This window comes from Empedobacter sp. GD03797 (genome assembly GCF_029842105.1).
Lineage (GTDB): Bacteria > Bacteroidota > Bacteroidia > Flavobacteriales > Weeksellaceae > Empedobacter > Empedobacter falsenii_C.
Window position 1 is genome coordinate 1 of record NZ_JAOCFS010000019.1, and the last position, 57671, is coordinate 57671.

A 57671-nucleotide genomic window follows, 5' to 3' on the forward strand; every position below is an offset into this window, starting at 1 on the left:
AAGAACAACTCTCGTTAATAAAAATGGTTCATAGTTTAATACATAGACTAAGGCAATTATCGAATAAAAAAATACCGAGAATATTAAAAAGTTAAATCGAAATTTCATAATTGTTTTTATATAGTAACATTGTATTCCATCCTTATATATTACAATTTACCTAAGCTAAGCTCCACTCACATCATACTCAACACCTCCTATCCCTTCCTTACTAAGATAAGTAAATGTATATCTAACTTTCATCAAAGATGAAAAACTATGATAAACTACTGATTACTAAAATCAAAAATTCATCAATTTCTATGTATCTATGTGGTGATTCATTCAAAAGTAACAACAAGTTATAAGTTATTAAAAACTAATAAACCAACAAAAGACAAACCTCGGTCTGCCTTTTATGTTATTGTGAATTTATTTATAATAATATTTAGTGCAACTACACATCTGATACACTAACTTTTATCGGTACATATTTTTATAATATTAAAAGAATAAGAACTGGTTGAGTAGAACTTGTTTGCTTTATTAATTTTTAAAACAAATTGTTCTCTGTTATATCCAAAGGTTTTAAAATGATTTAAAATAGTTTCAAGCCTATTATAAATATACTTTGGTTTTTCTTTTGGGTTATAGAATATATATATAATTATCAAATAATCTGATTTACCTTTATATAAATTTAATCTTTCAATAATTCCATCAAGTAAAATGGTATTTTGATTGCTTAAATTCACTTCATTTTTTAAAAATAAAATATTGTTAGGTATTTGATATTTGAAAATTATTGAATCATTTTGAGCGGATACATATTGAAACATAAATAAGTATATTATTAAAACTATTAGTTTTTTCATTACTCTTATTTTGTGTGGTTCTTTTAAACTCATAATCTTATGTTTTTTTAATAGCCATTGATACTAAGATAAGTAAAATAAATATACAATAACCTTCATCAAAGATGAAAAAAGATCAATAAACTATTGATTTCTAAAATCAAAAACTCATCAATTTCTATGTATCTATATGGTCATTTATTCAAAAGTTACAACAAACCACTTCCGTAATCAATAAAAATACACAAGTATTATTATTTTTAAGGGGGACAATTGGGGGGACAATTCACTTCTTATGTAAAATCAATAAGATAATAGATTAATTTTATATAAGTCTTACAACTTGTACTATGAAGAGTCAACCATTAAACTCAGTAAATTGGTTTCAACAATTAATTGAAGAAATCAACAAAATGCAACAAGCATTCGAAGATGGTAACATTAGTTCTTTAGATTTATACCTAATGGAAGAAAGGGATGTGCTACAATACCTAAAAATTTGTAAAAGCACATTATACAATTATAGGAAAAAGAAAATCTTAAAAGCATACAATTACTTTGGGCGCAACGTTTATTTTCGACACGAGGTATACGAAGCAATCCTCAAACAATTAATCAAATAACCAAGAGCCTATCAAGGCTCTTTTTTTCTGCCCAATTTCTCCATCACAACCATACGAACACCGAACAAACACCGAAGCGTTGCGGTACATAACCGAAGAACAACCGAACAGACACCGCAGAAAAGTACAACACTATTCAAAACAGTACACACCCTTCCAAATCATTCCATTTCATTGCAACTTATAAAAAGATATCAATTCCTGACCTAAATTCACTACAACAATTAAAACCAAGTTTAACTAAAACACACAAAATTATGGGTAAAGTTATTGACAGCATCATTTCAGGTACATCAGGTCGTACAGGACGTATTGTAATTGCAAATGTCAACGGATACGAAATATCTCGTATTCGTCCTAAAAAATCAACCAAAGCTCCATCTCCAAAACAAGCCTTAATCAAAGATCGGTTCAACAAAGCCGTACTCTTTATTGCCAGTTACAGGGAATACGTTAAGGCTTTCTTTGGCACAAAAGTAGGTCTACGATCTACTTACAACGCTGCGATGAGTAACGTAATCAATGCATTTCAATGCGATATGGAAAACTTAGAAATCATTCCCAACTATCACCAAATCCAATTTTCCAAAGGAAAAGGAATCGATCCACAACCACTAGCCATTAGTTCCCCTACACCACTTACTATTGTAATAGAATGGTTGGACAATGGAGCAGGAACCATTGCCGAAACAGACTACATGGTAGCCTTATTTGCAGAAGATAATGATCTAAATGTTGGGACACTATTTTTTCAAACAACAAGCATTCGTGCAGATATATCACATGAATTTACATTATTACCTCGCTACCAAGACAAAGAACTACATGTATGGATGGCATTTGTAAATGCAGACAATTTATTTGCATCAAATTCAGCCTATATAGGCAAAATAAAAGTAAGTTAAGCGCGCTATACATCTACACTAAAGCTCATCTAAAGTTTCAAGATGAGCTTTAATCTACTTTTTACTTCTTTCATCTAATTTATTCCGTAAATTTGTTCTCACATTTTAATCTAAATTATTTGAACTATGTTCCTCGAAAATACCTTTAATCATAACAAAAAAAGTGGATGGATAGAAGTCATCTGTGGCTCAATGTTTTCTGGTAAAACCGAAGAACTTATACGCCGTCTAAAACGTGCCGAATTTGCCAAGCAACGTGTCGAAATCTTCAAACCTACGGTAGATACGCGTTATGCTGACCGTGAAGTAGTTTCACACAATCAAAATTCTATTACATCAACACCTGTTGAGTATTCTTCAGCAATTTTATTATTGGCTGATGATTGCGATGTGGTAGGAATTGATGAGGCACAATTTTTTGATGACGGTATTGTAGACGTGGCCAATCAATTGGCAAACGAAGGCAAACGCGTTATAGTTGCTGGTTTGGATATGGATTTCAAAGGTCGTCCTTTTGGTCCTATGCCCAATTTAATGGCGACTGCCGAGTATGTAACAAAAGTGCATGCAATCTGCGTTCGTACAGGAAATTTAGCCAATTATTCGCACCGAAAAATTGACAGTGATCGCCTTGTAGAGCTTGGCGAAGTACTAGAATACGAACCATTAAGCCGAGTTGCTTTCTGGGAAGAACATAACAAACACAAAGTTGAAAACTTATAATCTAAATCAAATTGCAAGTATCATCAACGGTACTTTGATTGGAAATGGAGACGAAATCATCGATCAAATTTTCTTTGATTCGCGCATGATTGTCAATCCAACTCAGGGAATTTTCTTTGCTTTTCACGGAAATCAAAAAGACGGGCATTTGTATTTGCAAGATGCTTATCAAAGAGGAATTCGAAATTTTGTCGTAGAAAAAGCGTTGACAAATTTGCCTCATGCAAATTTTATCGAGGTCGAAAATCCGCTACTTGCTTTACAAAATTGGGCAAAAATTCATCGCAAACAGTTTAATTTTCCTGTCATCGGAATTACCGGTTCCAATGGAAAAACGATTGTCAAAGAATGGTTGAATCAATTGTTATGGAAAAAATTCTCGATTGTTCGTAGTCCAAAAAGTTACAATTCTCAATTCGGAGCAGCACTTTCTGTTTTGCAAATGGAGGAGAAAAACGATTTGGGTATTTTCGAAGCTGGAATTTCGATGCCAAATGAAATGCAAAATCTCGAAGAAATTATTCAACCTACAATTGGTGTGTTGACAAAAATCGGAGAAGCGCATTTAGAGAATTTCAAAAATCAAGATGAATTGATTCAGGAAAAACTGAAACTATTTTCTCATGTTGATAAATTAGTTTTCAATATCGAAAATGAAAAAGTACATCAAGCTATTCTTGAAAACGCTCATTTAGCACAAATAGATAAATATACTTATGGTTACTCCAATTCTGCCACTGTACAAATCAAGCAAATACAAAGTAATCAGACTAATACACAAATTTCTATTTTACATAATCAAGAAGAATTCACCTATTCGGTTCCTTTTATCGATGATGCTTCGATTAAAAATAGTTTAATTTGCTTAACGACTTTAATCAGTTTAAATATTGATTATAAACAACTTAAAAATGAATTTGGTCAACTTCTACCAATCGAAATGCGTTTGGAAATTAAAGAAGCGATTAATCATTCAATTTTAATTAATGATACCTTCAATTCTGATCTAAATTCATTAAAAATTGGTTTAAATGTACTAAATCAACAACCGCGCGACAAAAAATCGTTGGTATTGACAGATATTTTACAAAGTAACTTATCTGACCACGATTTATATCAACAAGCGGCCGATTTAGTCAACCCTTATCATTTTGATGAGATAGTGTTGATTGGAGAAAAAATTTCTCAGTTCAAACATTTATTCGAATCCTATGTTCGTTCATTCAATTCGACTGAAGAATTCTTAGAACAGTTCAAACATCAAAATGTCGACAACGAAGCTATTTTATTAAAAGGTGCTCGTCCGTTCAAATTAGAAAAAATCTCGAATGAATTAGAAACACGTTCCAACGATTCTGTTCTCGAAATTAATTTACAACACCTTATCGAGAATATAAATGTGTACCGTTCGTTGCTAAAACCTACCACAAAATTGATGTGCATGGTGAAAGCGAACAGTTATGGAACGGGAAGTTTTGAGGTGGCAAATACCTTACAAAATAACGGTGTCGATTTCTTGGGCGTAGCGATTGCAGATGAAGGAAAAGAATTGCGCGAAGCTGGAATTACCGTTCCAATCATCGTGATGAATCCGGAACAAAGTAGTTATTCTACGGTTATCGATTATCAGTTGGAGCCGGAGATCTATAGTTTGCGCGTCTTGAAACTATTTATTCAGAAACTACAAGAAAAACAGATTTCTTCGCCTTATCCAATTCACCTAAAAATGGAAACAGGTATGAATCGTCTTGGTTTTCATGAAGATGATTTCGAAGAGCTAATTGCCATTCTAAAAGATAATTCGCATGTTTATGTTCGTTCAATTTTCACGCATTTAGCAACTGCCGATATGCCAGAAGAGGAAGATTATGCGAGATATCAATTGAATCGTTTTGATAACAGTTATGCGGCAATTAGAACAGCATTAAACATAAAACCAATCAAACATGCGTTAAATTCTCCTGGAATTGTTGCCTATGGAGAGCATCAATATGACATGGTTCGTTTAGGAATCGGAATGTATGGCTACTCCGAATATACCGATTTTATGGAGAAATATTTGAAACCTGTTGTGCGTTTCAAAACGGTAATCTCTCAAATTTCAGAGATAGAAAAAGGCGAAACTGTAAGTTACGGTCGTCGTTTTACAGCGGAGCGTCATACCAAAATTGCAACTTTACCTGTTGGTTATGCAGACGGAATTCGTCGTTCGCTTGGTTACGGAAAAGGAAAAGTGGGTATCAATGGGCATTTGGCTACAATTACCGGAACTATTTGTATGGATATGATGATGGTTGATGTAACTGATATTCCATGTAAAGAAGGAGATGAAGTCACTATTTTTGGGAACTCGCCAACTTTAGCCGACGTTACCGAATGGTTGGGAACAATTCCTTATGAAGTCTTAACTTCGGTTTCTCAACGTATAAAACGTGTTTATTACAAAGAATAATATACTGAAAGAGTTACTGAAAAGTAGCTCTTTTTTTTTATTTTTAAAAAAAAATAAATGGATAAAATAATTAGATTAATTGAAGAGTATAATAATTCTGACGATTCTCTGAACAATGAATTCGAATTAGAAATAACATCTGAACAGATTCTTTTTTATTTAAATGATTTTATCTTAAATAAGGATGATTATCCATCAGAAATTTATGATTCATATCCACTTTCTGTTTCACAAATAGAAAAACTAAAGCCTTTTCTAAAAGTAAATAAAGCTTTTTCTGCCAACTTTTCGAAGTTTTCATATTATTTAAGTTGTTATGAAAATAATGTAGAATAGTTAAACAATTCTACAACTTAGATTCAAAATTGCTATCTTTATTCCTCAATTTAGATCAATTTATGCGCAGTCTTTTTGCTTTCATTTTCATTATTTCAACCATGACCTTTGCACAAGAAACGAAGAACGATTCAACGCGTCTAAAAGTAGGTGTTGTATTGAGTGGCGGCGGCGCAAAAGGTTATGCACATGTTGGCGCTTTGAAGAAGATCGAAGAAGCAGGAATCAAAATTGATTACATCGGAGGTACAAGTATGGGTGCAATTATCGGTGGATTATATGCGGCTGGATATACGCCTGACGAGCTTGAGAAAATTATGCATCAATTGGATATTTCTTCGTTGATTACACAAAATAAAGATCGTGCAGAAATTCCTTTCTTCGAGAAAGCATACAAAGAAAAATATATCTTAGAATTACCTTTTGATAAGTTCAAATTAACTATTCCTAATGCCATTTCAAAAGGGCAAGGTCCGCTTGATTTGTTGACTTATTTATTGCGTCCAGTTCATGATATTGATGATTTCAATAAACTTCCGACACCTTTTGTTTGTATCGGAACCGATCTCGAAACTGGAGAAGAAAAAGTCTTTCGTTCAGGCTTTTTACCTCGCGTTATTTTGGCTTCTGGCGCTTATCCAACCATGTTAGATCCTGTTACAATTGATGGTAAAATATATGTTGACGGCGGCGTTGTCAACAATTTTCCCGTAAAAGAAGTGAAAGATATGGGGGCTGATATTATTATCGGTGTTGAGCTGGGTGATGGCTTACAAAAACGTGATGATCTAAATTCTGCTATTGATATTTTGAGTCAAATTATGACGATGAGTATCGTTAAAAAAACAAATGAACAGAAAAAACTAGTCGATTTGTTGATTAAACCAGAGCTAAAAGAATATGCTGTGACAAGTTTTGACGAAGTAGATTCTATTTACAATCGCGGACTTATTGCATCAGAAAAAGTATATGATCAACTCAAAGAAATTGCAAAAAAACAGCATGCTTCCAATAAAACTCGAAACGAAATTAAACTTGATGATTATGTTTTGGTGAAAGAAATTGAAGTAGAAGGATTGAAAAATTTCAACACAAATTACATCGAAGGTAAGCTAGGGATTCGTACTCCTGAAATTATAAAATATGATGATTTAAAAGCTGGAATTTCGAAATTGTATGCTTCTGGAAACTTTAATAATATCACGTATAAAATCTCAGAAATTAACGATGAAGAGAATTTATTGACGTTAAAAGTTCAAGAAAATAAGACCAAACAATCAATCCGTTTTGGATTACATTACGATGATTTATTCAAAACAGGATTACTTTTAAACTTCACTTCAAAGAATTTATTTGTCAAAAACTCGGTGCTATCTGCTGATGTTGTGGTTGGAGATTATGCGCGATATAACATCAATTTTTTCATTGATAATGGTTATTTACCAAGTATTGGTTTCAACTCTTTTTCGCATTATTTTGACAAAGAAATTGATTTAAGAAACTTCTTTGGTCAAGATAATATCTACAAAAAAGTAAATTATAACTTTAGAGAATACATCAATCAACTCTATATTCAATCCACGATTAAAGAAAAATTTGCGATTGGCGTTGGATTAGAGCATCAATACACAAAAGTTTTCACAAATAATTTTATTGCTTCTAATGAAGAATTTCCAGCAAAATCCGAAGGTTATTATTGGAAAGCGTATGGATATATTAAAGCAGATAATCGAAATAATGCAAATTTTGCGCGTAGTGGTTTAAAATTTGATGGAAGCTTTAAGTATTTGTTTGATTCTAATGTAACTGGATTCGAAAATAACTATTTGCTAGAATCGAGTTTAGAGGCAAATTTTCCGTTAAATAATTTCCTAAGTTACAGATTTACTGCTAACTTTGGAACCTTTTTCAACGATAATGTAACAATGCCTCAGAAGTTTTATCTTGGAGGTTATGTTGAACAAGATTTTTTCAATTATACCAAGTTTTATGGGCTTCCTTTTGGCTCTGCGATTGGCGACAATCAATTGCTTTTTGGCTCTCATATCCAAGCTCGAATTTTGAAAAATCATTATGCAAGTCTATTTATGAATATAGCAAATATCACAGATAGATTTGAGCAATTAAGTTTAACAGATTACAAATATCTTGGGTATGGCGTTACCTATGGCTACGATAGTCCTTTAGGACCTTTAAATTTCATTTGGAGTTATTCGCCTTACACAAAAAAAGGATTATTTAATTTAAGTTTAGGTTACTGGTTTTAGAACAATGATAGAATTATTTTACGAAACAGATTTTGAGCTAAAAGATGCTCAAACTTGGATAGATTGGATCGTAGAGAGTATGAAGAATGAAGGGAAAACAATAGAAGATTTAAACTATATTTTCTGTGATGACGAATACTTACTTCAAATTAATCGACAATATTTAGACCACGATTATTACACAGATGTTATCGGTTTCGATAATTCTATTGAAGACGAATTGATGGGTGATATTTTTATTAGCGTCGAACGAATCAAAGATAATGCAGAGCAAAATGGTGTTTCTTTTGAGAACGAGTTGGCTCGTGTTGTTATCCACGGAATATTACATTTTGCTGGTTATATGGACAAAGAACCAGATGACAAAGAATTGATGACTGCTAAAGAAAATCAATATTTAGAAACGTTTAGTAGCTATCTAAATCAATAATGTTCCACGTGGAACATTTATTATTTTAACAAGAAAAATAAGTTTACAAATCAAATGATATTTCAATCAGAATATGATGTAATTGTAGTTGGTGGTGGTCATGCAGGTGCAGAAGCAACAGCGGCAGCAGCCAATTTAGGTGCAAAAACGCTTCTTGTTACAATGAACTTACAAACAATCGGACAAATGTCTTGTAATCCTGCTATGGGTGGAATTGCAAAAGGACAAATTGTTCGCGAGATTGACGCTTTAGGTGGATACTCTGGTATTATTACCGACAAAACTGCAATTCAATTCAAGATGCTGAATCAATCTAAAGGTCCAGCAATGTGGTCTCCACGTGCGCAATCAGACCGTATGCGTTTTGCAGAAGAATGGCGTTTATCTTTAGAGAGAACAGAGAATGTTGACTTCTTCCAAGATATGGTTAAAAATTTAATCATCGAAAATGGTAAAGTTTGTGGAGTAATTACAGCGATGGGAATGAAAATTCGCTCTAAATCTGTTGTTCTTACAAATGGTACTTTCCTAAATGGTTTGATCCACATCGGAGAAAAACAATTTGGAGGTGGACGTATGGGAGAATCTGCTGCATTCGGAATAACAGAACAACTCGTTGATTTAGGTTTCGAAGCTGGCCGAATGAAAACAGGAACACCTCCACGTGTTGATGGTCGATCAATTGATTATTCGAAAATGATTGAGCAACCAGGAGATGAAAACCCGTCTAAATTTTCATATACCAATACGCCAAAATTAACCAAACAACGCCCTTGTTGGATTACCTATACCAATCAAGAAGTACACGATTTATTACGCGAAGGATTCGATCGTTCTCCAATGTTTAACGGTACAATCAAATCAACTGGACCAAGATACTGTCCATCGATAGAAGATAAAATTAACCGTTTTGCAGACAAAGATCGTCACCAAATATTTGCAGAACCTGAAGGTTGGCACACGATGGAATTCTATATAAATGGTTTTTCGACATCGTTGCCTGATGATATTCAAGCAAGAGCTTTACGAGCTGTACCTGGTTTTGAATATGCAAAAATTTTACGCCCAGGCTATGCCATCGAATATGATTATTTTCCACCAACACAATTAAAACACACGTTAGAAACAAAGTTAATCGATAACTTGTATTGTGCAGGTCAAATAAACGGAACAACTGGTTATGAAGAAGCTGCTTCTCAAGGTTTGATGGCGGGTATAAATGCTGTGTTAAAAATTCAAGGAAAAGATCCATTTATCTTAAATCGTAACGAAGCTTATATAGGAGTTTTAATCGACGATTTAATTACAAAAGGTACAGAAGAACCTTATCGTATGTTTACGTCTCGTGCAGAATATCGTATCTTATTGAGACAAGATAATGCGGATGAACGTTTGACAAGAAAAAGTTTTGAATTAGGCTTAGCCTCAGAAGATCGTTTGAGAAGAATGGAAGAAAAATTTGACAAGGCTGAAAAGTTAGTTAATTATTTTGAAGAAAATTCAATCAAACCACAAGAGATAAATGATGTAATTGAAGAGCGCGAAGGAACACCTTTGAAACAACCAAACAAAATGATTTCGGTTATTTCTCGTCCTGAATTAAAGCTTTCTGATTTCACAAAATTAGATCGAGTAAAAGAGTTTATTGAAACGAATGAATACGATCAAGAAGAATTAGAGCAGACAGAAATTCAAATAAAATATAAAGGTTATATTAAAAAAGAACAACAGAATGCAGATAAATTGCATCGTTTGGAAAATCTAAAAATTCCAGCTGATATAGATTATCATGTCTTTGGTTCGATGTCGATAGAAGCTCGTCAAAAATTAACAAAAATAAAACCTGCGACAGTAGCACAAGCATCAAGAATTAGTGGTGTATCACCAGCAGATATTAGTGTATTATTAATTTACATGGGAAGATAATATGGAAAATGTTCCACGTGAAACATCTCAAGAAAATCCTTCTTTTGAAGGATTTTCTGGTATTAAGAAATTAGATTTAAAAGATTATTTTTTAACAGGAGAAAAGTTCGAGATTTACGAAGATTCAGAAACTGAAGTTTTGTATACTCTCCCCCAACCTATCGAAAATTTAGGAAAGTATTACGAAAGTAAAAATTACATTTCTCATACGGATGGAAAGAAATCTATTTTCGAACGTTTTTATCAAATGGCAAAATCAATCAATTTAAATAATAAATTAGAATTGATAAATAAAGTTTCAAATGGTAAAAATATTTTGGATTATGGTTGCGGTGTTGGAGATTTTTTAGAGCATCTACAAAAAAATGGTTACGATGTTTTGGGAATGGAACCAAATGATTCGGCAAGACGAATTGCGCAATCAAAAGTTGGAATCGAAAAAGTTACTTCTACAGAATTAGAACAGAATACAGAAAAGTATGATGTGATTACCTTGTGGCATGTTTTAGAACACATTCCTAACCTAAAAGAAATAATTACAGAACTAAAGAAACATCTAACAAAAAGTGGTATCTTAGTAATAGCCGTTCCGAACCACCAATCGTATGATGCTAAATATTATGGTGAACATTGGGCAGCTTATGATGTACCTCGTCATTTATGGCATTTCACGGAAACCAGCATGCGAAAGTTATTTAGCAACTTTGGCATGAAAATTGAATCTATCCACCCGATGAAATTAGATTCATTTTATGTGAGTCTACTATCTGAAAAATATAAAGGTAATAAGTTAGGTTTTATCAATGCGCTTAGAATTGGTTTGAAGTCTAATACTCAAGCTAAAAAAACAGGTCAATATTCTTCTTTAATCTATATTATTAAAGCTGAAAATTAAAATAAGCGTTTTTAAAGAATGATTATCTAATCAGATGTATTAGAAGTCGTTTTTTTTCTAAAACTTTATTAAATCTAATTTATAAAAGCCATTTTTTAAGATTAATAATAGATAAAATAAATAGCTATGAAAAAAAGTATTTTATTATTTGGGATATGCGCTTCAGCATTTTTAACTTCTTGTGCATCTACAACCGTTGCAAAACAAGAAATACAAACTGGGAAAGAAGTAAGAGGTGCATGGACTTTGACAAATGTAGACTACCAAGGTTTAACAACCAACGAGGTACAAGGTAATGTAAAAGTTACAGATGCAGTTGCAAAAGTTTTTGACACAGCAAATCCAGAATGTTATGAAGGTTCTACATGGAACTTAGTTCAAAACAACAAAAAAGGAACATACACATTTAATAACGCTGGCGGAGATTGCCCTTCAGGAACAGCAAATATTATTTGGGATTTACAACAAGATGGTTCTACAACTTACTTTATCTTCAAAGATGTAACCGGAATCAAAGCAAAACAAAATACAGCAGGATATAAAATGCGTGTAGATTATGTTGATGCAAATTCGATGAAATTGGTACAAGATATCAATGCAAATGGAAAAATTGCACAAGTGATTTATAACTTCGTACGTTAATCAACAATTTAAAAAACTTAGAAATTATGAAAAAAATAAATACTAAAATAGCTGCAATTGTATTAGGAGGATCATTTATTATGTCTTCTTGTACAGCTGTACAAAATGCTAATAACACACAAAAAGGTGCAGGAATTGGAGTTGTTGCCGGTGGAGTTTTAGGAGGGCTTATTGGTAAAGGTGCTGGAGGTGCGTTAATTGGTGCTGCTGTTGGTGGAGCTGCTGGTGGTGTTATTGGTAACAACATGGATAAACAAGCGCAAAAAATTGAGCAAGTTTTACCAGGTGCAGAAGTTGTAAGAACTGAAGAAGGAATTAATTTAATTTTAGATGAAAACTCTAAAGTTACTTTTGATTACAATAAATCTTCATTAACAAGTACTGCAAAAGCAAACTTAGATAAATTAATTGAAGTTTTTAAAGAATATCCTGATACAGATCTTTTAGTTATTGGGTATACAGATAATGTAGGTTCTCAATCTTATAATAAACCACTTTCTGAACAAAGAGCACAATCTGTAAAAGATTATTTAATTTCGAAAGGAATTGCATCTTCTCGTCTAACATCTACTGGAAAAGGTATAGAAGATCCAATTGCAGATAATAGTACTGCTGAAGGTCGTGCTAAAAATAGACGTGTAGAAGTTACTATTACAGCTAACGAAAAAATGAAAGCGGACGCTGCTAAAGAAGCTAACGGACAATAATTCATTTCAATATAAAACAAGAAAAGCGTTCAGAATCTGAACGCTTTTTTTATGTTTAATAAGTTTGAGAATTATTTAAAATTAACCACAAACCATTTATTATTGATCTTTTCTAAAGTCACTTGATACGTCTTAGATGATTGATCTTTTAAGTTCGCTTGCACTTCTACCAAAGCTACTTTTTCATCCGCATCCAAAACTTTTGCATCATTAATTGTTGCTTGCTCTAAATTCTTAATTGATTCATCAGAAGAAAATTTTTGGAAAGTATTCCATTCGCCACTTCTTGTCAACGCAAAAGCACCAGAATAATTTTTCTTTGATAAATTTGTCATAAAACGATTAGAAAGAGATTTTACCATTCCTGCTTCTTTACTCACATGTGCAGGCGTACTTTCAACCGCGGCAGAATCTACAACTTCAGAAGCTCCAACTAAATTCAACGGAACTTTTACTGCTTTACGATTCGTTAAATAACGTTCAGAATTCGGAATTCGAACCAAAATGTCCAAACGATCATTCTTCAATTTTGATGGATCTAAAGATGAATATTTAATATTAATGGCATTCTTTCTGTACAAATCATCCATCGAATTTGGATCGATTGTAGAACGAAATGTATACACAATATTACCTGAATTAAACACTTCTATCGTTGCCGTTACAGCTTGATCCAATTGAATTTCCTCACCTTGCGCATTATAAAAGAATGGCGAAATTGAGATTCCTGTATCATCTTGTTTTAAACTAAAATCAAAACGTTGCACATTAGAAGTTGGTTCAGCAGGAGTTTCTACAGTTTCGGTTGCACCTGGTTTTGGAATTCCATTCACCAAAGGAACTTGATTTCTATTCCATGTAAATTTATTTTGTAACGCAACTTTTTCTGCAATATCAAAAACTTCATCTACCGTTTTTCCATCCAACAACGTACGCACAATTCCCCAACGCGCTTCATTATCCATTGATTGACTTGTGTTATACTCGAAAATAATTTGCAGAGCTTCCTTAAATTTATCTTGTTGCATAACAGGCAAAGCCTTCGAAATTTTGTCTACTGTTTCACTAAAAGTTTGTACAGATGTAGAATCAATTTCAATGTTATCATTTTTACAACTGATAATCATTAAAGCGAAAGAAGCAATGATGAATAAACGTTTCATATAGTTTAGATTAAGTACGTTTTGAGTTAAAGTTATATAAGCAGTAAATATACTAAATACTTGTATTGAAAATGCTATTTTTTTTAACAAAAAAAGCAGACTCCATTTCTGAAATCTGCTCTATATATAAAACAACTAAAACTTGAAAAAATTTCTAAATATCCATAGGAACTTCGATTAACATCAAGCGAGAATCTTTGGCTACATTAAACGAGAACTCGTTAGTATCCTTGATTTCGATGACATCTCTACGTCCTAATTTGTTTCCGTCAAATTCAACTTCTCCTTCCACAACCATAAAGAAAACACCATTTCCTTCTTTTTGTACTTTGTATGTTTCTTGTTTATCTTCTGTATAATTTCCTAAGAAAATCCACGCATCTTGATGAATCCAAACTCCTTGATCATCTGCATTTGGAGAAAGAACTTGGTATAATTCATTCTCTTTTGCTACATCACGAACAGAAATTTGTTGATAACGAGGCTCAACATTCATTTTATTTGGAATAATCCAAATCTGAAAAAAGTGTCCTTCTTGATTTTCATAAGCATTCATTTCGCTATGAAAAACTCCTGTACCTGCACTCATTACTTGTACATCTCCAGACTCAATTACAGAACCTGTTCCCATTGAATCTTCGTGCGAAATTCCTCCTTTTGTAGGAATTGTAATAATTTCCATATTATCATGAGGATGTTTTCCAAATCCCATTCCTCCAGTAATTATATCATCATTTACAACGCGCAAAGCACCAAAATGAATACGTGCTGGATCGTAATAATTCGCAAAACTATAAGAATGTTTAGAGTTTAACCATCCGTGATTTCCTCCTCCTCTTGATTCTGATTTAAATATTTGGTAATTCATAGTAATTTATTTTTATACAAATTTATGGTGCAAAAAAAACTTATCTATTGATATGTGATAAGTTATCAATTAACACACCAAGATGAAGAATAAAACTTTTTTTAAATTATTAATAAAATGTTAAAAATAATTTATATTTTAGCATTCAGTTAACACATGAGACATATATATGCTATCAATTTCAGGCGAATCGACATTTAATGTTATACTTTGGATTCTACTCCAAATCGTTCTTGTTATTATAGTAGCAGTTATTTTGTATAAAGTTTACAAAAAACTTACAAAATGAAAAAAGGTTCCGAAATTTCGGAACATTTTTAGTTAAAACTAATCGATATGAATGATATTTACGATCCAACCTTTGTAAAAAAACTCTTTAATAAAATGTCAAATTCATACGAAAGAATGAACTATATAACTTCTTTTGGTTTTTCAATTATTTGGAGAAAACAATTTATCAAAGCATTAAATAAAAAAGAATCGAAAATTAAAGTAATTGATTTACTATCAGGATTAGGCGAAAATTGGTCTTATTTAAAAAATAGATTTCCAAACGCAGAATTTTATGCCTTAGATTTTTCAGAAGAAATGGTTGAGAAATCAAGAAAAAAAGGTAAAATAATTTTCCAAAATAAGATAGAAATCTTTCAAGATGATATTTTAAAAAATGAATTAAAATCAGAAGAATTTGATATTATCACGTGTGCTTTTGGTTTGAAAACTTTCAATGAATCTCAAATTGATTTATTAGCGAAACAAGTTTATCGAATGTTAAAAAAAGAAGGACAATTTACATTTATAGAAATATCAAAACCTCAAAATAGTATACTCTATTTCTTATATTCTTTTTACTTAGGTAAAATAATTCCTATTCTTGGCAAACTATTTTTGGGAAATCCAGATGATTATAAAATGTTATGGTTGTACACCAAAAAATTTGAATCATGTAAAAAAGTAGAAGCGATTTTTAAGAAAAATAATTTAAATGTTCAATACAAAGAATACTTTTTTGGATGCGCTTTTGGAATTTATGGAGCAAAAAAAGCTTAGATAATTCTAAGCTTTAGTTATTATTGATTATCCTTCCAATCTATTATTTTATCACGGATAAATTCTGCTAATTTCACTTTACTTTGATGTGTCCAACCAGCAATATGTGGTGCTAAAACAACATTATCTGCTTGAATTAAATACTGAAATTCTTCTGGTAATTCAGATGCAACTAATTTCTCGAAACTCGATTTTTCAAATTCTAAAACATCTAAAGCAGCGCCTAAAATTTTTCCTGTTTTAATTGCTTCGACCAAATCTTTTGTTACAACAGATTTTCCACGAGCTGTATTCACAAAATAAAATGGTTTTTTGAAGTTAGAAATAAATTCTGCATTAATCATTTGCATCGTTTCCGGCGTTTGTGGCGTATGTAAACTTACAACATCAGCTTGCTCAAAAAATTCTTCTAACGAAACTTGTTTCGCAAATTCATTTCCTTTGTTTGGCAAAATATCATAGCAAATCACATTGACTTCAAAGCCTTGTAAGCGTCTCGCAAAAGCATTTCCCATGTTTCCGTAACCAATAATTCCAACCGTTTTTCCTTTCAATTCATCTCCACGATTTTCTTCGCGTTTCCAAATTCCATTACGAACTTCGTTATCAGCTCTACGCAAATGATGCATCAACATCAACAACATACCAATCGCATGTTCACCAACAGAATCACGGTTTCCTTCGGGAGAATTAAATAAAACAATGTTATTTTCGGCAGCAAACTCTTCGTCAATATTCTCCAAGCCTGCCCCTACTCTACCAATAAACTTTAAATTCGTTGCTTTTGCCAAAAAATCTTTATCAATTGGAAATCTACTCCTTACAATCATTCCATCATATTCATTGATCTTTTGTTCGATGATTTCTTTGGGCGAAGTATAATCTTCATCAACAATAAAACCTACTTCGCGAAGTCCATTATTCAGACATTCATGATTAGAATCGATTGCTAAAATTTTATAAGGCGTATTCATTGCAAAAATTTTAATCAAAGTTACAACGAATGCGAAGATTAATAAATAAATTGATGATGAAATTGGTTACAAACAAATCGTTTATAACTCAGTTAATAACATTTTAATTAGTTGAAAATGTATAATTTATATTGTTAATTAAATAGATAATTAAGGTTAAAAAATGATTTTCAACGCATTTGGTAATACCTTAACTTTTACTTGAAGTGAATCGGTTTTATGAATCTCTCCATCAAGCTGATACGTAATCGGATTATGATCTAAACTTTCAATCTTGAATTTTTTCACTTTTCGATACTTTGCTTTGTTCAAAAAATCAATCTTTTTGGCTAAAACCAATACCGAAAAATAAAACTGCTCGAAAACATCTAAATCTTCTATCATCAATAAATCCAATTCTCCATCAGACAAATCAGCTTTTGGTGTAAAAGATATCCCATAACCAGCAATGTTAGAATTAGAACAGAAAAGATAATAAAAACTCTTCTCGATAATTACATCATCTATATAAAGTCGAAATAATTTCGATTTATAATTCAACAAGGTTTTCACAGAAGCATCAACATAACCAGTGATCGTACGCTTTTGATTCTCTTCATACGTTTTGATAACTTCTGCATCAATCCCAAAACCTAAATTGCTAAAAAAATACTTATCCTCTACTCTACCAACATCAATTTTGTGAATAGCATTTGATTTGATAATTTCAATCGCTTTTTTAGGATCTTTCGGAATATTAAGATTTGTTGCCAAACCATTTCCAGATCCGGCAGGAATTATTCCCAATGGAATATTTTTTTTCACCAAAGCACTCGCCACTTCATTGATTGTCCCATCACCACCGCATGCTACAATCACATCCGAATTCTCTGCAATCGCATCCTTCACCAATTCTTTTGCATGAAATTGATAAGCAGTTTCTTTCAAAACGATTTCGTCTGAAGAATCAAATTTTGATTGTAAAAAATCGAGCGAAATATCGTGTTTTGCGTTTCCAGAATTTGGATTAACAATGAAAGTGTACTTCATTTTTTGGGAATTGAAATTTATCAAAACACAAAAATAAGAAATCTAAAAGAATCAAGCTATTTAACGTCTTTTTTTGAGGAAAAACTATCAAAAACTTTCTAACTTTGTAGTATGAAAATTAAAGAAATTCAAAACGAAATAGTAGACGAATTCTCATTTTTTGAAGATTGGGAACAACGCTACGAATATTTGATCGAGTTAGGAAAAAGCTTAAATACTTTGCCAGAAGAAGCAAAAACAGATGATAAAATCATCAAGGGTTGTCAATCTTCTGTTTGGTTAGATGCAGAATTGGACGGTGATACAATCGAATTTAAAGCTGATTCTAATGCTATTTTACCAAAAGGAATTGCTGCATTATTGGTGAGAATGTATAATCATCAAACGCCAAAAGATATTTTAGAATCGGATACAGATTTTATCAACGAAATTGGTTTATCAGAATTTTTATCACCAACGCGTGCTAACGGATTATTGGCGATGATAAAACAATTCAAATTTTATGCGATTGCATTTCAATCAAAACAAAATAATAGTTAGACGCATCATCTAATCAACCTTATAAAATAATGAACGACTTTTTAGGCCAAGCATTTATTTTTCTTTTTTCCGCTGTAATCTGCGTTCCTATTTCCAAAAAATTAGGAATGGGTTCGGTTTTGGGTTACTTAATTGCAGGAGTTTTAATTGGACCTTATGTGCTGAAATTTGTTGGCAATGACGGAACAGACATTATGCACGCCACAGAATTTGGTGTAGTAATGATGCTTTTTTTGGTCGGATTAGAACTTGATCCAAAGGAATTCTGGAAGATGAAAAATAAAATCATCAACCTTGGTGGAATGCAAGTTTTGGGGACGATAATTATTGCAACTTTAGTCGGAATGTTTGCCTTGAAAATGGATTTTTCTTTGGCTGTTTCTATAGCTTTTGCAATAACCATGTCTTCAACAGCCATTATTATGCAAACACTTAGCGAAAAAGGATTGACCAAAACAAGCATCGGAAAATCAACTTTTTCAGTTTTGTTGTTTCAAGATATTATGGTGATTCCAATCTTAGCAATTATTCCACTTTTAGTTGGAGATTCTTTGATTCAGTCCATTGGTGATGATTCTAAAAGTTTGTTAGTTGGTGGACCAGCATTCATGAAAACCTTAGTTATTGTTGGTGCAATTACATTTATTTACGTAATTGCAAAGTACATTATTACACCTTATTTTAAGTATGTTGGACAATTACAAGTTCGAGAAATTTACACCGCTTCTGCCCTACTTTTAGTGATTGGAGTTTCAATTTTGATGCAAAAAGTTGGAATTTCTCCTGCTTTAGGAGCATTTATCGCAGGTGTTGTTTTGGCAAATAACGAATATAAACATCAATTAGAAAGTGATATAGAGCCGTTCAAATCATTATTATTAGGAATCTTTTTTATTGCAGTTGGATCGACGATTAACTTCAAATTAATTGCAGATAAACCTTTTATGATTCTTGGATTAACATTTGGAATAATGTTAATAAAATCATTGGTTTTATGGTTTATTGGAATCAAACATAAATTTGATTTTGATCAAAAATGGTTGTTCATTTTACTTTTATCACAAGTCGGAGAATTTGCTTTTGTTATCTTATCATTGACTCGAAATTTAGATATTCTAAACAAAGAATGGTACGATTTGATGTTAGCAACAACAGCAATTACAATGGTGATTACGCCTTTACTTTTAGTCTTAAATGAGAAATTAATTCTAAAATATTTTGGTGTAAAAACAAAAGTAAAAACAATCATTGAAAACGATAAAATAAATCCAAATTCAGCTGATGGACAAATTATCATCGCAGGTTTTGGAGATTTTGGAAATACAATTAGCCGTGTATTGAAAAGTACTGGAATAAAATCGATTGTTTTGGATAACGATAGCGAGCGTGTAGAGAAAATGCGCAAACAAGGTTTTAATGTATTTTATGGTGATGCAACAAATGTTAACTTACTAAAATCAGCTGGTGCGGAACATGCAAAATATTTTGTAGCTGCTTTGGATCCTCCAGAAATTAATCAAAAATTAGTTTATATTGTTCGTAAAAACTTTCCGAATTTAGAAATTATTGTTCGTGCAAAAAATCGTAGTTATGCGTATAATTATTTGAAAGATGGTATAGACGAAGTTTATCGAGAAAACTTTTTCTCATCTGTTTACGTTGGTAGACAAATCTTAATAAAATACGGTTTTTCTCATGAAGAAGCATCTAAAATTGGTGAAATTTTCATAAAAAGTGACCGAAAGTCGTTGCGTAAAATTGCAAAACATGCCGAAAATTCTGATCAATATTTTGAAGCATCTAAGCAAGAATTTGAAAAGCAAATGAAAATGGTTGCAAAAGAAATTAACAATAGGAATAATGGAGAAAACGAATCATAAAAAACTATTAGTTTTACGTTTTTCTGCTTTGGGCGATGTCACAATGATTGCTCCTGTTTTACAAGAGTTTATTGAACAAAATCCTAATGTCGAAGTTTATGTTGCTTCGCGTCCTTTTATGGGAAATATTTTCAAGCAATTTCCTCAAATCAAATTTATTTCGGTTGATTTGAACAAAGACTACAAAAGCTTTTTTAGTTTGTTCAAATTATACAAAGAATTAAAACAATATAATTTTGATTATGTTGCTGATTTTCATAATGTAATCCGATCAAAAGTAATTACAACTTTATTCGAACTTAAAGGAACAAAAACGGCTACTTTAGATAAAGGTCGTGCAGAGAAAAGAGTTTTAGTCGATCAAAAAAATCGCGTTTTTAAGCAATTAAAATTAACAACTGAACGCTATGCTGATGTTTTACGTCAACTTGGTTTTAACGTCAATTTAAAGCATAAAATCGAACCAAAATCAATTAAAGAATCTAAATCAATTGGAATTGCTCCTTTCGCAGCCTTTACAAGTAAAATGTATCCAATCGAAAAGATGAAAATCGTTGCGAAGAAATTAGCTAAAAATGGGTACAAAATTTATTTATTTGGCGGTGGAAAAGCTGAAATTGATGAATTAAAAACATGGGAAAATTTCAATCCAAACATCAAATCTTTAGCTGGAACAATCTCTTTTGAAGAAGAATTACAAGCTATTGCCAAATTAGAAGTAATGATTTCGATGGATAGCGCAAATATGCATTTAGCCTCGTTGATGGGAACACGCACAATTTCTATTTGGGGTGCAACTCATCCATTTGCTGGATTTTTAGGTTATGGACAATCTATGGATGATGTGATACAAGACGAATCGATGAAAATTCGTCCAACTTCTATCTTTGGGAAAGATCCAAAAAAGTTTAAAAACTATGATTATTTTCAAAATTTGAGTGCCGAGGATGTTTATCAACAAATCGTCAATAAACTCGAAAAATAATACTTTTAAAAGCATCATAACGATGCTTTTCCTATTTTTATAAGAAATTAAAATCACATGAAGTATACATTTCTTATTCTTGCCTTATGCTCAAATTTTTTATTTGCACAAGAACCGAAAGTTATTTTGGTTACGTTGGATGGTGTTCGTTGGAAAGAAGTTTTCCGTGGAGTTGAAAAATCAATTTTAAATAATAAAAAATACAACTCACTTATTGTTCAAACTAATGAAAAATATTGGACAGAAGATTCTATAAAACGCCGCGAATTATTAATGCCATTTACATGGAAAACGATCAAAGAAAAAGGAGTTATTTTGGGAAATCGTGACGAGCAAAATTTTGTAAATCTTACCAACAAAAGATTATGGTCTTATCCTGGATACAACGAAATAATTACAGGAAAAGCTGATGATGAGCGAATTAAAAATAACAAAGATATTCCGAATCCTAATGTTTCAGTTTTTGAAATTGCAAATCAGCAAAAAAATTTAAACAATAAAGTAATGGCTTTTGGAAGCTGGAGAATGTATACAAATATTTTCAATCAAGAACTTTCGAAATTGTTGGTAAATGCTGGATATCAAAATAGTTTTAATCAAAATAAATCTGAACGAGAATTACTAATAGAACGTTTTCAGTTAGAAACGCCAAAACAATGATGGGGAACGAGATTTGATATTTTTACGCACGAATTTGCGTTAGAAGCGATGAAAAATCAGAAGCCAAAATTGCTTTTTATAGGTTATGGAGAAGCTGATGATTACGGACATGATGAAGATTACGATCAATATATTACTTCAATAAATCGCAATGACAGAATGATTGAGGAATTATGGAATTATGTGCAAAGCGATCCATTTTACAAAGATCAAACAACGATAATTGTAACGACAGATCATGGACGTGGAAATGGAAACGAGTGGACGGATCACAATGATGAAGTAAAAGGCTCTGACGAAGGATTTATTTTGATGATTGGAAACGGAATTAATCCTAAAAACTTCAAACAAAATCAAACGTCTATCAATCAAATTGCCTCTACCATTGCTGATTTGATGAAAGTAAAAACTTGGAATTATAAGGATTCTGGGAAATCGTTATTGAAGTAAATAATTTCAAAAATTAATTCAAACAAAAGTTCCCGTTTTGGGAATTTTTTATTTAATTTTGTATAAACAAATCTAATTGAGAGTTATAGCAAGAAAAATACTCCGAGAATTTTGGGCTAAACATTCAGATTGTGAACAGCAATTGAAAGCGTGGTATCAAGAAGTTGAAAAAGCTAAATGGAATAATCTAAACGAATTAAAATTAGAATATCCCAATGCAAGTATATTAGAGAATAATCGTGTTTGTTTTAATATCAAAGGGAACAATTATCGATTGATTGTAAAAATTAATTTTCCTTATCAAATGGTGTGGATTCGATTTATTGGAACTCATGCTGAATACGATAAAATTAACGCAAATCAAATTTAAAATTATGCATATTAAACCTATAAAAACAGAACAAGATTATGATTTGGCATTAGAACGTTTAGAAATGATTTTTGATGCTGAACCAAATACTGAAGAAGGTGATGAATTAGAAATTCTAAGTATTCTAATTGAAAAATATGAAGAAGAACATTTTCCTATAGAATTTCCTGATCCAATAGAAGCAGTACAATTTAGAATAGAACAATTAGGTTATTCACAAAATGACTTAGCAGAAATAATCGGTTTAAAGAGTAGAGCAAGCGAAATATTGAATAAGAAAAGAAAATTATCGCTTAGTATGATTCGAAAATTAACCGAGAAACTTAATATTCCATCAGAAGTATTAATTCAACCATATGAATAAAAAAACTCCCCTCAAATAAATTTGAAGGGAGTTTATATTTCTAACTTGTTTGTTCTTGATTAATGAGCTGATGCTCTATCTTTTGATCGATTTCTTTAAAGAATCCGAAGCCTTTTAGGATAATGATTAATCCAAAGATTAAAAGACAAATTCCGACCCCTTTTCGTACCATAAATACTTTTTGATCGGTAAAACGTTTTTGAAGTTTTCCTGCCAAAAATATTTTTCCCAAATCGATTACAAAATAGGTGGTCAAAACAACTCCCATGTAAAGCATAAAATTGCTTGGATTTGGATATTGGATCATAATTGAAGAGACAATTACAAACCAAAAAACAATGACTCCGATATTCAACAAATTCATGATGAATCCATTGATAAATGTTCTCAAATAATTGTTGCTTACAAATCCCGCTTCGCCTTCTATATGTAGCTTTGGTTTAGAGAAATACATGAAAATTCCGTAAATCAATACAAAGAAACCTGCAATGATATAAATGCGGTAAAACTTTGGATGATTGGTCACATAATCTGTAAAATCTTTACTTCCGTAATAGGCTGCTGCAATACACAAAATATCAGCTGCAATAACTCCCAAATCTAGGACTACAGCGGTTTTCCAACTTCTACGCAAACTGGTTTCAATAAGTAAGAAAAATACAGGTCCAATAAGAATTGTACTTAACAAAAAACCTATTAGTATGGCCGAAAATATTATTTCCATAACATAATTAAGGTCTGCAAGATAAGTCTAAAATATGAAAATTAAGCATCAACTAATTCAAAATCTAATTGCTTCTTGATTAAATCTGCATTTAAAACTTTGATTCTAACCGGACTTCCTAGCTGATACTTCACGCCAGTTCTTTTTCCAACTAATGCATGATTTTTTTCGTCAAAAACAAAATGATCACCTTTCATAGCACGAGAACGAATCAAACCTTCGCAACGCGTTTCTGGAATTTCAACAAAGATTCCATAATCTTGTACGCCTGTAATAAACGCATCAAACGTTTCGCCAACAAATTGCTCCATGTATTTTACTTGCATGTATTTGATTGACTCACGTTCTGCTTCTGCGGCAATTTTTTCGCGAGATGAACAGTGTTTTGCTTTGTCTTCGTAAACAGCCGCTGCAGGAGATTTTTTACCGTCTAAATAATCTTGCAACAAACGGTGCGCCATCATATCTGGATAACGACGAATTGGCGATGTAAAATGCGTGTAATAATCGAACGCCAAACCGTAATGTCCAATATTTTCTGTTGTATATTTTGCTTTCGCCATTGTTCGCATAGCCAAAGTTTCCACCATATTCTCTTCTGGTTTTCCTTTCACTTCTGCTAACAATTTGTTCATCGAATTAATAGTTGTTTTACGGTCTCCAATCTCTAATTCGTAACCAAATTGACGAATAAAATTCTTTAAGTCTAATAATTTATCTGGATTCGGATCATCGTGAACACGATAAATGTAAGTGTTCGCATTTTCTTTTCCGTGTTTATCTAAACTGATGAATTCAGAAACTTTTTTGTTACATAATAACATGAATTCTTCAATCAATTTATTCGAATCTTTCGAAATTTTAAAGAAAATTCCTTGCGGATTATGCGCTTGATCTAAATCGAATTTTACTTCAACTTTATCAAAATTAACCGCTCCATATTTCATACGTTTTCCACGCATTGTTTTCGCTAAGCGATCCAAAGTCAAGATTTCATCTTTAAAATCTCCATCTTTTCCTTCGATAATTTCTTGCGCTTCCTCGTATGTAAAACGTCTGTCTGAATGCGTTACAGTTCTACCAAACCATGTTTTTACAATCTTTGCATTATCATCCATTTCGAATACACCCGAAAACGTATATTTATCTTCGTTTGGACGCAAAGAACATGCAACATTCGACAAAACTTCAGGTAACATTGGCACTACTCTATCCACCAAATAAACGGAAGTTGCACGTTTGTATGCTTCTTGCTCGATTAACGAACCTGGACGAACATAATGCGTAACATCAGCAATGTGAACACCGATTTCCCAATTTCCGTTCTCTAATTTTCGAATAGATAAAGCATCATCAAAATCTTTTGCATCTTTCGGGTCGATTGTAAATGTCGTTACATTTCGCATATCTCTACGGCGAGCTGCTTCGGCTTCATCTATCGAAGTATCCAACTGATTTGCTTCCTCTTCTACTTCCTCAGGAAATTGAGCTGGCAAATCGTATTCTAACAAAATCGCATGAATTTCTACATCCGTATCATCTGGACTACCCAAAACTTGCGTGATTTCGCCAAATGGTGAATTAGATCCTTCTGGCCAATTTGTTAATCGAACCACAACTTTTTCTCCTGGTTGAGCATTTTTAATTTTCTCTTTCGGAATAAAGAAATCATGATTACCATTTTGCATCGTTACAAAACCAAAATTTCCGTTCTTTCCTAGCTCGAAAATACCAGTAAATTCAGTTTTATTGCGCTCGATAATTTCTACAATTTCTCCTTCTGCTCTCGATTGATTGGCATGTTTTTTTGGATAAACATATACGCGAACCGTATCGCCCATTAAGGCATTTCTCGTTTTTCCTTTTTGTACAAAGACATCTTGTTCAAGACCATCAATCATAATATAAGCACTCCCTGAAGAAGTCAAATCCGCAATCCCAACCATATAATCATTGGTTGCATTGATTTTGTATTTTCCTCTTTCTACTTCAGAAATCTTCTTGTCAGCTAATAAAACATTCAAATTCTTAATCAATAATTCTGTATCAATTCGATTTGTTAGGTTTAAAGCTGCTGCAATTTGTTTATAATTTAAAGGTTTATTCGGATTTTGAAATAAAACTTCGATGATAGACTTCGTAAACTTTGTTATGTTTTTGTCTTTTTTCGCCTTTGTATTTTTAAAATTTCTTCTTGGCATAATTTGTTTTCTGTCAAATCTCTTCTTGTTTTTTAGAGATTTATTTTAAAATAGTTAATAAATAAACATCTTAATTATTTGATTATCAAATTATTTTTAATAACTATTAATAAGATGTTAATAAACAACATAACCACTGCAAAGGTAATATATCCTTTTTCTAAAATAACAATTTACAGCCAATTCTATGTTATGGAAAGGATAAGATTACTTGTAACGTTTTGATTTATTGCGAAAATTGAGCCAAAAAAACTATTTTTGCATTGATAATTAATTGAATGAAAACTAAACCATTATACCAAACCTACTTGATTAACCTTGATCGAGCTACGGATCGGCTTGAATTGATGCAAAAAGAATTCGAAAAATGTGAGATTACTTACGAAAGAATTTCTGCTGTAGATGCCAAAACTTTGGATTCGTCAACCTATAAAGTAAAAAATAAATATGACCGCGATTTAGTTCCTGGAGAAATTGGTTGTTATTTGAGTCATGTGAAAACGCTAGAAACTTTTTTGGCTTCTGAAAATGATTTTGCTTTAATTATAGAAGATGATGCTATTTTGGTTAATGATTTTAAATCTGCTGTAGAAAAAGCAATGAATCAATATAATGATTTAAAAGTAAAAGATCATTGGGATGTTTTGAAGTTGTTTAATGGAAAACGAAAGCATATCAAAATAGCTGATGTTGACCAAAAATATATAATTGCAGCTTGTGGAACGAGTATTCCAATCACAACAATTGCAGCAATTTGGACAAGAAAAGCAGCAGAAAAATTTCTGAATAAAATTAAAACTCCACTTCCTACAATTCAACGTCCTATTGATTGTGATTTACAGCATGCCTGGGAATTTGGTTTGAGAATTTATAACCTTCTTCCATCGCTTGTTAAACCAGCTCCAGTAGAAACGCAAATTCAGATTGATCGTAGTTTAAGAAAGTCTAAATTTCCAAGACAAATTCAATACGAATTGAATCGATTATTACCTAAATATTTCTATTTAATCAATCATCATGGTTTCAAAAAATTCTATGATAGTTTTATTGCAAAGAAAAACGAACGCATTTCTTAATCAACAATTATAAAATAGATTAAATACCTGAATTAAAACAAATTAACAACCTTTATCAACAGTTATAAACATTGTTAATTTCTATATAAAATACAAAAAAAGCAGTTTCAAAATTTTGAAACTGCTTTTTCATTTATAATAATTCGATGCTTTCTTCTTTTAATTTCTCTTTTACTTTTCCGTCCCAAATACTCGCTTGCACTTCACCAATGTGTCGAGATTTCAACATAAACATACACATACGCGATTGTCCAATTCCACCTCCAATAGATTCTGTTAACTTATCATCTAACAACATTGAGTGAAATAATAAGTTCTTGCGATCCGAAGAATCTCTAATTTCTAATTGTTTCGTCAAAGCTTCTTTATCTACACGAATTCCCATCGAAGATAACTCGAAAGCAGATTCTAAAACAGGATTCCAAACTAAAATATCTCCGTTCAAACCTCTAAAACCAGCACTATTTTCTGTGCTCCAATCGTCATAATCAGCGGCACGTGCATCGTGTAATTCTCCATTACTCAATTCTCCTCCAATTCCGTAAATAAAAACAGCTCCAAATTCTTTACAAATTGCATTTTCACGTTGTTTCGGTGTAAATGTTGGATACTTTTGTAATAAATCTTCAGACGAAATAAATGTAATTTGTTCTGGTAAAACAGCTTTCAATTGCGGATATTTTACTTCAACATTTTGCTCAGTTTGTTTAATAACTTCATAAATCGATTTTACTGTCGAAAAAAGATAATCCAATTGACGATCTTGAGGCACAATTACTTTTTCCCAATCCCACTGATCCACATAAATAGAATGAATTGGCGAATAATCTTCGTCTGGACGCAAAGCGCGCATATCTGTTATAATTCCTTCGCCTGGCTCAATTTCTAATTCTTTCAAACGGATACGTTTCCATTTTGCCAAAGAATGCACAACTACCGCATTTTTATCATTCAAAGATTTTATAGGGAACTTTACAGGTCTTTCGATACTATTCAAATCATCATTAATACCTGTTCCATCCAAAACTACCAATGGTCCAGAAACTGGAATAATGTTTAATTCTTTTTGTAATCCTTTCGAAAATTCTTCTTTTACAAAAGAGATTGCTTGTTCTCTACGTAATAATGCTCTGCTCATCTTTTAATCTTTAAATGATTTGTTTTTTTAACTGATGTAAAAGTAGAACAGCTACAATCAATAAATTTACTATTGACTTAAATTGGTTTAAAAATATTTAATTTTAAATCTAAAATATTATTTATACTTAACTATTTAAACCTTACAATAGTTTTAAATTTAATTTTTAAAATAAAAATCGATCAACTCTTACGAATTGACCTATTTTGTATCTTATAATAGATGTATAAAATTATCCGTTATATGAACAAGCAATTTTATCTACTCGTCCTTGGTGACGACCACCTTCAAATTCTGTTGCTAAAAATGTATTTACAATTTCCTCTGCATATTCATACGCAATAAAGCGTGCAGGTAAAGTTAACACATTTGCATTATTGTGTTGACGAGCTAACTTGGCAATATCCGTCATCCAACATAATGCAGCACGAATTCCTTGGTGTTTATTTGCAGTCATTGTAACGCCTTGCGCACTACCACAAATCAAAATTCCGAAATCTGCTTTTCCATCTTCTACAGCTAGTGCCGTTGGGTGTGCAAAATCAGGATAATCAACACTCGCTGTTGAGAACGTACCAAAATCCTCAACCTCAAATCCTTGACTTGTTAAAAAGGGTACTAATTTCTCCTTATAATCGAACCCAGCATGGTCCGCTCCGATTGCAATTTTCATTTAATTAACAGGTGTTTTTGTTGTTTTTGTTTAAATAATTGTAAATCAAATGTTAAGTAAACGTAACAACTTGTTAAAAGATGATTGAATAAAACTAATAACTTTTCGATAGAAAAATTTGGAAATCTGATTCAAAAAATCAATTAGAAATAAATCAATACAAGTCAAGTAAAAGTTTTCATTTTGGCATAAAAGATTTACACACCGTTATGAATAGTTTTCACAAAACTTCTTTTTAACAAAAGTTGTTTATCAACCAAAATGATAAATTGTTGATAGAATATCTAACTCTTTCATTACAAAACAAAATTACAAATAATAGCTTGTTAATTGCTATTAAATAAAATTTATCTCACTTTAGTTATCCACATATTAACAGTGCTAATAATAGTAACATATTTTTCTTTTTTTAAAATTTAAAAATTAATTAAACTATATATATTATTATGAATTGTTAATAGTTGAAAATTGTATTGAATGATTTTAAGTCTCAAAATGAAAGTTTGATTACTTTTGTGTAGTTCAAAATTTCAAATCAAAATATGAAAACAATCAACGACTACAATTTCGAAAACAAGAAAGCATTGATTCGTGTTGACTTCAATGTTCCGCAAGACGAAAACTTAAATGTGACAGATGATACACGTATTAGAGCTGCAAAACCAACGATCGACAAAATATTGAAAGATGGTGGTGCTGTTGTATTAATGAGTCATTTGGGACGTCCTAAAGGCGAATTCAATGATAAATATTCATTAAAACATATTGCATCAAAAGTTTCAGAAATTCTTGGCGTTGATGTGATCGTTGCAAATGATGTTATTGGCGATGATGCGAAACAAAAAGTAAGTAATCTAAAATCAGACCAAGTTTTATTATTGGAGAATGTTCGTTTCCATAATGAGGAAGAAGCTGGAGATAAAGACTTTGCAAAAGAATTGGCTCAATTTGGAGATATTTATGTGAATGACGCGTTCGGAACTGCACACCGCGCACATGCTTCGACTGCAATTATTGCTGAATTTTTCCCGGAAAATAAATGTTTTGGTTTGTTAATGGAACAAGAATTAACAGCTATTAACAAAGTGTTAGCGGACGGAGAAAAACCTGTAACAGCGGTACTTGGAGGAGCTAAAGTGTCTTCTAAAATTACGATTATCAACAATATTTTACCAGTTATTGATAACTTGATTATTGGTGGTGGAATGACGTATACATTTGTGAAAGCAAATGGAGGAAAAATCGGAAATTCGTTGGTAGAAGATGATAAATTAGATTTAGCGAAAGAAATTTTGGCTGAATGTGAAAAACATAATGTAAAAGTTTATTTACCAGTTGACAATGTAATCGCTGATAATTTTAGTAATGATGCAAATACACAAACAGTTCCTTCAGATGAAATTCCTGATGGATGGATGGGAATGGATGTTGGTGTAGAATCTTCAAAAGTTTTTGCAGATGTAATTAACAATTCGAAAACAATTCTTTGGAATGGTCCTTTAGGTGTTTTTGAAATGCCAAATTTTGCAAAAGGAACTATTGCTTTAGGTGATGCAATTGCTGAAGCTACGGCAAACGGCGCTTTTTCACTTGTTGGTGGAGGAGATTCTGTTGCTTTCGTAAAACAATTTGGTTACGATGACAAAGTAAGCTACGTTTCTACAGGAGGTGGCGCAATGTTAGAATCGTTGGAAGGTAAAGAATTACCAGGAGTTGCTGCAATTTTAAAATAAGACAACAATTTTTTAAGATAAATGAAAGCCGAGCATTTGCTCGGCTTTTTTTGTGACTTTTAAAGTCATCCTGAACTCGTTTTCAGAACCACACTTTATGAGAAACTGAGTTTATTTCTATTTGACAATTGTTAATTATAATCATTTGTTAATTAATAAATTAACTGCTTTTCAACTGAGTTATAAAAAGAATGTTTATAGCTTGATTAATTACTTAAATTGTTAATAGTAAACTATTCAATATAAATGAATTAAAAAGTTATGAATAGACTTTATTAAAACTTGTGAATAATGATGATTTTAGAACTAAATCGATTTAATAAATTTAAAATTGTTAATTATAAATATTTGACAAATAGTAAATTAAAAAGTAATTAAGATAGTTTATCAAAAATTGTTGAAACTGAAATCTCCCTACAATTAGCCATTTTATTTGTAGAAAAGGATTGTTATATTCGTAATGATTTAATAATCAATCTATGAATGAATTTAACCAACGACTAAACGAAGTAGAAAATCATTTGCAGCAGAATGATCTTGATTTGGGCTATCGCCGATTAATTGATTGTGTGTTGGATTTGGGTGAGATATCTTTTTACAAAGAGATTATCTCCTATTCGGATCTTTATTATAACGAGAATTCTACGAACGAAAATAAAACAACGCAAGCTTTACAATTAGTGGAAAAGTTGAAACAAGCTTCTCCTCCGCCCTTTCAGAAAGAAGAAACGTTGATATCAACCAACAATGTTGAAAAAGCTTATCATCGCCGAAATTTTAAACTTCATCCGATCACTTTTGATTTGAAATCACGTGAAGTTGTTGGATTAGTTGGAGAAAATGGAAATGGAAAAACAACTTTACTACGTTTGATTTGTGGTGAATTGAAACCAACTTCTGGCGAAATAAATTATCATTTTTCTAAAGCAAAACCGTTTAGTTTCGAGCTGAAAACTAAATTGGTTTATGTGCCGCAACGAATTGAGGTTTTATATGGCTCGTTGATGGAAAATCTACAGTTTACCTTGACATGTTATGATATTTACAACGAAGAAAATTGGTTGTTGGCTAATGTGATGTTAGCGCGTTTGGGGCTTTGGCCGTACAAGGATTTGCAATGGCGACAATTGTCGTCTGGTTACAAAATGCGATTCGAGTTGGCGCGAACGTTATTGCGTCGTCCAAAAGTCTTGTTATTAGACGAACCTTTGGCGAATTTGGATATTTTGGCGCAACAAATTATTCTCGAAGATTTGAAATTTTTATCACAATCTATTCGCAATCCTTTTGGTGTTATTTTGAGTTCTCAACAATTGTACGAAGTTGAAAAAGTATCGACAGAAGTTCTCTTTTTGGAGCAAGGAAAGCTTAAAATAGAAGGAGATACAAATGATTTGGAAGGTGATTTTACGATTGTTGAAATTGATGTGGAAAACACAAAAGAAGAGTTATTAACAGCTTTATCTAACATCGAAATTAAGCAAATAAAATTTAATGGAGGATCGTATATCGCATATTTTGATGATGAAATTTCGATGAATATGATTCTGTCCGAAATCGGAAAATCATCATTGAAGATAAAATACATTCGAGATATTTCGAAATCAAGTCGTCGCTTTTTTGTCAATTAAAACTAACCAACTATGTTCAAAAAAATAAATCAAACTTTAATTACAAAATATCCGCTGATTTGGAATCTAAAATTTATTTGGATTTTGTTGACGATTTTAGTTTTCAACTTGATTGCATTTATCAACGGATTTCTATTTTTTACTAAAAAATCTCAACTGCAAGAAAGTGGACTTTACGAAGTGTTTTTCAACTCAGGAATTATTATTTATTATGTGTTAATTGGTGTCATTATTTGCGTTATTTGGCTGTATTTCTATATTAAAAATAATCGTTTCAAATCAAATTATCCAACCTCAAGAAATTATTTATTCAAAGAATTTCTGGCCGTTTTCTTTATTATATTTTTGATGTTTTATGTGCCAAATTCATTCAAAACTGGTCTTAAATTTCGGGTTTCAAATTATATGAGTGAAGAACAGTATTTGAAAGATATCGACATTATCAACAGAACACAAGGTTTTACACTTCGATCAGAATTTGGTTACGATAATTATTCGAGAAATTTGCCTGTTCTAGCTTTTGATTCGTTGGTTTCGGAGAAAGAAACAAGAGAATTGTATGAAAAAAATGAGAGAGAATATTTAAGAGAAAATCCACATGATTCGTATAATCCTTTTTTGGAGCCGTATTTCAGAAATCCTGAGTTTGAAACCTTATTAAGAGATTATTTTCCCGAGAGATTTAGTTATTCTAAAATTAATTTTAATCAAACATATCAACCTCTAAAAAAGAATAATTCGTCTACAAATCAGCTTTATGAAGAAGCGGCGTATCCCGATGTAGCAGCTGTAGATTCGGTTGCAATAGGTATAGATTCAGCTTCGTATGCAAGTCCTGTAAACGCTTCAGAAAAACCACAAACGTATTTCAACTTAGCAAGTTTGTATAATTATAGTGTTTTGGCTTTTAACAACCCGAAAGATTCTACTTTAAATCATCAATTTTACGATGAACAATGGATTGCTTTGTTGCAAAAAAATGATCGAAAAGCAATTGAAAATTTATTGAATAGTTATACCGATTTATTAAAAAAACAAGAAATTGGTTATCAATTCAAACATAAAAATTGGATTGATTATTTACCTCAATATCCGTATTATTTTATAGATTCAAATTTAAATTACAAAGAAATAAATTATAAAAAACAAGATTACATCAACCAATCAAGTTTAAATAGAGTGTATGAAAATATTGAGCTTGCTAAATACAGTTCCACTTGGTTAGAACTTATTCAATACTATTTACTAATTGCTTTAATCATTACTGTTTTGATTATAACGTTCAGATTTAGTTCGTTCAAAGTTTGGTTAATTTCATTAATTGGCGCAGGAATTTTGGCAATTTTAGGAAGTGTTTTCGGAATATCTATCAATGCAAGTATCGGTTATACACAATTTACACCTTATATTATTTTATTTGTTTTTTACATTGTATTTATAGCGATTACACTGATTGGTTTACGTTCCAAAAAGTATAAAATTTTAACCGGTGTTAATCTTAATTGGTTTGTTGCGACTAATGTTTTTATCGGAATTGTGATGCTTAGTTTTTACACAGATTTACGTGCAGAAATGTTATATGATTCAACAAGCAAAATAAGTATTTATGAACTGAGACAAACAAATAAAGAATTGTTGATGTTACAAGAATTTGCAGAAATTTTTCTTTACATCAATCCAATTTTATATTTAATAAGTTTTTATTTCATCATCAATCTTTACAAAAAATGGCAAGCAATGCCAGAAGAATAAAAAAAGAAAAGCGAGCTAAATCGGCTCGCTTTTCACTTGATAATTGAATGAAAATGAATTTTAAAAACTACTTTAAAAAAACTTACTTATGAAATGAAATAACACATTGTGCTATTCAATAATAATTTTTAAACTCACACAAATTTTAAAATATTCTTTCAAAATTTAAATTAATAGAGGTTAACCATCAAAATTTGTAGGTTAACCCTATTTTTTATGATTTTATGCACATTTAGAGGAAGGTCTATTTCCTTTCGCATCACGTTTTTTGTGCATACTAAATTTTTCAGATTTCATACGTTTTTCACGATCTTGTTTGTATTGATTGAACTGATTTTTGTCTAAAATTTTCTCTAATTTAGTATCAAAATCGTTTGTACCTTTTTCTGGTCGAGAACCTCTTTCTCCTTTTTGAGTAGAATTTTTGTCTCTGTTTGCAAACTCTTTTTTCATGTCAGAATCTCTACTTTCTAACAACGATTTTACTTTTTTCTTTTGAGCTGAACTCAAATTGTATTGATCAAATTCTTTCAATTGTTGATCTACAGTCGGACGTTCTCTTTGCTCTTTTCTGTTTCCAGATTTTTCACCTTGTTGTGGTCTTTCTTGTGCCGATAATGTCATTACCATCATCATGCTTGCTAATAAAAATACTTTTTTCATTTTGTTTAAATTTTATTGTGTTTATTATTTATGTGTTTTTCTACTATCTGTTGATTTAGATTTTTGAGAAACATTTGGTTTGTTCGATGTATTTTTTTGATCTTTTATATATTGAGCATATTGTTTTTTACTCAAGATTTTCTCTAATTTTTTATTGAAATTTGATGTTGATAAATTACTTTCTAACAAAGATTTTACTTTCTTTTTCTGAGAAGTTGTTAAATTATATTGATCAAATTTTTTCAACTGTCTATCAACAGAATTTGTTTGCGTATGTTCTACTTTATCCTTTTGTTGTTGATTATTTCCTTGTGGTCTTTGTTGAGCAGAAACTGCCATCACCATCATCATACTTGCTAATAAAAATGCTTTTTTCATAATCTATGTTTTTGTTTACAACTAATGTTAGAATTATATTCTTTTCATTTTTCTTGAAACAAAGTTGCAACACAGAAAAAGGATGTCAAAAATATTGAGGTAAACGAGTGTTAAGTAGCGGTGAAATAAAGGATTTATTAAAGTTTTTAACAAAATTGTCAAATTTATTGAATAAAAAAATCCATTCTTTATCGAATGGATTTTGATATATTTTTTTGAAAGATTATTTTATTTTTTTCTCTAACATTTTAGAAAAAGTTTTAGCTGTTTTTGCGAATCCTTCTCCAATTCTCGATTCATCACTATAATTATTACCGAATTGAGTTCCTGGAGCTTCTTTATAATTGACAACAAATTTTTTATCTTCAAAATTATTAGAATCAACAATAGAAATAGTAGTAGATACTTTTGCAGCTTGTTTCATTACAAATGCATCCCAACCTGGATAAATCCAATCAACTTTAACAATCATTGTGTAAGGAGCATTTGTAGCGTTTTCAGAGAATGAAATTCCAGTAGATTTTGCACCATATTTAGTTAATAACTCCATAAATTTTGGTTCCCAGATAGACTCTTTTGCACCAGTCCATTTATCATTCCAAATATCTCCATTTCCAGCATTTTTGCCATTTAGATCAACAATCTTTTTTTGAACATATTCTGCTTCTGTAATGCTATCTGCATTAATTTTTAGATTTGAATAGTCAAAAATAACTTTCATTTTAGATTGTCCTTTTAAGAAATCGACAGTACCAGATTTTACTTTCTCTTTTTGAGCATAAATGTTTGAACCGAGTACAATAATGATTAATAATAAATAGTTTTTCATAATAGTTTTAATAGATTTCAGTAAAAATATAAATATTATTTAGAAACGTTTATTGTTTATAAATAGTTTGTAAGTCTTGGATAAATTTTTCTAAAAACAATAATCAAATCGTTTGGTACACTACTTTTGTCTTAACAAAGTTTAACAATATTGTATGAAAGTTTTAATTTCTAAATCAATTGTATTTGTTAATTTTAGATGAAATTTGAATCAATAATATAAACATTAATTTCAACGAAATTTTGGATATACAACAACTAAACCAACAAATAGAAGCAAAAAGCGAAAGCATTGCAAGGTTGACATCGGAAATAAATAAAGCGATTATTGGACAAGAAAAAATGATTGAAAGTCTATTAATCGGATTACTTGGAAATGGACACGTTTTATTAGAAGGTGTTCCTGGATTAGCAAAAACATTAGCTATTAAAACATTATCTGATGCTGTTGATGGATCTTTTTCTCGTATACAATTTACACCAGATTTGTTACCTGCCGATGTTGTGGGGACACTTATTTATAATGTAAAAGAAAACGATTTTAGAATCAAAAAAGGACCAATATTCGCCAATTTTGTTTTAGCTGATGAGATTAACCGTTCGCCTGCAAAAGTACAATCTGCCTTGTTAGAAGCAATGCAAGAGCGTCAAGTAACAATTGGTGACGAAACGTATCTGTTACAAAAACCTTTCTTGGTTTTGGCGACTCAAAATCCGGTGGAACAAGAAGGAACTTATCCTTTGCCAGAAGCACAAGTTGACCGTTTTATGTTGAAAACGGTCATTACTTATCCAGAATTTGAAGCAGAACGTTTGATTTTAAGAAATTCGATTAATCAATCTTTTCCAAAAATTGAGAAAGTAATCTCTATTCAAGAATTGTTGGATGCGCGCGAAATGGTGAAACAAGTTTATATGGACGAAAAAATTGAAAAATATATTTTGGATATTATTTTCGCGACTCGTTTTCCAGAAAAAGTTGGATTAGAAAAATTGGTTCCAATGATTTCGTTTGGTTCTTCGCCTCGTGGATCGATCAATTTGGCACAAGCTTCAAAAGTGTATGCATTTTTACGCAAACGCGCTTATGTTATTCCAGACGATGTACGTGCAATGGCAAAAGATGTGTTGCGTCACCGTATCGGAATTAGCTACGAAGCAGAAGCAGAAAATGTTACGCCAGAAGAAATTATAGACAATATTCTTAATGTTGTTCCAGTTCCTTAAACCACTATTCAAAATCATTTAAACTTTGGATGCAAAAGAAATCATCAAACGTGTAAAACGTATTGAGCTAAAAAGCAAGCGTAAAGCGAGCAACCTTTTTATGGGGGAATATCACAGTTCATTCAAAGGAGGAGGTATGATTTTTAGTGAAATTCGTCCTTATCAATACGGTGATGACGTTCGTAATATAGACTGGAATAAAACGGCTCGATATAGCGAACCTTATGTAAAAGTTTTTGAAGAAGAACGAGAATTAACCATGTTTTTATTGGTTGATGTTTCGAATTCTGAAAACTTTGGAACACGAAAACAAATTAAAATGGAAACGATTGCTGAATTGAGCGCCACATTGGCTTTTTCGGCAATTACCTATAATGATAAAGTTGGTTTGATTTTATATTCGGATCAAGTGGAGAAATTTATTCCGCCCAAAAAAGGAAAACAACATGTGTTGCGTTTGGTAAGAGAAATTGTTTCGTATGAGCCAAAAAGCAAAAAAACTGATTTGGCAGTAACATTGGAAACATTTATGAATTTGGTTCGCCGAAAATCAAATGTTTTTATTCTTTCAGATTTTATTGATTCTTCAGATTACGAAAAAGCATTGCGAATCGTGGCAAAAAAACATGATGTGACTGGAATTAGAGTTTATGACGAAAAAGAGCAATCTTTTCCAGACGTAGGTTTAGTTCATGTGCAAGATAACGAAACAGGCGAAATCCGTTTGATAGACACTTCATCGAAGAAATTGCGTCAACAGTATGCGCAATATTACCGCGATTTAGATCAACGTTATCAATCTATTTTCAAGAAAAATCATTCAGGCGCAATCAGTATTCGTACCGACGAAGATTATGTTCGCCCATTGTTAAACTACTTTAAAAGTCATAAAGCCTAATGAAGAATTTATTGCTTTTAGTAAGTTTTTTTATCCTTCAATTTTCGTTTGCGCAAGACATTACGCCAAAATTGGATCGCACGACAATCAAAATTGGCGAGCCAATCCAATATGAAGTAAAAGTTGATTACAAAGAAGGAGATAAAATTGTTTTTCCTACGATTTCAGATTCAATTAATCATCACATCGAAGTTTTAGGTCAAAAAATTGACACGGTAAAAACGGATGGAAAATCTGAAATTGTTCAACATTTAGAATTGACTGGATATGATGCAGGGAAATTTAATATTCCGTCATTTATCATTCAGAAAAATGGAAAAGATTTAATAACAAAACAACTCGAAATTGATATTCAAGATATTGCAGTTGATACAACGAAAAATGCAATTTTCCCGATAAAACCTGTAATGGAAGAAGAATATTCTATTGGAGATTATTGGAATAAATATTGGTTGTACGGCATTATTGCGTTGATTTTATTTATTATCGGAATTGTTTTGGTTGTATTATATGTTCGCGCAAAATCGAAATTATCTGGTAAAGATTCATACAAAACACCATACGACGAAGCGAAAGCAAGTTTGATAGCCTTGGATGCTAAGAAATATTTGAAACGTGGTGAACAAAAAGAATATTATACGCAATTATCATTTATTGTAAGACGATATTTAGGACGTATTTATAACTTTTCGGCATTAGAAATTTTGTCGGATGATTTGGTAAAATATGTTGCGACAAAACCAGATGTTTTACCAGAAGATGTGCAGAAATTTAAACAATTTTTGTTCGATGCTGATTTGGTAAAATTCGCAAAACAAGAGTTTGATGAACCGACAAATACTTCGCACCGAAATTGGGTAGATGAATTTGTAGATCGTGTAAAACCATTAGAAATTCCGGAGAACGAAGATTTGAAAAAAGATCAAGTGACGGGAGAAAAATATAAACAGTTTAATAACAATTAGGAATGCTAAATTTTGAGTTTCAAAATCCTTGGATCTTACTCTTACTACTTGCTTTGCCTTTCTTTATTTTCAGAGAAATTCGCAAAACGAGCCAGAAAAAAGCATCCTTAAAATTACCTTCGCTCAAAGCATTTGGAGGTGCAAAAAGTTCGTTAGCGACGTACAAACCACTTTTATTTTTGATGCGAATTATCGCGATGGCTTTGTGCATTGTTGCCTTGGCTCGTCCACGTTATGTAGATGTTACAACAAAAGTAAAATCGGACGAAGGAGTTGATATTTTATTGACTGTAGATACGTCGTTGAGTATGTTAGCCCGTGATTTGAAACCTGATCGTTTAACAGCGTTAAAAGAAGTTGCAAAAGACTTTTCACTTGGAAGAAAAACGGACAGAGTTGGTTTAGTCGAATATTCTGGAGAAGCTTTGACACGTGTTCCATTAACAACAGATCGTGATGTTTTGACACAAGAAATCGAAATGTTACATTCAGGTAGTTTAGCTGATGGAACAGCAATTGGAGTTGGTTTAGCAACAGCTGTTAATCATCTTAAAAATAGTAAGGCAAAATCTAAAGTAGTTATTTTGATTACAGATGGTGTTGAAAGTGTAAATCCTTCTGGAGATTTGATGTATGTTTCACCGAGACAAGCCGCTGATATTGCAGCAGAGAAAGGGATAAAAGTATATACAATTGGTATTGGAACAAACGGAATGGCGCCTATGCCTGTTGGTTACGATATGTTAGGTGATTATGTTTTTGAGATGCGTCCTGTACAAATTGATGAAAAACTGTTAGAAGAAGTTGCAGATAAAACTGGAGGTTTATATTTCCGTGCAACAAACAATGAAAGTCTAAAAAACATTTATGACGAAATTGATAAACTTGAAAAAACAGAAATTAACGAAGTCAAATATTATAATTATACCGAATTGTTTGCACGATTTTTATTGCCTGCATTCATCATTTTGGTATTAGAAGCCATTTTACGAAGAACCGTTTTTAAAGAATTAATCTAATGCAGTGGGGAGAATTACATAATATTTGGTTGATGATTTTATTGTTTGTCGTTATATTTTTATCGATAACAGTATTTCAGTGGCGCGAACGTGTAAAGAAAACCTTTGCAGATAAAGAATTATTTCCATTTGTTTTTCCAATCACATCTTCAAAGCGTTATGGTTTCAAAATTGTTGCATTTTGTGTAGCTTTATTTTTAATGGTAATTGCATTGATGGATCCACTTTATGGTGAACGAGATGTGCAAGTAAAACGCGAAGGAATTGATATGGTTTTCTTGTTAGATTTATCAAGTTCGATGAATGCACAAGATGTTGCTCCTTCTCGATTAGAAAAAGCAACAAAATTAATCACAGAAACATTACATCAATTAGGCGGAGATAGAGCTTCTTTGGTTGCGTTTGCAGCGAATGCTTACACGATTTCTCCATTGACAAATGATTATGCTGCAATCGAAAGTTATTTGCAAAATGTTAATACTGAGTTAATTTCGAGCCAAGGAACAAATTACTTAAATGCGATTCAGGAAGCTGCAAAAACATTCAAAGGTTCTGCGAATACAAGTAAATTAATTGTGTTAATTTCGGATGGAGAAGACAACGAAAATACAGTTAATCAAGCTTCTAAAATAGCAAAAGATAACGGAATTCATATTGTATCAGTTGGTGTTGGAACAGACAAAGGAGCTCCAATTCCGATGTACTACAATGGCTACGCCGAAGACTATAAAAAGGACGAAACAGGTTCTACAGTTATTACAAAATTAGAAGATAAAAATCTTCGTGAATTGGCACAAGATACAAACGGAACTTATATTCATTTGGATAATACACAAGATGCATTATCCGCATTATCAATGTATAAAGCCCGATTAGATAAAAACGAAATTGCTAACTCTACAACAAGAGATATGAATCACATTTATCAGTGGTTTTTAGCGGTTGCGGTTTGTTTACTTTTTGTGGAATTATTAACATCTGAATATAAGATTTTTAACAAAAAGAAATAGTAAGTTTGTATGGTAAAATGATGTACTTTTTAAAACAAATAGGATTTTTAGGAATAATGCTTTTATCCGTTTTTGGTTATAGCCAATCGAAAGCGAAAAGCTACATTGTTGAAGGTAACGAGTATTATCAAAAAGGAAAATTTGATAATGCAGAAGTTGCCTACAAGAAAGCTGCCATGGAAGATCCAACTTCTGTCAAAGCAAATTACAATTTGGGAAATGCTTTATTTCAACAAAAACGCTACAAAGAAAGTATAGCACATTACAAACGTTCTGCTGAAGTATCTAAAACGAATAATGATAAACATTTGGCTTATCACAATTTGGGGAATGCTTTTATGCAGGAAAAAGATTATCAAAATGCTGTTGATAATTACAAACAAGCCTTACGAAATGATCCAAAAGACGACGCTACACGTTACAATTATGCATTGGCAAAAAAGATGTTAGAAAAGGAACGTGAGAAGCAAAAGGATCAGAATAATAAGGATAATAAAGATCAGAACAAACAAGATCAAAATAATCAGCAAAAACAACAACAGCAGCAGAATAAACAGAATCAACAAAACCAAAATAACCAAAAGCAGAATCAGAATCAATCTCAACAACAACAATCTGATCAGCAAAAACAGCAAAATCAAGGAGGAAATCCGAAAGCTGGAGGTGAAAATGGAAATAATAAAGGACAAGGAAATAATCAATCTCCAGAAATCAAACAAGGAAATAATGGAGACGGAAAAGAACAAGATAATGCAAAGAATAATTTGGGAGACGGTTTACTAAAAGCATTGCAAAATCAGGAAGCCAAAACCCAACGAAAAATTATTCAACAAAAAGCAGAAAAACAACGAACAACAACATCTAAGGATTGGTAATGACAACGACAAGCGTTTTAAATAGCTTTTTAGTGTTTGCCTTAACGTCTATCACAGCGTTAGCACAACAAATTTCTTTTAAATCTGATGCAGACAAAACGCAGGTCAGTTTAGGGGAAGCATTTAGCGTGGGCTTTTTTATCGAATCTAACACAGATAGTTATTCGATTGATCAACCAATGAAATATCCGCCACACAAAGGATTACAAATTGTAGGTGAACAACGCTCGCAAAATGTATCGTATGTGAATGGAAAAGGAGTGATAGAAGAAGGAATTATCCTTGCTTTTGTTGCTGAAAAAGAAGGTAAATACCGCATTGGAGCTGCTAAGATTGTGATTAATGGAAAAACCTATACATCAAAACCTGTCGATGTTGTAGTGAAAGGAACAGGATTGACGCACAACAATTTTAGAAGTAATACTTCTCAACCAGTCTTCCTGCAAAGTAAAGTTTCGAAAACGAATCCTTATGTGAATGAACAAGTTGGTTTATCAGTAAAATTATACGTAAAAGATTTATCTTATCTTAATCGTAAACAAAACTTTCGTCAAGGAAATTTAGATGGATTAAGCCCAAAAATAGTTAAAAGTTCTCCTGAAAATATCAAACAAGAAATTGTTGGAGGAAAACAATATTTCTCTGAAGAAATTGCACGTTATTATGTTTTTCCTCAAAAACCAGGAAAGATAGAAATTGATCCGTTTTCGGTAGATGTGGTGTTGCCAACAACATATGGTGCAGAGCCTGTAGAAGTGCGTAGTAATCCAGTTGTGATTAATGCAAAAGCGCTTCCAGAAGAAGGAAAACCAAAGAATTTTAGCGGTGCAGTTGGTCAATTTAAAATGAATGCTTCGGTTGATAAAAAAGAAGTTGCTACCAATGAAAGTGTAAATTTTGATGTCGAAATTATTGGAACAGGAAACTTTAATACCATTAATTTACCTGAAATTACAACGCCAAAAAATTTAGAAAAATTTGCGCCAAAAAAACGTGATGCATATAAAACCTATGATACAGGAATGAAAGGAAAAGTTGCTGAGCAAACAGTTCTTGTACCAAATTTTGGAGGAGAATATACGATTTCGCCTGTAGAATTTAGTTATTTCGATCCTGTTAAAGAGAAATATGTAACCTTGAAATCAGATTCGATTAATTTGTCTGTTTCAGGTTCTAAAACTTCTTCTGCAACTGCTATGGCATCTAATTCACCTGATTCGACAATTTCTGATAAAATAGAAGAAATGACGAATGATGTAAAAGAAGGAAAAAGCGGTTGGTTGTGGTTAACTGGTGGTGTAATTGCATTGAGTGCTGGAAGTTTATTTTTGATGAGAAAGAAAAATAATCCGACACAAAAACAAACAATTGAACCAAAAATAAAACCTCTTAACGAGCAAAATAATTTTGAAGCATATCAACCAAAATCAGAAACGCAGAAGTTTACTTTGGTTGAAAAACCAACGATAAATTTGAGCCAAATTTCAGCTGAATTAGATGAGTTGAAGCAAAAAATAAACGCTGAAGACCAAAAAGATTTTTATCAATTACAAGAAAATATTTTGTGTAATGCAGCGCTATTAAAAACGAATACAGATTTAGCTCATTTCTCTGATGATGTAATTGCAAATAAACTGATTGAAAATGGTGTGAGTGAATTAGCCGTAGAACAATGGAAATTGTTGTTGAATAATGCGCGACAAGCTAAATATGCCTTTGGTGGTTTACATCAAAATTTAGAAGAAGTTTTCGAAGCAACGCTAAATATTTCCGAAGAATTATTACGAAAATAAATTTCAAGTTTTTTAGATAGTAAAAGGGACAATCTCAGTTTTTGAGTTGTCCCTTTTATTTTGAATATTTTTAAGCTTTACGTCCAACATATTGTATTCCAGAAAGCAACTTTTTTGCATCAACTTTCACTTCACTTCCTTTGATTTCTACTCCGTTTGTTGAGATTTTTCCGTTCGATCCAACTTTCGTTTTCCCTACAGAAACACCATCTTTTCCAACCGAAATATTTTCATAATCTTTTTGACTAATTCCAATACAATCAACAGGATTATTCGCCGAAATTGTCAATTGATTTTCATCGTTATCATACACCACACAACCTGTATTGATTTGATAATTTCCGACCAATTGTTTCGGAATTGTATAGATTACTTTTTCATCACTTGCCAAATAAGAAATCGCATAAATACGCTTGTTTGGAATCAAATGATCGATCCAAATTTTCTTCGAAGATTGTTTGTCTTTCGATATTTGCACATCATTTTCACTATCGCGCAATTCGTCTGGCGCAGTCAATGCAACTTGGCTGTAACGCCCTGTCACTTGCGCTTTCGTATTACTTGCAAAAGCCGTTACAAGTAAAGTAGCTAAAAAGAGTTTTTTCATATTTGATTGATTTAGTTTTGATTATGTTAATCCAAAAATGAAACCATTTTACAATTCATCCTCAAAAATTGACATTTCGGTAACATATAATTTCAAACAAAAAGTGTTTGTAAGAACTTTGACTCAACAAATTAAAAAACACAAATGATGAAAACAATTTTCTTAACAATCGCAATTTTATTCGCTGTATCAACTTTTGCACAAAAGAATTTTGAATCAGATATGAATAAAACTTTAACGGAATGGAACAAAGGAAATCATTCTTCTGAAGCTAATTTTAAGCAATTAGTAAATGATTATCCAAATGAATGGTTGCCTAAATATTACTTGACTTTTTCTGAAGTTTTGAAAACTTTCGAATCAAAAGATGTTGCTAAAAACGAAGAAATTCTTTCGAATGTAAAAACTCAAATCGATGATTTAGTTAAAAATAATCCATTAAATATAGAAATTCTCAATTTGAAAGCTTTGTATTTAACAGCAGAAATTGTGCAGAATCCAATGCAAAATGGTGCAATTTATTATCCAGAAGTAGTACAAATCTATCAAAAATCGTTGATGTTAAATCCAACTAATCCGCGTTCTGTTTTAGGTTTGGCAGAGTTTAATATCAATGCAGCAAAATATAGCGGAATGGATATTACACAAGATTGTAAAAATGTAAAAAAATCTTTAGCTTTATTTGATGCTGAAAAGCCAAAAAATAATGAACCGAAATGGGGAAAAGATCGTGCTGAAGCCTTGTTGAATAACGAATGTAAAAACATACAATAATGATAGCTTTAGTTGCACAATTTATTCACGAAGTTATTTATTGGTTAATTAATTTGATTGCTTGATATGGATAATATAAAAAGAAAAGGGTTAATTATTTTTTCAATAATTTTCGCATTAATTGTTTTACTTATTGAATTTAATCTAAATGATCGCAATTTTATTGTTGGATCATCTAAAGATTTAGGAAGAATATTGGGATATTTTATTCGTTTTTTACTTCTAGGACTTGTTTTCTATAAGTTTTTAGACGGCGTTATCGTTTCTGATAAAAAGTTAATTCTAAGAAATTTACTGATTTTATTTGTTGTAAATGTCATGATTTATAGCGTAATATTTTTTACATCTCCAAATGTGTCATTCAATCAATTTTTTCATCCAGAAGCCATCAAATATTTTATCGGATATTTTTCGTTCAGTGTTGCAGCATCTTTTGTAAATACGAGTATTTTTTATGATTTTAGGCAAAATTTACCAGAATCAGCTGATTCACAAAGAATGATAAGAAAGTATTTTCTACGTTCTATTATTTATACGTTGGTATTGTATTATGTATTCGTGGAGTTTGCGAATCTCCTTTTGCAGAAATATATTTTTTACGATCAATCGATCAATTATCTTTTAGTTGCAGTTATCACGGTTTTCTTTTTGTTTTTATTCTTTATTATCGATCGAAAAAAAAATAAATTAGAACGTAAAATTGTCATAGAATCAACAAAAGCAGAAACAGCAACGGCACAATTCGAAACTTTAAAAAATCAATTAGACCCACATTTTTTATTCAATAGTTTGAATGTTTTAACTGGTTTGATTGAAGAAAATCCAGATAATGCGATAGATTTTACAACATCGCTTTCTAAGATTTATCGATATGTTTTAGAACAAAAAGACAAAGAAGTTGTGTCGATTCAAGAAGAAATAAATTTTGCAAAAACCTATGTCAACCTTCTAAAATTAAGATTTGAAAATAGCATCGATTTCGAAATTGAACAAATAACTTTCTCTGAAACCGAATTTATTGTACCACTTTCTTTGCAGATTTTATTAGAAAATACGATTAAACACAATATTGTATCTGATCAAAAACCTTTGAAAATTAAAATTTATAAAAAAGATAATTATTTGATAATTGAAAATTCTTTCCAACCAAAAGAAACCATTAAAGATTCGACAGGAATTGGGCTGAAAAATATTATTAATCGTTATCAATTAATTTCTAACCGAGAAGTGAACATCGAAAAAAATGAACAACTATTTCGTGTAGAACTTCCCATATTAACACAAAAAAATACAACTATGAATACACAAAATTTTGACGAACAACAAGCTTATTTACGTGCAATAGAGCGTGCAAAAGAATTGAAAAAGTTTTATGCGCATTTAGGAACTTATGTTGTAATGAGTTTATTCTTTTTTATTCTGAATTTAGTTACAAATAATGGACATTGGTGGTTTTATTGGCCAGTTTTAGGTTGGGGATTGGGCGTTGCACTAAATGCTGTAAAAGTTTTTGCGTATGGTTCTGGTTGGGAAGAGAATAAAGCCAAAGAAATCTTGGAAAAAGAGCAAAATAAAAAGTGGCAATAAATGAATTTTATAAATCAAATAAAGCAAACAAATTGGGTTAGAATAATTATTTTTTATGGATTGATATTAATCGGAACTTTTCTGATTCGTAAATGTCCTAATTTTTTACAATTGATTTTTGGAGGTTTAGTCGATTTTCAACTGCCTTGGAATATGAATCATGGGTTGATTATTTTTCTAATTAGTTTACTTTTCTATAAATTCTCTAAAGTTAAAAAAGAAGTCTCTCTTCTAGGAAAAGAAGGTTTCAAAACATTGATTTTTCCATTTATATTACTCGTTGGTTATTCAATTTATGGGATAAATAACGATTACGGAATTAATAAACATTTGTGGGCAGCGATTTTTATTTCTGTTACGTTGCTTTATGATATTATGGAAGAATATACGTGGCGAGGTTATTTGAATGATGCTTTAGGCAATATATTTTGGATAATAAAAAGCATTATAACGGGAATATTTTGGGCAGTTTGGCACTTATTTATTTTTAAAGATTTCGATCAGTTTGGAGGTTTTGGAATTTTTATGTTATTGTGCATTGTTTTTTCTTTTGTATTAACTTTTTCAACAATTCGAACAAAATCGATTATCGTTCCAGCTACAATTCACGCTTTAATGGCTAAGACAAATCTTGCAACATTGATCATTTTTGTCATTATACTTGCTTTATTATTTGTTTGGAACAAAATTTTTGAAAGAAAACCGATTCGTGAATTAACTTAAAAAAACTATGAAAATACTAATTATAGAAGACGAAAAACCTGCGGCGCGTTTGTTGAAGCGACGTTTAGAAAAATTTGGTTATCAAATACACGAAATGTTGCATTCTGTAGAAGAAAGTGTAGCGTGGTTGAAAACGAATCCAAATCCTGATTTAGTTTTTCTGGATATTCAGTTATCAGATGGTTTATCGTTTGAGATTTTTAATCAAGTTGATGTTTCGTCAGCCATTATTTTTACGACAGCTTATGACGAATATGTGTTGAAAGCGTTTAAATTAAATTCGGTTGATTATTTGTTGAAACCTGTTGATGAAGAGGAACTGAAGTTCGCAATCGAGAAATTTGAAAAACAATTTCAGCAAAAATCTTCAAGTTTCAATCTAAATGAATTAAAAAATCTTTTTTCGAATAATCAAACAGAAAAATTTAAAGAACGTTTTTCGATCAAAATCGGAACATCAATCAAAATTATAGAAACAGAGAATATCGAATGTTTTTTTAGTGAAAACAAAGCAACATATATTCATACAAAAGAAAATCGAAATTATTTGGTAGATTTTTCATTAGATAAAGTAGAAGAACAAATCGATCCGAAAAAATTTTTCAGAATTAATCGCAGTCAAATTATTCAAATCGATTCGATTAAAGAAATTACAATGTATTCTAATTCAAGGTTAAAAATAATTTTAAATACTTATAACGAACAAGATATGATTGTGAGTCGCGAAAAAGTGACCGATTTTAAGAATTGGTTGGATTAAGATTGATTTCTTGCTTTTTTATGAAAAATTGTTCATAAAAACTTCTATTTTTGCATCAACCAATTAATTATCACTAAATACGAATGGAAAATATAACATCATTTTTTCAGAAATTCTCTTTCAACCAAATCGGAACAACTTTCGCTGTGCTTTTTGCTGTTATTGATATTTTAGGAAGTATTCCAATTATTGTAGGAATTCGAAGCAAAGTTGGACATATTCAGTCCGAAAAAGCCTCGATTGCAGCAGGTATTTTGATGATTTCTTTTTTGTTTTTTGGAACTAAAATTTTGAAATTAGTTGGTGTAGATGTTCAGTCGTTTGCCGTTGCTGGAGCTTTTGTGATTTTTATCATCGCTATTGAAATGATTTTGGGAATTGAAATCCAAAAAGGAGTCGAATCTAACTCTGCATCCATCGTTCCTATTGCGTTTCCGTTAGTTGCAGGTGCAGGATCGTTGACAACTGTACTTTCGCTTCGTTCGCAGTTTGCAGATATTAACATTGTGATTGCGATTATATTAAATATGTTAATCGTATATTTGGTGCTGAAATTCGCAGGAAAACTCGAAAAATGGATGGGACCTGGAGTTTTATCGGTGCTGAAAAAAGTATTTGGAGTAATTTTATTGTCAATCGCAATCAAATTATTTACGTCAAATATCGGTGCATTGTTTATGAATGAAATTAAAATTTAAAAATTCATTATCTAATGAAAACATATATTTATATCGCGACAATCGTTTTGTTGATAGGTTTAGGTTACAACCTATATGAGATGGATTATAAAGCTGGTTTTATGGCTGAAGAAAACTTTCGTAGCGTTTTAGGAATTGGAGCATCAGTTTGTGGATTAATTTTAGTATCTGTATACTTTAGTTTTTTCAGATTGCAAGCAAATCTTAAGAAATAAACAGTTTTACAACTTATAATAAATGAAAAAGATTAATCCTCGGATTAATCTTTTTTTGTTTGTATCGCTTCGTTTAATTTTTCTAATAAAGTTTTGACAGATTGTTCAATCACTTCAAAAGGTTGATGTTTTGTCGAAGTATAAATCATTACTAAATCAATCGAATAGTTTTCATTAGGTTCAAGCAACAATTTATTCAATCTGTAAGCTTCTTTAGCACGACGTTTCAATAAATTTCGATCAACCGCGTGTTTGAATTTTTTCTTCCCAACGCTCACTCCTACCCTTATATTGTAATCCGCTTTCGGCTTGATTTTGTAGACAAATCTAATCGGATGAGAAACAAATGTTTTTCCATCAGAAAACAATTCATCGAATGCTTTTCTGCTTTTAAGTTTCTCATTCTTACCAAAAGTCAATTTCATATTGCTAAATTCTACGTAAATTTGTAACTGCAAAAGTAAGTATTCTAAAAAGTTTTAGAATTATGTAACTTTGAAAATAATTTATTTTTATTAAAAACAAAAAAAGGACAATATGTATCCAGCAGAAATAGTAATGCCGATGAAGGCTCAGTTGACTTCTAATGGTTTTGAAGATTTAACTACTCCAGAACAAGTAGAAGCAGCAATCAAACAAGAAGGAACAACTTTGGTAATGGTAAATAGTGTTTGTGGTTGTGCCGCAGGTGCTGCAAGACCAGGAGTTGTAATGTCATTAGATAATGATAAAGTTCCTACACATTTAACAACGGTTTTCGCAGGATTTGATAAAGATGCTGTAGCAAAAGCTCGTGAGTTTTTTGCTCCGTTTCCACCAAGTTCTCCAGCAGTTGCTTTATTCAAAGATGGTGAATTAGTACATATGTTAGAGCGTCATCATATCGAAGGACACTCTGCAGCAGCTATCGCAGAAAACTTAAAAGCTGCTTACAACGAGTTTGCTTAATAAGATATAAATCATATTAATATTTATTTAATCCATAATCCTTGCGATTATGGATTTTTTATTTTTATTGTTTAAAATTTTGTATTCTTAATGTAATTGTTTAGTTTTATTTGTGAATTAAAAAATAAATAACACTTAAAATTAATTATTATGAAGAAAATTTTTACACTTTTATCAATTGCAGCTTTATCAACTGCGACTTTTGCTCAGAAAGTTCAATTAACTGACCAAGCTGTTTTAGAAAATGGAGTAGCTATGCCAGATAATAAAGCAGCAGCTGAATTATTTAAACAAACAGCAAATGGACAAAATGGATACGGGGTTGCTTATTTAACAAACTTTGGAGAAGCGATTGTTGTTGCTGATGATTTTGAGATTGCTAAAAACTCAAAAATCACTAAAATTACTGGTTATGGATTTAGTACAAATGCAACTAATATTACTACTATTACAAGTAATTTGCTTGTTTACATTTATGAAGATAATGCAGGTTCTCCTAAACAAACACCAGACAACCCTTTAATGACAATTAAAATGGCAAAAGGATCTACAGGTGTAACTTATGTGAAATCTGGATCTTATGTTGATATTGTATTAGATTTAGCAGCAGCAGGAAAAACAATTAATTTAGATGCAGGAAAAAGATATTGGATATCTATTCTACCTGAAACTAGTGATGCTAATGGATCTAATAGATGGGCGTGGTTTAAAGCAACTGATCAAAAATATAGCGGAAAAGCACAATTAATAGATTTAGGAGATCTATTTGGTGGAGGTTATACTGAATGGACAGACTTAGATGATATTTTAACAACACCTTGGGGTAATTTTGGAACGGCATTTGCTCTTGAAGGAGAAGATAATTTAGGTGTTTCTCAAGTTTTAGCAGATAACGTTGTTTCTATTTATCCAAATCCTACATCTGATGTAGTAAATGTAAAAACATTAGAAAGTATTAATGTAAAATCTATTCAAATTGTTGATTTAACTGGAAGAGTAGTTTCAACTAATATGGATAAAAAATCAATTAATATTTCTTCTTTACCAAAAGGAACTTATTTAGTTAAAGTTCAAGATACTTCAGGTAAAACATTTACTCAAAAAATCATCAAAAAATAATTTTTGAAAAATATTTTTATACAATTATAGAAAAGTGGAGCAATTTGTTCCACTTTTTTTGTGTTCAAAATTCTTATAAAAAAGAGTTTTATAAATTTTAATTCGAGGAAAAGTTCAAAAACCTGAATTAACATCATAACATAAAATATATCATATCAAATAGATTGCTAAACCTATGAAATAGAGAAAAATGTATCGAAATAATCAGTAAATTAGCAATTCGAAATTTTTTAATACATTATTTAATAAACAAATGAGAATAGCAGTCGTAGGCGCTACCGGAATGGTCGGCAGAGTTATGCTCCAAGTTTTGGAAGAAAGAAATTTTCCAATCACTGAAATTATACCAGTAGCATCAGAAAGATCAATAGGAAAAACTATTGAGTACAAAGGAAAAGAATACAAAATTGTATCAATGCAGGATGCTGTAGAAATGCGAGCTGATATCGCAATCTTTTCAGCAGGTGGAGAAACTTCCAAACAGTGGGCGCCTAAGTTTGCAGAAGTTGGAACAACTGTAATTGACAATTCATCGGCTTGGAGAATGGATCCAGATCGTCCGTTGATTGTACCAGAAATCAATGCAGATATTTTAACAACAAATGATAAAATTATCGCAAATCCTAACTGTTCTACAATTCAGTTGGTAATGGTTCTTAATCCTTTACACAAAAAATACGGAATTAAACGTGTAGTTGTTTCTACTTATCAATCAGTTACGGGAACAGGTAAAGATGCTGTGGAACAATTGAATGGAGAAATTGAAGGACGCGATGTTGCGAAAGTTTATCCATATCAAATTTTCAAAAATGCATTACCTCATTGTGATGTGTTTGATGAAGAAACAGGTTATACAAAAGAAGAATTAAAATTAACACGTGAGCCACGCAAAATTATGCGTGTTGACGAAATGAATATCACTGCTACTGCGGTTCGTGTTCCTGTGCAAGGAGGACATTCGGAGTCTGTGAATATTGAATTTGAGAATGATTTTGATTTAGCAGAAGTTCGCAAATTATTAGCTGAACAGGAAGGTGTAACTGTACAAGATAATCCTGATACAAATACTTATCCAATGGCATTCTATTCAGAAGGGAAAGACGATGTTTTTGTAGGTCGTATCCGTCGTGATTTATCTCAACCAAATGCATTAAACTGTTGGATTGTTGCGGATAATTTACGTAAAGGAGCTGCTACAAATGCGGTTCAAATTGCAGAATATCTAGTAAAACATAATTTAGTTGGATAAAAAATTCGATTAAATAACCAATATAAAGTCGCTCTTGTAGCGACTTTTTTTATGTTTAATGAATAAGTTTTCAGAACTTTAACAAATATTTTACGCTATCAAAGCAACCATAAGCGTAATTTTCGCATCTAAACAGTAAGAAAGAAAAAGTATTTTGGACGAAAAACAACTCATAAAAGCTTGTATCAGCAATGATTCGAAAGCACAGCGGCTGCTTTACGAAAAATATGATGCGCGATTTTTTGCGGTTTGTAAACGTTATTTTACCGATATACAACAAGCGGAAGATGCGTTGGTAAAAGGATTTTTGAAGATTTTTCAGAATCTTGAAAATTATTCGTTCGAAGGAGGTTTTGAAGGATGGATGCGAAGAATTATGATTAATGAATGTTTGATGGAGTTGCGGAAAAATAAAATTTTTCATCTCAATGTTGACGATTACTCCTCTTCTATTTCATCTAATCAAGAAGCTTCGCAACAAATAGAAGAAGATGATGTGATGAAACTCCTCGATTATCTGCCCGAAGGCTGTCGTCTCGTGTTTACCCTCTACGTTATTGAGGGATATAAGCACAAAGAAATTGCCGAAAGTTTGGGCATTACAGAAGGAACATCGAAATCGCAACTTAATTTAGCGAAGACGAAATTGAAGGAAATGTTAAGTAAGAATGAAAATATAAAATCAAATTTATCGTGAACACAAACGATCCAATAGAAGATTTATTTCGATCAAGAAGTAACGAAACTGTCGGCGAAAAACCGAGAGATTTGGTGTGGAAACGTATTGAATCTGGTTTGCAGAAGGAGGAAAAGAAAAAGAAACCTATTCGTGAATTTGTTTCGAGTGTATGGTTTTCTGCTGCTGTTTTCGCGTTGATTGCGATTCCTTACTTTGTACTTTTTATCGAGAATATTAATACTGAAAATAGAGAAAATTCACTTGAAATTGTCAAAACAAATGTCCCAGTTATTGAGCAATCACCTGCTGAACAAGAAGAAATAGTGGTTTTGGAATCGAAAGATAAAGATTTGGAAAAACCTCTAGAAATAGTAAAGAATGATGAAGTTACAAAAGAGCCTGTTTATAAAGTAATTGAAGGACATTCTGCTGACGCAATTGCTGACGAAGGATATTTTCCTCAATTATCTAATGCGTCCGCTCCAAATGCTCCAGTTAATTTATCAGCACCGCAAGCAATGGAAGTTCGTTCTAAGGTTTTAGATTCCATAGAAAAAGAAGGTCAATATGCTAAAGCAAATAGTCAAAATTTGGGCTATATAAAAGATTCAGTTATTTCGGATAAATTAGCAGGGAAAGCTTCAGGTGTTGTAATTAGAGGTGCTTCTAAATTAAAAGACACTTCTGATGTGATGAAAATGACGGTTGTTGCAGAAGAACGTGCTGCGAATACATCATTAGAAACAGCTTCGATGATGGAAGTTTCGCCAAAAAAATCTGTAATTGACAAATCAGCGATTGTTTATAAACCATTAAAATTTACAGTAAAATCAGATATTTTACGTACCAATTTCAAATTACAAAAGAAATCGAAAGATAAAATTTCGTTTGAAAGTACAACGAATAATCTTGTCATTACATTCGAAAAAATAAATGATAAAATTGTTTTAACGACTAACGAACCAAAAGTTGATGCGACGCTTTTAGGAGTTTTGGAAAAGAATAAGAAAGAAATTTTTACTTATTATCAATCAAAGTAAAATAAAATGTTAATTTAGTCGTATTGAACGAATTAACATTTATGAAAAAATTTTTATCTCTAACTTTAATATTACTTGGCTTTACTTTTTCTTTGGCTCAAGATTTATACTTGGTCAAATTAAAACCAAAGGAAAATACATCAAATTTTTTATCAAACCCTTTGCAGATACTTTCTCAACGATCATTAGATAGAAGAGAAAAGTATAAAATCTCGATCACTGAGGAAGATGTTCCTATATCTGAGTATAGAATTAATGAACTTAAAAAATTATCATTAAATTATATTGGGCATTCGAAATGGTTGAATACTATGATGGTAGAGATTTCTGATGAAACTATTTTGAGTAAATTAAAAGCATTAAGTTTTGTTGAAACTGCAGAATCTTTGGTTCGTAATTCAGTTCCTAAATCATCAAATAAAAATTTGTCAAAATGGAAAGATCTAATACATAATTCAGAAGAGTTTAATTATGGTTATGCTAATGATTTTATTGACCAAATTAATTTAAAACCACTTCACAATAATAATATTTTAGGACAAGGAGTTTTGATAGCAGTTATTGATGCTGGCTTTCCTAGAGTTGATAAAATTTCAGCATTTGATATATTGCGTAAAGAGAATAGAATTCTTGACACCTATGATTTTGTAGATAAAAAAGAAAATGTATATGATGCAGATAATCATGGAACAATGGTTTTATCTACAATGACAGCAGAAGTTGATGGAAAATATGTAGGAACTGCACCAAAAGCTACATATTCGTTATATCGATCAGAAGACAATACTTCAGAAACTCCAAAAGAGTTGATGTATTGGGTTCAAGCTGCAGAAAGAGCAGATAGTGTAGGTGCTGATGTAATAAATACCTCTTTGGGATATTATGCTTTTGATGATGCGAGATACGATTATACATTTGATAATATGGACGGAAAAACGACATTAATTTCTAAAGGAGCTGAAATAGCTGCTAATAAAGGAATTTTTGTTGTGGTAGCAGCTGGTAATGAAGGAAATGATCCTTGGAAAATGATTTCAGCACCTGCAGATGTTAAAAATGTGTTTTCAATTGGAGCAAATGATATATACAAAAATCCCGCAGCATTTTCGTCTTTTGGACCAAACGCATTAGGGGAAATTAAACCAAATGTATCAGCTTTAGGACAAAATATTGTAGTTTATTTGCCTGATGGAAGTTTAACTTATTCGAATGGAACTTCATTTGCATCACCAGTTTCAGCAGGAGCTGTAGCATTAATGATTCAACAATTTCCTAAAATTAAACATGATATTTTAAAAGATAAAATTCAAGAATCTGCTCATCTTTTTTCCTTTCCTTCAAATCAATTAGGTTATGGCGTACCAAATTATTATAAGGCATCTCAAGATTTATTGAAAACAAATGAAGTAGAGAACTTAAAATCAATAAAGATATATCCGAATCCTTTCCAAGATGTTATTCATATAAAATCTAAAGAAGAAATCGCAAAAATAGAATTATATAATTTGATTGGACAAAAGATCATTTCGATGAATAATCGAAATTCTATTTCAACAAATCAATTACAATCTGGAGTTTATTTAATTCATATTACAGATTCTAAAGGAAATGCTTTAGTAGAGAAAGTTGTTAAGAAGTAAATTATTTCCGAAGTCAAATGATTAATTTTTGACTTCGGAAATTTTATTTTGAATAATGTTTTATTGCATTTTCTTTGTCTTGATTCATCGCGGTGATTAAATCATCTAAAGAATCAAATTTCTTTTCATCTCGCAAATGACCTAAAAATTCAAGGCGAATTGTTTCTCCATAAATTTCTCGATCAAAATCCAATATATTCACTTCTACTCGATGTTCGCGAGAATTGGTAACCGTTTCTCTAAATCCGATACTTAATAAACCTAAATATTTTTGATTATCTACAAAAACATCAACCGCATAAACACCATCTTTTGGAATCAATTTATTAGGATCAACTTGTAAATTAGCGGTAGGAAAACCAAGTGTACGCCCAATTTTATCACCATGAACAACTTCTCCAGAAAGTGGATAATGATAGTTTAACGCTTTGTTCGCATATGCGATATTTCCTTCGATAAGTGCATTTCTAATTTTTGTAGAACTCACCGCCACATCATTTTCTTCGACAGCTTGCAATTGAATCAAATTGAAACCATATTCTTTCGAAAGAACTTGTAATTGCTCGAAATTTCCTTCTCTATTTTTCCCGAAATGATGATCGTAACCAATGACTAACGTATCAATATTGATTTTATCAACCAATAAATTTTTGACAAATTCTACAGAAGTTACTTGTGAAAAATCTTTTGTAAACGCTTGAATAATCAAATGTTCTAACCCAAATTGACGTAAAACATTTTCTTTTTCCTCTAAAGTGTTCAAAAATTTAAGATCACAATTTGGCTGTAAAACCATTCTGGGATGTGGATTAAAAGTAATCAAAACACTTTCTCCATCAATTTCTTTTGCAATTGTATTGAGTTGTTTCAGAATAGATTGATGTCCAATGTGCACACCATCAAACATGCCCAAAGTAAGGACAGGACGTTTGATAGGTTTGATTTCTTCTAAGGATTGATAAACGTTCACTAAAAATGATTTTGCACAAAATTAAGGCTTTCAAATCGAACTTCAAATCTATTTTTAATTTCCTTTGATTGTAATATTCTGATTGTTATAGTAAGAAGTAAAATAAAATTAGGATTAATGAAATTGATTTTATAAATTTAAATATAGACATAACATCAAGAGAATCAATCATGAAGATATTTATACTTTTTTTATTACCAATTGTTTCATTATTCGCTCAAAATTATAAAGTTGAATATGAAGGGAAAAGCTTGTTATCAGAGCAAGAAGAGAAGAGATTGGCAGCTTATCCTGATATAATTGAACAATATGAAGCGCCAAAAACATACGATTTGTTTGTCAATGAAAACAATTTGTGTTTGAGTAAAGAACGACCAAAATTGAATAGTAATAATATGGAAATGATTGGAAGTTATACCATAAATTATACAATTATTAATCCTGTAGAAAAAAATATTTACGAAGATATTAATATTGAAAATAGAAATTATAAGGTAAAATCTCCCTTAAAATTAGACGAAAATTGGGTTTTTAGTAGAGATACTAAAACGATAAATGGAATTGTTGCCACAAAAGCAACAATGGAAAAATCTAAAAATACGTATGAAGTATGGTTTGCCAAAAGTATAAAAACGAAATGTGGACCAAACAATTTTGGTGGACTTCCAGGCTTAGTTTTAGAAATTACAATAAAACCTAAAAATGAAACTGGTTCAACATCAATTGTTAAAATGACGAATATCGAAACTATAAATAATGATAAAGAATTTAATTCTTATTTCAATAATATTTCTGATAAAACAATTTCGAGAGGAGAATTTGATAAGATTTATGAAGATTATCAGAAAAAAGTACAAGAAATGTATGGCGGAAATGGAGTTGATAAGGATTGATATTTTTGTTTTAGAAGTTCGTTGTTTATAATATTCTGATTACTAATCAAAATATTATGACAAAAATCTTAAAAAGTATATAAATTATACAATGTTTTTAACTTACCTTTGCA

General features: G+C 31.3%; 58 protein-coding genes. 43 read left to right on the forward strand and 15 right to left on the reverse strand.

The features are described from left to right. Nucleotides 1-452 precede the first annotated feature (452 nt). A complete protein-coding gene (locus N5D90_RS11885; RefSeq protein WP_280062567.1) occupies nucleotides 453-887 on the reverse strand; it encodes a hypothetical protein in 435 nt (144 codons plus the stop codon). A 296-nt stretch (nucleotides 888-1183) separates the two neighbouring features. Here N5D90_RS11885 and N5D90_RS11890 point away from each other — a divergent pair, with 296 nt between their 5' ends. The 11 genes from N5D90_RS11890 to N5D90_RS11940 all read left to right on the forward strand — a co-directional run bounded on the left by N5D90_RS11890 (nucleotide 1184) and on the right by N5D90_RS11940 (nucleotide 12739). Next, nucleotides 1184-1456, forward strand: a complete 273-nt coding sequence (locus tag N5D90_RS11890) for an AlpA family transcriptional regulator (RefSeq protein ID WP_038336224.1) — start codon at nucleotides 1184-1186, stop codon at nucleotides 1454-1456. 257 nt (nucleotides 1457-1713) lie between these two features. Next, the gene (locus N5D90_RS11895; protein ID WP_038336223.1) at nucleotides 1714-2361 is read left to right on the forward strand and encodes a DUF6266 family protein; all 648 of its coding nucleotides are present in this window, start codon (nucleotides 1714-1716) and stop codon (nucleotides 2359-2361) included. Between the two features lie 126 nt (nucleotides 2362-2487). Beyond that, a complete protein-coding gene (locus tag N5D90_RS11900; RefSeq protein ID WP_219034099.1) occupies nucleotides 2488-3084 on the forward strand; it encodes a thymidine kinase in 597 nt (198 codons plus the stop codon). Next, nucleotides 3071-5536, forward strand: a complete 2466-nt coding sequence (locus N5D90_RS11905) for a bifunctional UDP-N-acetylmuramoyl-tripeptide:D-alanyl-D-alanine ligase/alanine racemase (protein ID WP_280062568.1) — start codon at nucleotides 3071-3073, stop codon at nucleotides 5534-5536. Before N5D90_RS11900 ends, N5D90_RS11905 begins: the two co-directional genes overlap by 14 nt. A 57-nt stretch (nucleotides 5537-5593) precedes the next feature. Continuing rightward, nucleotides 5594-5872: a hypothetical protein gene (locus N5D90_RS11910; protein ID WP_280062569.1), complete on the forward strand. Its 279-nt coding sequence runs from the start codon at nucleotides 5594-5596 to the stop codon at nucleotides 5870-5872. A gap of 101 nt (nucleotides 5873-5973) precedes the next feature. Further along, the gene (locus tag N5D90_RS11915) at nucleotides 5974-8139 is read left to right on the forward strand and encodes a patatin-like phospholipase family protein (RefSeq protein WP_280062570.1); all 2166 of its coding nucleotides are present in this window, start codon (nucleotides 5974-5976) and stop codon (nucleotides 8137-8139) included. Nucleotides 8140-8143: 4 nt separating this feature from the next. Continuing rightward, the gene (ybeY, locus tag N5D90_RS11920; protein WP_221854019.1) at nucleotides 8144-8569 is read left to right on the forward strand and encodes an rRNA maturation RNase YbeY; all 426 of its coding nucleotides are present in this window, start codon (nucleotides 8144-8146) and stop codon (nucleotides 8567-8569) included. 54 nt (nucleotides 8570-8623) lie between these two features. Then, a complete protein-coding gene (gene mnmG / locus N5D90_RS11925; RefSeq protein WP_280062571.1) occupies nucleotides 8624-10495 on the forward strand; it encodes a tRNA uridine-5-carboxymethylaminomethyl(34) synthesis enzyme MnmG in 1872 nt (623 codons plus the stop codon). A 1-nt stretch (nucleotide 10496) separates the two neighbouring features. Beyond that, nucleotides 10497-11390, forward strand: a complete 894-nt coding sequence (locus tag N5D90_RS11930) for a class I SAM-dependent methyltransferase (protein WP_114998592.1) — start codon at nucleotides 10497-10499, stop codon at nucleotides 11388-11390. A gap of 126 nt (nucleotides 11391-11516) precedes the next feature. Next, the gene (locus tag N5D90_RS11935) at nucleotides 11517-12032 is read left to right on the forward strand and encodes a lipocalin family protein (RefSeq protein ID WP_114998594.1); all 516 of its coding nucleotides are present in this window, start codon (nucleotides 11517-11519) and stop codon (nucleotides 12030-12032) included. Between the two features lie 26 nt (nucleotides 12033-12058). Next, the gene (locus tag N5D90_RS11940) at nucleotides 12059-12739 is read left to right on the forward strand and encodes an OmpA family protein (protein ID WP_280062572.1); all 681 of its coding nucleotides are present in this window, start codon (nucleotides 12059-12061) and stop codon (nucleotides 12737-12739) included. A gap of 71 nt (nucleotides 12740-12810) precedes the next feature. Here the strand turns inward: N5D90_RS11940 and N5D90_RS11945 are convergent, their stop codons facing one another. Further along, nucleotides 12811-13902 (reverse strand): hypothetical protein, encoded by a 1092-nt coding sequence (locus tag N5D90_RS11945; protein ID WP_280062574.1) that lies wholly within the window; start codon nucleotides 13900-13902, stop codon nucleotides 12811-12813. Nucleotides 13903-14056: 154 nt separating this feature from the next. Continuing rightward, on the reverse strand, nucleotides 14057-14770 hold the full coding sequence (locus tag N5D90_RS11950; protein ID WP_038336213.1) for a pirin family protein: 714 nt from the start codon (nucleotides 14768-14770) through the stop codon (nucleotides 14057-14059). Nucleotides 14771-15106: 336 nt separating this feature from the next. Between N5D90_RS11950 and N5D90_RS11955 the strand changes: the two genes are divergently transcribed. After that, nucleotides 15107-15820: a class I SAM-dependent methyltransferase gene (locus N5D90_RS11955; protein WP_280062576.1), complete on the forward strand. Its 714-nt coding sequence runs from the start codon at nucleotides 15107-15109 to the stop codon at nucleotides 15818-15820. A gap of 20 nt (nucleotides 15821-15840) precedes the next feature. On the opposite strand, the gene N5D90_RS11960 is transcribed toward N5D90_RS11955, so the two are convergent. Continuing rightward, a complete protein-coding gene (locus N5D90_RS11960; protein WP_280045938.1) occupies nucleotides 15841-16794 on the reverse strand; it encodes a 2-hydroxyacid dehydrogenase in 954 nt (317 codons plus the stop codon). Between the two features lie 156 nt (nucleotides 16795-16950). Further along, the gene (locus N5D90_RS11965; RefSeq protein WP_280062577.1) at nucleotides 16951-17823 is read right to left on the reverse strand and encodes a diacylglycerol kinase family lipid kinase; all 873 of its coding nucleotides are present in this window, start codon (nucleotides 17821-17823) and stop codon (nucleotides 16951-16953) included. 111 nt (nucleotides 17824-17934) lie between these two features. Here N5D90_RS11965 and N5D90_RS11970 point away from each other — a divergent pair, with 111 nt between their 5' ends. The 7 genes from N5D90_RS11970 (at nucleotide 17935) to N5D90_RS12000 (ending at nucleotide 23072) form a co-directional block, all read left to right on the forward strand. Then, on the forward strand, nucleotides 17935-18363 hold the full coding sequence (locus N5D90_RS11970) for a SufE family protein (protein ID WP_038336207.1): 429 nt from the start codon (nucleotides 17935-17937) through the stop codon (nucleotides 18361-18363). Between the two features lie 29 nt (nucleotides 18364-18392). Then, nucleotides 18393-20243 (forward strand): monovalent cation:proton antiporter-2 (CPA2) family protein, encoded by a 1851-nt coding sequence (locus N5D90_RS11975; protein ID WP_180905541.1) that lies wholly within the window; start codon nucleotides 18393-18395, stop codon nucleotides 20241-20243. Beyond that, complete coding sequence (locus N5D90_RS11980) at nucleotides 20224-21228, forward strand: glycosyltransferase family 9 protein (protein ID WP_280062578.1); 1005 nt, start codon at nucleotides 20224-20226, stop codon at nucleotides 21226-21228. The genes N5D90_RS11975 and N5D90_RS11980 overlap by 20 nt, the downstream gene beginning before the upstream one ends. A gap of 57 nt (nucleotides 21229-21285) precedes the next feature. Then, nucleotides 21286-21888: a hypothetical protein gene (locus N5D90_RS11985; protein ID WP_280062579.1), complete on the forward strand. Its 603-nt coding sequence runs from the start codon at nucleotides 21286-21288 to the stop codon at nucleotides 21886-21888. Nucleotides 21889-21906: 18 nt separating this feature from the next. Further along, on the forward strand, nucleotides 21907-22338 hold the full coding sequence (locus tag N5D90_RS11990; protein ID WP_280062614.1) for a sulfatase-like hydrolase/transferase: 432 nt from the start codon (nucleotides 21907-21909) through the stop codon (nucleotides 22336-22338). 76 nt (nucleotides 22339-22414) lie between these two features. Continuing rightward, entirely contained in the window at nucleotides 22415-22708 is a 294-nt protein-coding gene (locus N5D90_RS11995) for a type II toxin-antitoxin system HigB family toxin (RefSeq protein WP_038336201.1), read from the forward strand. 4 nt (nucleotides 22709-22712) lie between these two features. Beyond that, nucleotides 22713-23072 (forward strand): type II toxin-antitoxin system HigA family antitoxin, encoded by a 360-nt coding sequence (locus N5D90_RS12000; RefSeq protein WP_038336230.1) that lies wholly within the window; start codon nucleotides 22713-22715, stop codon nucleotides 23070-23072. Between the two features lie 40 nt (nucleotides 23073-23112). Here N5D90_RS12000 and N5D90_RS12005 read toward each other — a convergent pair whose 3' ends face one another. Beyond that, nucleotides 23113-23796, reverse strand: a complete 684-nt coding sequence (locus tag N5D90_RS12005; RefSeq protein WP_038336200.1) for a LysE family translocator — start codon at nucleotides 23794-23796, stop codon at nucleotides 23113-23115. Between the two features lie 41 nt (nucleotides 23797-23837). Next, nucleotides 23838-25997: a ribonuclease R gene (rnr, locus tag N5D90_RS12010; RefSeq protein ID WP_280062581.1), complete on the reverse strand. Its 2160-nt coding sequence runs from the start codon at nucleotides 25995-25997 to the stop codon at nucleotides 23838-23840. Nucleotides 25998-26275: 278 nt separating this feature from the next. Here rnr and N5D90_RS12015 point away from each other — a divergent pair, with 278 nt between their 5' ends. Beyond that, complete coding sequence (locus N5D90_RS12015; protein WP_280062582.1) at nucleotides 26276-27073, forward strand: glycosyltransferase family 25 protein; 798 nt, start codon at nucleotides 26276-26278, stop codon at nucleotides 27071-27073. Between the two features lie 133 nt (nucleotides 27074-27206). Here N5D90_RS12015 and asnA read toward each other — a convergent pair whose 3' ends face one another. Next, nucleotides 27207-28211, reverse strand: a complete 1005-nt coding sequence (gene asnA, locus N5D90_RS12020; RefSeq protein ID WP_280062583.1) for an aspartate--ammonia ligase — start codon at nucleotides 28209-28211, stop codon at nucleotides 27207-27209. A 232-nt stretch (nucleotides 28212-28443) separates the two neighbouring features. Then, entirely contained in the window at nucleotides 28444-28884 is a 441-nt protein-coding gene (gene rpiB / locus N5D90_RS12025) for a ribose 5-phosphate isomerase B (RefSeq protein ID WP_280062584.1), read from the reverse strand. 542 nt (nucleotides 28885-29426) lie between these two features. Here rpiB and N5D90_RS12030 point away from each other — a divergent pair. The 3 genes from N5D90_RS12030 (at nucleotide 29427) to N5D90_RS12040 (ending at nucleotide 34000) form a co-directional block, all read left to right on the forward strand. Continuing rightward, nucleotides 29427-30617, forward strand: coding sequence for a phosphoglycerate kinase (locus tag N5D90_RS12030; protein ID WP_280062585.1), 1191 nt, complete (start codon nucleotides 29427-29429; stop codon nucleotides 30615-30617). A gap of 479 nt (nucleotides 30618-31096) precedes the next feature. Next, entirely contained in the window at nucleotides 31097-32248 is a 1152-nt protein-coding gene (locus tag N5D90_RS12035; RefSeq protein ID WP_280062586.1) for an ATP-binding cassette domain-containing protein, read from the forward strand. A gap of 12 nt (nucleotides 32249-32260) precedes the next feature. Further along, the gene (locus N5D90_RS12040) at nucleotides 32261-34000 is read left to right on the forward strand and encodes a hypothetical protein (RefSeq protein WP_280062587.1); all 1740 of its coding nucleotides are present in this window, start codon (nucleotides 32261-32263) and stop codon (nucleotides 33998-34000) included. A gap of 222 nt (nucleotides 34001-34222) precedes the next feature. On the opposite strand, the gene N5D90_RS12045 is transcribed toward N5D90_RS12040, so the two are convergent. From N5D90_RS12045 to N5D90_RS12055, 3 genes are all read right to left on the reverse strand, one after another. Then, nucleotides 34223-34663 carry a hypothetical protein gene (locus N5D90_RS12045; protein WP_038336184.1) on the reverse strand — a complete coding sequence of 147 codons (441 nt, stop codon included), beginning with the start codon at nucleotides 34661-34663 and terminating at the stop codon, nucleotides 34223-34225. A 24-nt stretch (nucleotides 34664-34687) separates the two neighbouring features. Next, the gene (locus N5D90_RS12050) at nucleotides 34688-35041 is read right to left on the reverse strand and encodes a hypothetical protein (protein WP_038336182.1); all 354 of its coding nucleotides are present in this window, start codon (nucleotides 35039-35041) and stop codon (nucleotides 34688-34690) included. A gap of 223 nt (nucleotides 35042-35264) precedes the next feature. Then, nucleotides 35265-35870: a hypothetical protein gene (locus N5D90_RS12055; RefSeq protein ID WP_280062588.1), complete on the reverse strand. Its 606-nt coding sequence runs from the start codon at nucleotides 35868-35870 to the stop codon at nucleotides 35265-35267. Between the two features lie 224 nt (nucleotides 35871-36094). Between N5D90_RS12055 and N5D90_RS12060 the strand changes: the two genes are divergently transcribed. The 7 genes from N5D90_RS12060 to N5D90_RS12090 are packed head-to-tail and all read left to right on the forward strand — an operon-like array spanning nucleotide 36095 to nucleotide 43656. Further along, entirely contained in the window at nucleotides 36095-37096 is a 1002-nt protein-coding gene (locus N5D90_RS12060; RefSeq protein WP_407932366.1) for an AAA family ATPase, read from the forward strand. A 25-nt stretch (nucleotides 37097-37121) separates the two neighbouring features. Continuing rightward, nucleotides 37122-37994, forward strand: a complete 873-nt coding sequence (locus N5D90_RS12065) for a DUF58 domain-containing protein (RefSeq protein WP_280062591.1) — start codon at nucleotides 37122-37124, stop codon at nucleotides 37992-37994. Beyond that, nucleotides 37994-38959 (forward strand): BatD family protein, encoded by a 966-nt coding sequence (locus N5D90_RS12070; protein ID WP_280062592.1) that lies wholly within the window; start codon nucleotides 37994-37996, stop codon nucleotides 38957-38959. The genes N5D90_RS12065 and N5D90_RS12070 overlap by 1 nt, the downstream gene beginning before the upstream one ends. Before the next feature lie 2 nt (nucleotides 38960-38961). Next, on the forward strand, nucleotides 38962-39978 hold the full coding sequence (locus tag N5D90_RS12075) for a VWA domain-containing protein (RefSeq protein ID WP_280062594.1): 1017 nt from the start codon (nucleotides 38962-38964) through the stop codon (nucleotides 39976-39978). Then, nucleotides 39978-40988, forward strand: coding sequence for a VWA domain-containing protein (locus N5D90_RS12080; protein WP_038336169.1), 1011 nt, complete (start codon nucleotides 39978-39980; stop codon nucleotides 40986-40988). The genes N5D90_RS12075 and N5D90_RS12080 overlap by 1 nt, the downstream gene beginning before the upstream one ends. A gap of 17 nt (nucleotides 40989-41005) precedes the next feature. Further along, nucleotides 41006-41863, forward strand: a complete 858-nt coding sequence (locus tag N5D90_RS12085; RefSeq protein ID WP_280062596.1) for a tetratricopeptide repeat protein — start codon at nucleotides 41006-41008, stop codon at nucleotides 41861-41863. After that, nucleotides 41863-43656 carry a BatD family protein gene (locus tag N5D90_RS12090; protein ID WP_280062598.1) on the forward strand — a complete coding sequence of 598 codons (1794 nt, stop codon included), beginning with the start codon at nucleotides 41863-41865 and terminating at the stop codon, nucleotides 43654-43656. The genes N5D90_RS12085 and N5D90_RS12090 overlap by 1 nt, the downstream gene beginning before the upstream one ends. Nucleotides 43657-43726: 70 nt before the next feature. Here N5D90_RS12090 and N5D90_RS12095 read toward each other — a convergent pair whose 3' ends face one another. Beyond that, entirely contained in the window at nucleotides 43727-44263 is a 537-nt protein-coding gene (locus N5D90_RS12095; protein WP_280062599.1) for a hypothetical protein, read from the reverse strand. A 147-nt stretch (nucleotides 44264-44410) separates the two neighbouring features. Here N5D90_RS12095 and N5D90_RS12100 point away from each other — a divergent pair, with 147 nt between their 5' ends. From N5D90_RS12100 to N5D90_RS12125, 6 genes are all read left to right on the forward strand, one after another. Next, complete coding sequence (locus tag N5D90_RS12100) at nucleotides 44411-45037, forward strand: hypothetical protein (RefSeq protein ID WP_280062600.1); 627 nt, start codon at nucleotides 44411-44413, stop codon at nucleotides 45035-45037. A 66-nt stretch (nucleotides 45038-45103) separates the two neighbouring features. Beyond that, on the forward strand, nucleotides 45104-46624 hold the full coding sequence (locus N5D90_RS12105) for a histidine kinase (RefSeq protein ID WP_280062601.1): 1521 nt from the start codon (nucleotides 45104-45106) through the stop codon (nucleotides 46622-46624). Continuing rightward, entirely contained in the window at nucleotides 46625-47347 is a 723-nt protein-coding gene (locus N5D90_RS12110) for a CPBP family intramembrane glutamic endopeptidase (protein WP_260509601.1), read from the forward strand. A gap of 7 nt (nucleotides 47348-47354) precedes the next feature. Continuing rightward, on the forward strand, nucleotides 47355-48107 hold the full coding sequence (locus N5D90_RS12115; RefSeq protein ID WP_280062602.1) for a LytTR family DNA-binding domain-containing protein: 753 nt from the start codon (nucleotides 47355-47357) through the stop codon (nucleotides 48105-48107). Between the two features lie 83 nt (nucleotides 48108-48190). Further along, on the forward strand, nucleotides 48191-48805 hold the full coding sequence (locus N5D90_RS12120) for a MarC family protein (protein WP_038336159.1): 615 nt from the start codon (nucleotides 48191-48193) through the stop codon (nucleotides 48803-48805). Nucleotides 48806-48819: 14 nt separating this feature from the next. Continuing rightward, entirely contained in the window at nucleotides 48820-49020 is a 201-nt protein-coding gene (locus N5D90_RS12125; protein WP_125350576.1) for a hypothetical protein, read from the forward strand. A gap of 44 nt (nucleotides 49021-49064) precedes the next feature. Here the strand turns inward: N5D90_RS12125 and rnpA are convergent, their stop codons facing one another. Beyond that, nucleotides 49065-49445 (reverse strand): ribonuclease P protein component, encoded by a 381-nt coding sequence (gene rnpA / locus N5D90_RS12130; RefSeq protein WP_280062605.1) that lies wholly within the window; start codon nucleotides 49443-49445, stop codon nucleotides 49065-49067. Nucleotides 49446-49557: 112 nt separating this feature from the next. Between rnpA and N5D90_RS12135 the strand changes: the two genes are divergently transcribed. The 6 genes from N5D90_RS12135 to N5D90_RS12160 all read left to right on the forward strand — a co-directional run bounded on the left by N5D90_RS12135 (nucleotide 49558) and on the right by N5D90_RS12160 (nucleotide 55695). After that, on the forward strand, nucleotides 49558-49968 hold the full coding sequence (locus N5D90_RS12135; RefSeq protein ID WP_038336154.1) for a BrxA/BrxB family bacilliredoxin: 411 nt from the start codon (nucleotides 49558-49560) through the stop codon (nucleotides 49966-49968). A gap of 150 nt (nucleotides 49969-50118) precedes the next feature. Beyond that, nucleotides 50119-51087, forward strand: a complete 969-nt coding sequence (locus tag N5D90_RS12140; RefSeq protein WP_280062606.1) for a T9SS type A sorting domain-containing protein — start codon at nucleotides 50119-50121, stop codon at nucleotides 51085-51087. Nucleotides 51088-51340: 253 nt separating this feature from the next. After that, nucleotides 51341-52336 carry an aspartate-semialdehyde dehydrogenase gene (locus tag N5D90_RS12145; RefSeq protein WP_038336152.1) on the forward strand — a complete coding sequence of 332 codons (996 nt, stop codon included), beginning with the start codon at nucleotides 51341-51343 and terminating at the stop codon, nucleotides 52334-52336. 154 nt (nucleotides 52337-52490) lie between these two features. Beyond that, nucleotides 52491-53033, forward strand: coding sequence for an RNA polymerase sigma factor (locus N5D90_RS12150; RefSeq protein WP_280062607.1), 543 nt, complete (start codon nucleotides 52491-52493; stop codon nucleotides 53031-53033). Continuing rightward, complete coding sequence (locus tag N5D90_RS12155; protein WP_280062608.1) at nucleotides 53030-54055, forward strand: hypothetical protein; 1026 nt, start codon at nucleotides 53030-53032, stop codon at nucleotides 54053-54055. The genes N5D90_RS12150 and N5D90_RS12155 overlap by 4 nt, the downstream gene beginning before the upstream one ends. Before the next feature lie 41 nt (nucleotides 54056-54096). Continuing rightward, nucleotides 54097-55695, forward strand: a complete 1599-nt coding sequence (locus tag N5D90_RS12160; protein WP_114998644.1) for a S8 family serine peptidase — start codon at nucleotides 54097-54099, stop codon at nucleotides 55693-55695. 43 nt (nucleotides 55696-55738) lie between these two features. On the opposite strand, the gene N5D90_RS12165 is transcribed toward N5D90_RS12160, so the two are convergent. Further along, on the reverse strand, nucleotides 55739-56665 hold the full coding sequence (locus tag N5D90_RS12165) for a bifunctional riboflavin kinase/FAD synthetase (protein ID WP_052217857.1): 927 nt from the start codon (nucleotides 56663-56665) through the stop codon (nucleotides 55739-55741). Nucleotides 56666-56835: 170 nt separating this feature from the next. Here N5D90_RS12165 and N5D90_RS12170 point away from each other — a divergent pair, with 170 nt between their 5' ends. Further along, nucleotides 56836-57558 carry a GLPGLI family protein gene (locus N5D90_RS12170; RefSeq protein WP_280062610.1) on the forward strand — a complete coding sequence of 241 codons (723 nt, stop codon included), beginning with the start codon at nucleotides 56836-56838 and terminating at the stop codon, nucleotides 57556-57558. Nucleotides 57559-57671: the final 113 nt, after the last annotated feature.

What these genes read in the sequence shown, in the direction of transcription:
- N5D90_RS11885 (WP_280062567.1), bottom strand. Translation starts at nt 887, where the DNA reads ATGAGTTTAAAAGAACCACACAAAATAAGAGTAATGAAAAAACTAATA.
- N5D90_RS11890 (WP_038336224.1), top strand. Translation starts at nt 1,184, where the DNA reads ATGAAGAGTCAACCATTAAACTCAGTAAATTGGTTTCAACAATTAATT.
- N5D90_RS11895 (WP_038336223.1), top strand. Translation starts at nt 1,714, where the DNA reads ATGGGTAAAGTTATTGACAGCATCATTTCAGGTACATCAGGTCGTACA.
- N5D90_RS11900 (WP_219034099.1), top strand. Translation starts at nt 2,488, where the DNA reads ATGTTCCTCGAAAATACCTTTAATCATAACAAAAAAAGTGGATGGATA.
- N5D90_RS11910 (WP_280062569.1), top strand. Translation starts at nt 5,594, where the DNA reads ATGGATAAAATAATTAGATTAATTGAAGAGTATAATAATTCTGACGAT.
- N5D90_RS11915 (WP_280062570.1), top strand. Translation starts at nt 5,974, where the DNA reads ATGACCTTTGCACAAGAAACGAAGAACGATTCAACGCGTCTAAAAGTA.
- ybeY (WP_221854019.1), top strand. Translation starts at nt 8,144, where the DNA reads ATGATAGAATTATTTTACGAAACAGATTTTGAGCTAAAAGATGCTCAA.
- mnmG (WP_280062571.1), top strand. Translation starts at nt 8,624, where the DNA reads ATGATATTTCAATCAGAATATGATGTAATTGTAGTTGGTGGTGGTCAT.
- N5D90_RS11930 (WP_114998592.1), top strand. Translation starts at nt 10,497, where the DNA reads ATGGAAAATGTTCCACGTGAAACATCTCAAGAAAATCCTTCTTTTGAA.
- N5D90_RS11935 (WP_114998594.1), top strand. Translation starts at nt 11,517, where the DNA reads ATGAAAAAAAGTATTTTATTATTTGGGATATGCGCTTCAGCATTTTTA.
- N5D90_RS11940 (WP_280062572.1), top strand. Translation starts at nt 12,059, where the DNA reads ATGAAAAAAATAAATACTAAAATAGCTGCAATTGTATTAGGAGGATCA.
- N5D90_RS11945 (WP_280062574.1), bottom strand. Translation starts at nt 13,902, where the DNA reads ATGAAACGTTTATTCATCATTGCTTCTTTCGCTTTAATGATTATCAGT.
- N5D90_RS11950 (WP_038336213.1), bottom strand. Translation starts at nt 14,770, where the DNA reads ATGAATTACCAAATATTTAAATCAGAATCAAGAGGAGGAGGAAATCAC.
- N5D90_RS11955 (WP_280062576.1), top strand. Translation starts at nt 15,107, where the DNA reads ATGAATGATATTTACGATCCAACCTTTGTAAAAAAACTCTTTAATAAA.
- N5D90_RS11960 (WP_280045938.1), bottom strand. Translation starts at nt 16,794, where the DNA reads ATGAATACGCCTTATAAAATTTTAGCAATCGATTCTAATCATGAATGT.
- N5D90_RS11965 (WP_280062577.1), bottom strand. Translation starts at nt 17,823, where the DNA reads ATGAAGTACACTTTCATTGTTAATCCAAATTCTGGAAACGCAAAACAC.
- N5D90_RS11970 (WP_038336207.1), top strand. Translation starts at nt 17,935, where the DNA reads ATGAAAATTAAAGAAATTCAAAACGAAATAGTAGACGAATTCTCATTT.
- N5D90_RS11975 (WP_180905541.1), top strand. Translation starts at nt 18,393, where the DNA reads ATGAACGACTTTTTAGGCCAAGCATTTATTTTTCTTTTTTCCGCTGTA.
- N5D90_RS11980 (WP_280062578.1), top strand. Translation starts at nt 20,224, where the DNA reads ATGGAGAAAACGAATCATAAAAAACTATTAGTTTTACGTTTTTCTGCT.
- N5D90_RS11985 (WP_280062579.1), top strand. Translation starts at nt 21,286, where the DNA reads ATGAAGTATACATTTCTTATTCTTGCCTTATGCTCAAATTTTTTATTT.
- N5D90_RS12000 (WP_038336230.1), top strand. Translation starts at nt 22,713, where the DNA reads ATGCATATTAAACCTATAAAAACAGAACAAGATTATGATTTGGCATTA.
- N5D90_RS12005 (WP_038336200.1), bottom strand. Translation starts at nt 23,796, where the DNA reads ATGGAAATAATATTTTCGGCCATACTAATAGGTTTTTTGTTAAGTACA.
- rnr (WP_280062581.1), bottom strand. Translation starts at nt 25,997, where the DNA reads ATGCCAAGAAGAAATTTTAAAAATACAAAGGCGAAAAAAGACAAAAAC.
- N5D90_RS12015 (WP_280062582.1), top strand. Translation starts at nt 26,276, where the DNA reads ATGAAAACTAAACCATTATACCAAACCTACTTGATTAACCTTGATCGA.
- asnA (WP_280062583.1), bottom strand. Translation starts at nt 28,211, where the DNA reads ATGAGCAGAGCATTATTACGTAGAGAACAAGCAATCTCTTTTGTAAAA.
- rpiB (WP_280062584.1), bottom strand. Translation starts at nt 28,884, where the DNA reads ATGAAAATTGCAATCGGAGCGGACCATGCTGGGTTCGATTATAAGGAG.
- N5D90_RS12030 (WP_280062585.1), top strand. Translation starts at nt 29,427, where the DNA reads ATGAAAACAATCAACGACTACAATTTCGAAAACAAGAAAGCATTGATT.
- N5D90_RS12035 (WP_280062586.1), top strand. Translation starts at nt 31,097, where the DNA reads ATGAATGAATTTAACCAACGACTAAACGAAGTAGAAAATCATTTGCAG.
- N5D90_RS12040 (WP_280062587.1), top strand. Translation starts at nt 32,261, where the DNA reads ATGTTCAAAAAAATAAATCAAACTTTAATTACAAAATATCCGCTGATT.
- N5D90_RS12045 (WP_038336184.1), bottom strand. Translation starts at nt 34,663, where the DNA reads ATGAAAAAAGTATTTTTATTAGCAAGCATGATGATGGTAATGACATTA.
- N5D90_RS12050 (WP_038336182.1), bottom strand. Translation starts at nt 35,041, where the DNA reads ATGAAAAAAGCATTTTTATTAGCAAGTATGATGATGGTGATGGCAGTT.
- N5D90_RS12055 (WP_280062588.1), bottom strand. Translation starts at nt 35,870, where the DNA reads ATGAAAAACTATTTATTATTAATCATTATTGTACTCGGTTCAAACATT.
- N5D90_RS12070 (WP_280062592.1), top strand. Translation starts at nt 37,994, where the DNA reads ATGAAGAATTTATTGCTTTTAGTAAGTTTTTTTATCCTTCAATTTTCG.
- N5D90_RS12075 (WP_280062594.1), top strand. Translation starts at nt 38,962, where the DNA reads ATGCTAAATTTTGAGTTTCAAAATCCTTGGATCTTACTCTTACTACTT.
- N5D90_RS12080 (WP_038336169.1), top strand. Translation starts at nt 39,978, where the DNA reads ATGCAGTGGGGAGAATTACATAATATTTGGTTGATGATTTTATTGTTT.
- N5D90_RS12085 (WP_280062596.1), top strand. Translation starts at nt 41,006, where the DNA reads ATGATGTACTTTTTAAAACAAATAGGATTTTTAGGAATAATGCTTTTA.
- N5D90_RS12090 (WP_280062598.1), top strand. Translation starts at nt 41,863, where the DNA reads ATGACAACGACAAGCGTTTTAAATAGCTTTTTAGTGTTTGCCTTAACG.
- N5D90_RS12095 (WP_280062599.1), bottom strand. Translation starts at nt 44,263, where the DNA reads ATGAAAAAACTCTTTTTAGCTACTTTACTTGTAACGGCTTTTGCAAGT.
- N5D90_RS12100 (WP_280062600.1), top strand. Translation starts at nt 44,411, where the DNA reads ATGAAAACAATTTTCTTAACAATCGCAATTTTATTCGCTGTATCAACT.
- N5D90_RS12105 (WP_280062601.1), top strand. Translation starts at nt 45,104, where the DNA reads ATGGATAATATAAAAAGAAAAGGGTTAATTATTTTTTCAATAATTTTC.
- N5D90_RS12110 (WP_260509601.1), top strand. Translation starts at nt 46,625, where the DNA reads ATGAATTTTATAAATCAAATAAAGCAAACAAATTGGGTTAGAATAATT.
- N5D90_RS12115 (WP_280062602.1), top strand. Translation starts at nt 47,355, where the DNA reads ATGAAAATACTAATTATAGAAGACGAAAAACCTGCGGCGCGTTTGTTG.
- N5D90_RS12120 (WP_038336159.1), top strand. Translation starts at nt 48,191, where the DNA reads ATGGAAAATATAACATCATTTTTTCAGAAATTCTCTTTCAACCAAATC.
- N5D90_RS12125 (WP_125350576.1), top strand. Translation starts at nt 48,820, where the DNA reads ATGAAAACATATATTTATATCGCGACAATCGTTTTGTTGATAGGTTTA.
- rnpA (WP_280062605.1), bottom strand. Translation starts at nt 49,445, where the DNA reads ATGAAATTGACTTTTGGTAAGAATGAGAAACTTAAAAGCAGAAAAGCA.
- N5D90_RS12135 (WP_038336154.1), top strand. Translation starts at nt 49,558, where the DNA reads ATGTATCCAGCAGAAATAGTAATGCCGATGAAGGCTCAGTTGACTTCT.
- N5D90_RS12140 (WP_280062606.1), top strand. Translation starts at nt 50,119, where the DNA reads ATGAAGAAAATTTTTACACTTTTATCAATTGCAGCTTTATCAACTGCG.
- N5D90_RS12145 (WP_038336152.1), top strand. Translation starts at nt 51,341, where the DNA reads ATGAGAATAGCAGTCGTAGGCGCTACCGGAATGGTCGGCAGAGTTATG.
- N5D90_RS12160 (WP_114998644.1), top strand. Translation starts at nt 54,097, where the DNA reads ATGAAAAAATTTTTATCTCTAACTTTAATATTACTTGGCTTTACTTTT.
- N5D90_RS12170 (WP_280062610.1), top strand. Translation starts at nt 56,836, where the DNA reads ATGAAGATATTTATACTTTTTTTATTACCAATTGTTTCATTATTCGCT.